The sequence below is a fragment of the Actinokineospora sp. NPDC051303 genome (genome assembly GCF_055586285.1).
Map to the genome: position 1 here is coordinate 1 of NZ_JBVJIN010000029.1, position 56,311 is coordinate 56,311.

Genomic DNA, 56,311 nt, shown 5'->3' on the forward strand with positions numbered 1-56,311 from the left:
CCCCTTGGTTCCCCTCCCCTCCTCCCCTCCCCCCCCCCCCCCCCCCCCCCCCCCCCCCCCCCCCCCCCCCCCCCAACCCCCCCCCCCCCCCCCCTCCCCCCCCCCCCCCCCCCCCCCCCCCCCCACCCCGCGAAGGACTTCCCGCCCGCTGATCACATCCGCCGGTGGCGCCTGGCTTGACGAGCGCGCGCGCCCAGGTGTCACTGCCCCAATCGAAACTCCCCTCTGTCGGTCTTCCTCTCATAAACGAGCGCTCTGTGTGGGTCGGCGGTCGGCCGAGCCCTGCTTCAGGTTATCGACGCAGGTCACGGTCCGGGAGGGAGAACGCCGGGCCTGTGGATAACTCGCGATCATGAAGCGCGTTCGGGCACTACACCGTGGCGGGGCCGAGGATCTGGTGCAGTGCGTCGATCAGGGTGGGGTCGCCGTCGAGGGTGAGCGCGGTCGCGTCGGAGCGGCGCCAGAGCCAGCGGAACACGGCGTCGGGTTCGCCTCGGACAGTCGCGTCGGGCTCGCCCGCGAAGGAGACGGCGATGGGGGCGGCGAGGGTCACGAACCAGGACGACGCGCCCGCTTCGACGCGGACGGTGCGGCCGTCGAGGAGGTGTTCGACGGTGGCGAAGCGGGGCGGGGAAGCGGCTGAGGCGTAGGCGAGGAAGCGGGTCACGACCTCGTCGACGCCGTCGGTGGCCAGGTCAGCCGGGACGGGGGCGGACGGCACGCCCGCGGCGAGTTCCGCGTCGATGCAATGGACCGCGGTTTCCTGGGTCATCCGCCTGGTCCAGAACCCGACCGTCTGGTCCGGCGCGTACCAGGTGAAGGCCTCCGCGGTCTGCGGCCGGGACGTCAACTGGTCCAGCAGTTCGGTGTAGCCAGCGTCGAGGACCCGCAGCGGGTCGCTGTCCGACAGGTCCGGGGGCCACGGCTGCGGCCAGGCGTTCAGCCGCATCGTCGCGGCCTTGTGCAGGTAGACGACGGCGACGTGCCGGACCAGGTCCGCGACCGTCCACTCCGGACACGTCGGGACCGGCGCCGACAACGCGGGCGCGGCGACCGCGCGCAATCGGGCGTAGTCCCTGGCGAGGTGGGCGAAGTAGTCCATGCCCCGACCCAATCACGGAACCGGCGGGCACGCTCAGGGATTCAACATGGTCCGCAGCCACTCGTGGCTCCAGCCCAGCTCGCCCGCGAGCAGGTCGGCGACGATTCCGCGCAGCCACTCGACCTCGGCGCGGCCGATCGCGAACCGGTACTCATCCTCCAGCAGGAACACCCTCGGTATGGATCCCAGCTCCGCCTGGATCTCGGCCAGTTCCCGCTCCAGCGCGTCTGCCCTGGCCGCGAGGCAGGTCGCCACGTCCTCGGGGGTCAGGATGAGCATCGAGGCGAGGGCGGCGGGGAACTCGGGGAACTCGTTGACCGGGGTGGAAAGCATGGCGGTCAGCCACTCGACCATCGTGCGGGAGCCCTCAGGCGTCAGCTCGTAGACCGTGCGGTCGGGGCGGCCCCGGTCGCGTTCGACCCCCTGCACGCGGATCAGTCCGACCCGCTCTAAGCGCTCAACCGTCTGGTAGACGCTGTTGCGCTGGGCGACGTTGGCGACCTTGTTCTTGCCGCGCACCTGAATGAGGTCGCGCATCCGATACGGGTGCATCGGCTCCTCCGCCAGCAGCACGAGCAGCACGAGCGCCAGCGGAGAACGGCGGTGGGAACTGCTGGGCATGGCGGCAACCCTAACCGCTTGCCCGCCATGGTCATGTTATGTATAGTCATAGTATGACTCCACGACAAGTTCTCATCATCGGCGGCGGCATCGCGGGACCGGCGACCGCCATGGCACTGCGACAGGCGGGCATCGCCGCCACCGTGTTCGAGGCGTACGAGCGCACCGCGGACGGCGTGGGCGCCTTCCTCACCCTCGCCCCCAACGGCATGGACGCGCTGCGCGCCCTTGACCTGCACGAAGTCGTGCGCGCGGCGGGCATCGAGACCACCCGGATCCGACTCACCATCGGACCGGACCGGCTCCTGGGCGAGGCGTCCCTTGTCGGTGAACGCACCGACGGCATGACCTCGCTGACCCTGAGCCGCGCCGACCTCTACGTGACCTTGCGCGACGAAGCCGTCCGCCGCGGCATCCCCGTCGAGTACGGCAAACGGCTGGTCGACTACGCCGACGGCGTCGCCCGCTTCGCCGACGGCAGCACGGCCGAAGGCGACCTGCTGGTCGGCGCGGACGGGCTCCAGTCGGTCGTGCGCACGATCATCGACCCGAACGCGCCCGCCGCGCGCTACGTGCCGCTGCTCAACACCGGCGGCTTCGCGCTCGGCGTCGACGCGGGCCTCGAACCCGGTGTGAGCAAGATGATGTTCGGCAAGCGCGCCTTCTTCGGCGTCCTGCCCAGCCCGGACGGCGAGGCGTGGTGGTTCGCCAACGTCGCCCAGCGCGCGGAACTGCCCCCGGCCGCTCTCGCCGAGATCACGTCGGACATCTGGCGGGCCCGCCTGATCGACCTGTTCGCCGACGACGGCGACCTGCCCCGCACGCTCATCGAAGCCACCCCGGTGATCATGCCGCCGTGGAACACCTACGACTTCCCCCGCGTCCCCACCTGGCACCGCGACCGCATGGTCATCATCGGCGACGCCGCGCACGCCACCTCCCCCGCCGCCGGGCAGGGCGCGTCGATGGCCTTGGAGGACGCCGTGGTCCTGGCCCGCTGCCTGCGCGACCTCCCGACCGACCAGGCGCTGCGGGCCTACGAAGCGCTGCGCCGCAAGCGCGTCGAACGGGTCGTCCGGCACGGCAAGCGCAGCGGCGGCACCAAGACCCTCGGCCCGATCGGCCGGGCCGTCCTGCCCGCGCTGTTCAAACTGCTGCCCGCGGGCGACGTGCGGTGGATGTACGACCACCACACCGACTGGGACGCCCGAGTGCCGGAGCCCGCCTAGGGCGCCCCGGAACCGGTGCTGGTGCTTGAGCGAGGGCGAACCGTCCGCTCGCCGACTCTCGCTCCGCGAAAGGACGTGCGCAACGGCATCACCGGAAACAGCACTCTCAGCGCGGGACGGTCCCACTTGTGGCGGACGGCATCTGTGTCGCCGTCGTCGGGCAGGCGGCAGGGGAAGACAGCAAGCTGCGGACGGTCTGGGCGGGGTGATTTGCCTGGCGCGCGGCGCGGACCAGGTGTTCGCCCGAGTCGTGTCGGATCTCGGCGGCACGGGCGACGTGGTGCTGCCGCGGCTGATCGCCGGGACCGCGAGGTCAAACCGGACTACGCGGCCGACTTTGACGATCTGGCCGGGAAAGCGGCGACAGTGTGGGCTGTGCCGTTCGCCGGGTCCGGGCAGGCGGCGTGCCTGGCGGCGGGCGAGCAGGTCCTGGACACCGTGGACGCCGTTGTCGCGGGGTGGGACGGCGGTTCGTCCGGCGGACACGGCGACACCGCCGACGCCGTAACGGCATCGCCGACATCCTGGCGGCACCGCCGACGCCGTGGCGAAACCCCGATGCCGTGGCGACACCGCCGACATCGTGGCGACACCGCTGGCATCGTGGGCGGGTGCCTGGGCTGCGGGCTGCCAGTCACCGTGGTCTGGTCTGAGGGAGCCCGGCGGGGCGAGTGAGCGGCGGCCAAGAGCGCTGGACCGCTCGCGGCACCCGCGGGGGCGAAGCCTCGCCATAGGGCGACATCGGCCCGTTGACGTGGAGATGCCTGGCGCGGCGGTCGACGCTTGACCACCACGTCCTGCGGTTCTCCCGCGTCTCCGCTGGGGTCGTGATCGACAGCGACCGGGTGGTGCTTGCGGCGGCGACGCTCCTCACCCAGCGCTTGAGGCAGGAAACCCCCGCGAACTGGGTGACGACGGCTAAGACCCGCGCGGGCCGTGGCTCGGAGGAATCCGCGGGGAGACCGGCCGCAGGGCCGCGAACCAGCGCGTCGCTGGTGGAGTGCGAGCCGATGAGCGCGCCGGTCCCGCTCGCCGACGTGCCGTGCCTGATCAGCAGCGGGCGCGACAACGACGGCCGACCGCGGCGCCGTGCGGTGAGTGGCCGTGTGTGGCGGGGCGCGTCTGTCCAGGACTCGGGCCGTTGGCCGGGGTGTCCTCGGGCCGCTTAAGGTCTCAATCGGAGTCTTGCGCAGCGCTCACCCAAGCCCGTTCTGATTCCCCACGGCGCGCGGCGCGGATCGAAAGGTGTGAGATCGATGAGCGAGTCGGCCGCCGACTACCAGCCCGCCGAGGTCCTGCGCAGGGTCGACGGGACCGGCGCGCTCACCGGGGTGCAGGCGCTCGGCAGACTGCTCGTCGACCAGCATCGGGCGGATCTGGCTCGGGGGTGGCGCACGGCGGGGCTCGTGTCCGGGTACCGGGGGTCGCCGCTGGCGGGGTTGGACCAGGTGTTGGACCGGCACGCCGGGTTACTCGCCGAGCACGACATCGAGTTCATTCCCGGAGTCAACGAGGAACTGGCGGCGACGATCGTCTACGGCTCCCAGCTCGCGCCGCAGCTTCCCGGGGCGCGGTTCGAGGGGGTGTTCGGGCTCTGGTACGGCAAGGCGCCGGGGGTGGACCGGTCGGCCGACGCCATCAAGCACGGCACCTGGATGGGGACCACGCCGCGGGGCGGGGTGCTGGTGGTCGCCGGGGACGATCCGGCCAGCAAGTCGTCGTCGCTGCCGTCGAACTCGACCATGGCGTTGGCCGAGTGCCACCTGCCGGTGTTGGCGCCGGTGGACGTGGCCGACGTGCTGCGGCTGGGGCGGTTCGGGTTCGAGATGTCGCGGTTCAGCGGGGCGTGGACCGGGTTCACCATCGTGACGAACATCGGCGACGCCTACGAAGCCGTCGACCTCGGCGCGGCGCCGGAGATCGTGACCCCGCAGTTCGAGTGGGACGGGCGCCCGTGGGCTCCGACGCACCGGCCGGGGGTGGGCATCCCCGAAGGGCTGGCGCTGGAACGCGAAGTGCTGGAAGGCAGGCTCGCGGCCGCGGTCGCGTTCGGCGCGGCCAACGGGCTCAACCGGATCGAGGGCGCGGTGTCCGACGCGCGCCTGGGGATCGTGGCGTCCGGGCACACCTACGCCTGCCTGCGCGACGCGCTCGACCGGCTCGGGCTGGCCGAGGACGCGCTGGTCCGGCGCGGTGTGCGGGTGCTGCGGCTGGGCATGGTCCACCCGCTCGACCGGGACCTGCTGGCCCGGTTCGCCGACGGCCTGGACGACCTCGTCGTGGTCGAGGACAAGCGACCGTTCATCGAGGCGCAGGTGAAGGAGGCGCTGTTCGACCGGGCCGTGCGACCGCGGGTCCACGGCAAGCGCGGGCCGGATGGCAAGACGCTCGTCCCCGTCGACGGCGCGCTGGACGCCGACCGGCTCGTCGTCGCGCTCGGCCGGTTCCTCGCCGACCGCGTCGGCCGCGAGCACGTCGACCTGCGCCATCCCGCCCTGCGGCCGCGGCTGCCCGCGTTGACGCTGACCCCGGTCAACCGCACACCGTTCTTCTGCTCCGGCTGCCCGCACAACCGCTCCACCGAGGTCCCCGACGGCTCCATCGCGGGCGCGGGCATCGGCTGCCACACCATGACCACGTTCATGGACCGCAGCGCGGGCTTCTCGCAGATGGGCGGGGAGGGCATGAGCTGGGTCGGCGCGGAGCGGTTCAGCGACACCGAGCACCTGTTCCAGAACCTCGGCGACGGCACGTTCTTCCACTCCGGCAGCCTCGCGATCCGCCAAGCCGTCGCGGCGGGCACGACGATCACGTTCAAGCTGCTCTACAACGCGGCCGTGGCGATGACCGGCGGGCAGCACGCCGACGGCGCGGTCGGCCCGGCCGAGGTCACCGACCTGCTGCGCGCCGAGGGGGTCGCGAAAACCGTTGTGGTCACTGACGATCCGCGAAAGTACCGGCGCGGCACGAAATGGGCTCCGGGGACCCGGGTGCGCCACCGCGACGACCTCGACGCCGTGCAGCGGGAACTGCGCGCGACGCCCGGGGTCACGGTGATCCTCTACGACCAGGAGTGCGCGGCGGAGAAGCGCCGCAAGCGCAAGCGCGGGCTCGCCCCGGAACCGGCGAAACGGGTTCATATCAACGAATCCGTGTGCGAGGGCTGCGGAGACTGCGGGCGCAAGTCGAACTGCCTGAGCGTCGAGCCGGTCGACACCGAGTTCGGCCGCAAGACCCGAATCGACCAGACCTCGTGCAACAAGGACTACTCCTGCCTGCTCGGCGACTGCCCGTCGTTCCTGACGGTGATTCCCGGCAAGGGAGGCAAGAAGAAACTCACCCGCGACCCTCTTCCCGCCGACCTTCCTGAGCCTGATTCCCTTCCCGCGTCGGCGAATCTGGTGATGGTCGGCATCGGCGGCACCGGGGTGGTCACCACGAACCAGGTGCTCGCGACGGCCGCGTTGCTCAGCGGACTCGACGCGCGGGCGCTCGACCAGACCGGGCTGAGCCAGAAGGCGGGCGCGGTGGTGTCGCATCTGCGGATCACGTCTTCGCGCAGCGGGGTTCCCGGTCTGGTGCCCGCTGGGATGGCCGACGGGTACCTGGCGTTCGACGCGCTGGCCGGGGCGAACGACACCACTCTTTCGCGGTGCGACAACGCGCGGACCGTGGCGGTCGTGTCGACGTCCGAGGTGCCCACCGGGCAGATGGTGGTCGACCCCGCTGTGTCCTATCCGGACGATCTGCTGAGCCGGATCGCCGCGCGGACGGCTCGGGTGCGGGCGTTTGACGCGCTTGACCTGGCGGAGCGGCTGTTCGGTGGGACCGCTGCGGCGAACTTCCTGGTTGTCGGGGCGGCCTATCAACTTGGCGTGCTGCCGATGACGGCGGCGGCCATCGAGCGCGCGATCGAACTCAACGGTGTCGGCGTGAGCACGACGATTCAGGCGTTTCGGGCTGGGCGTAAGGCGGTTCTTGAGCCTGGGTGGCTGGTTGACTCGCCTTCGCCTGCTCCCGTGGCGTCACCGTTGGCTGACGGGTTCAGCGGGGAATTGCGGCGGTTGCTGGACATTCGGGTGCCGCAGCTGGTGGCTTATCAGAATGTCGCTTACGCCCAGCGGTATGTGGATGTCGTGTCCACTGTGGCCGAAGCTGAGCGGGCGGCGGGGCTGCCGGGCTTGGTCGCGGAAGCTGTGGCGCGGAACTTGTTCAAGCTGATGGCTTACAAGGACGAGTACGAGGTCGCTCGGCTGCATCTGGACCCGGGGCTGCGGGCGGAGATCGAGTCGCGGCATGGGGTGGGGGCTGTTCTGGGGTATCAGCTGCATCCGCCGGTGCTGCGGGCGTTGGGGTGGCGGCGGAAGATCACGTTGAAGCGGTCTGCGCGGGTGGTTTTTGGGGTGTTGCGGGGGATGCGGGGGCTGCGGGGGACGCCGTTCGATCCGTTTGGGCGGGCTCGGGTGCGTAAGGTTGAGCGGGCTCTGGTGGCGGAGTATGTGGAGTTGGTGGGGCGGTTGGTGCGGTCGTTGGATCGGTATGAGCTGGCGGTGGAGATCGCTGGGCTGCCGGATCTTGTGCGGGGGTATGAAGAGGTGAAGATGGCTTCGGTTGAGGTTTATCGGGGGCGGTTGGCTGAGGCTTTGGCTCGGTTGGAGCATCGGGAGTCTGCTGCTGCTTGATGTTGGGGGCTCTTGGGGCTCGTGGTTCCCGGGTTGGTGGGTTGCTCGATGGGGTGGAGTGGTTTCTTTGGGGCCCCTACGAAGGAAGATCCCGTCGTGGGAAAGACGGGTGGGGAGCCTACGGCCCCACGACCACGGCGAGTTTAGGGATCTTCCTTCACCCCCAAAGAAACCACTCCACCCCATCGAGCACCTGGCGGGCGTAGGTGCGGCTTCGTGAAGGGCTGGTTCGCTGTTGCTCGTTCCGCGCCATCGGGTGCCTGGCAGGGGCAGGGGCGGTTCGTAGGAGGATGGGGTCGCTGCTCGTTTCGCACTATCGGGGACTTGGCAGGGGCAGGGGCAGGGGCGGTTGGCAGGAGGCGGGTTCGCTGCTCGTCGCACCATCGGGCACTTGGTGGGCGTTGGTGCGGCCTGGCCGGGGGGGCGGGCCGGGGGCTGCTGGTGGGGGGTGTGCACTTTGCTCCGCCGATCTGACATCTGGTGGGGCGGGCTTGGTTGGTAGGAGGTAGGGAGGTCCCTGCTCCATCCGTCTGGGATTTGGCGGGAGTGTGGGTCTGGTGGGGGGCTTGCTCGTTCCCTTGCTTCGCCATCTGGTGCCTGGCAGGGTCGGGTGGTGGTGGGTGGGCGGGTTGTGTTGTGGTGGGGGTGTTGTTATGCGTAGGCGCAAGCGTCCTGATGAGACTGGGCGTTATGCCGTGCTTTACCCGGCTGTTGCTGAGGTGGCGCGTCGGGTGGGGGCTCGGGCGGTGGGGTTGATCGACGTGGGGTGTTCGGCTGGGTTCAATCTGGCGGTGGATCGGGTGGGGATTCGTTACAGCGATGGGCGGGTGTTGGGGGATCCGGCGTCGACTGTGCAGGTGTCGTGTTCGCTGGTGGGTGGGCGAGAGGTTCCGGGGTGGGGGATGCCTGAGGTCGTTGTGCGGGTTGGTGTTGACGCTGATCCGGTTGATGTGACTGATGTGGATGAGGCTCGGTGGTTGCGGAGTTGCCTGCCCGAGGGTGACGTGGAGCGGGCGGCGCGGTTGGACGCGGAGATGGCGTTGTTGGCCACTGTCCCGCCGGTGTTGCTGCGGGGGGACGCTGTGGAGGTGTTGCCGGAGGCCTTGGGGCGGGTGCCGGGGGATGTTTTGCCGGTCGTCACCACTACGTGGGCGTTGTCGCGGTTCTCGGTTGAGAGGCGGCTGCGGTTTTTGCAGCGGCTTGACGAAGCGGCTACCGGGCGGGTGGTGGCTTGGGTGTCGGTGGAGGGGGTTGGGGTCGCGCCGGGGGTGCCGACGTTGGGGGATCGTCGGGCTTCTGGGCACAGTGTGATCGGGGTGGCGGTGTTCGGGCATTCGAGTCTGCGGGTCGAGGCTGTGGGGCGGTGTTGGTCTCGGGGGCGGATGCTGGCTTGGCTGGCGGACACCTAAGACCGGTGGGTGATCAACGGTGACACGTTTTCGGGGTGGGGTGGGGGGTTACTCGGGGGAGTGTGACCACTCCTCCAAAGCCTGATGAGGCGCGGGTTGATGTCGGGCGTGTGCTGCGCGGCCTCGCCACCTGGTCATTGCGGTTGTTGTTGATCGCGGGGGCGGTGTGGTTGGTGGTGACCGTCGTGGGGCGGTTGTCGGTGGTCACGGTTCCGTTCGGGGTGGCGGTGTTGCTGGCCGCCTTGTTCGGGCCGCCCGCGCGCTGGCTGACCCGGCGTGGGGTGCCGCGAGGGGTGGCCACGGCGGGAGTGGTCGTCGGCGGGCTGGCCGTGGTGGGTGGGCTGCTGTGGTTCGTGGTGCGGTCGGTCGTGGTGGGGATGCCCGCGCTGGGGGACAGCGTCGGGGAAAGCTACGGGCGGTTGCGGGACTGGGCGGCGGGGACGCTGGGGCTGGGCGCCGATGACCTGAACCGGCTCGCCGAGCAGGCCAAAGGGTGGGTGACGGGGCAGAAAGAGTCGCTGGTCAGTGGGGTGTTCGGGGCGTTCTCCACGGTCGGGTCCGTGCTGACCGGGGTGGTTCTGACGCTGTTCATCATGGTGATGCTCGTGCACGACGGGCCCCGGCTGTGGGCCGGTGTGATCCGGCCGTTCGCGCGGCAGCAGCCGCGGCTGGCCGAGGCGGGGCGGCGGGTGTTCGGCGAGTTGAGCGCCTACGCCCGGGCCACGGTGACGATCGCGGTGATCGACGCGGTGGGCATCGGGGTGGGGCTGTGGGCGACCGGGGTGCCGCTGGTCGTGCCGCTGGCCGCGGTGGTGTTTCTCGGTGCGTTCGTCCCGTTGGTGGGGGCGTTCGTGTCGGGGCTGCTGGCCGTGGCGGTGGCCCTGGTCAGCCAGGGACCGCTGATCGCGGTGATCGTGGCGCTGATCGTGATCGGGGTGCAGCAGGTCGAGGGCAACGTCCTGGAACCGCTGCTGATGGGCAACGCGGTCCGCCTGCACGCGCTGGTCGTCGTGCTGGCCGTCGCGATCGGGGTACACCTGGCCGGAGTCGCGGGGGCGCTGCTGGCCGTGCCACTGGTCGCCGCGGTTCGGACCGCCACGGCCACACTGCTCGAAGACCCAGAACCATCCACTTAGGACGAGATGGCCAAGTCCAAGCGGGCCTGGTTGGTGCGCAACACCTCCGGCGCAACACCTCCGGGGTCAGTTCGGGCCTGCCGCCCGGCCGCCCCACCGTGGTCCCAGACAGTTCGGGCCGGCCGCCCCACCGTGGTCCCAGACGCGGCCACCGCGAGCCGCCCCGCCGCGGGGCCGGCTCGTGGTCGCTGCGGTTCGGACCGCCACGGCGACACTGCTCAAAGATCCGACACCGTCCACTTAAGACGATGTGGCCAGGTCCAGGCGGGCCAGGTTGGTGCGCAACACCTCCGGGGTCAGCTCGGGCCTGCCGCCCGGCCGCCCCACTGTGGCACCGGACGCGGCCACCGCGAGCCGCGCCGCCGCGCGGGGGTCGGCTCCGCGCAGCAGGGCCCAGGTCATCGCGGCGACGAACGAGTCTCCCCCGCCGGTGGTGTCCACGGCCTCGCCGACCAAGGGCAGCGCCAAATGCCCGCCTGCCCACACGAACACGTTGCCCACCCCGTCCACGGCCAGCGCGACCAGCGACAGCCCCTCGGCCAGCAGCGCCCGGCCCGCGCGCCGGGCGGCGTCGACGCTGTCGAGGCGCACGCCGGTCAACGCCTCGGCTTCGCGGTGGTCGGCGCGCAGGACGTCGGCCGCGGCCAGCAGACCGGCCCGGCGCGCGTCCCGCGGCGGTGCCCCGTCGAGCACGACCCGGCGGCCCGCCGCCTTGGCCAGCCGCACCGCGGCGTGCACGGCCGCGGCCGGTTGCTGTAGCTGCACGACCACGGTGGACGCGGCCGTCAGCATCGGCTCGGCGTCGACCACGTCCGCCTCGGTCAGCAGCACACCCTCGGGCAGGTCCTCCAGGTAGTGCCACTTGCCGTCCTCGGTGAGCAACTCGGTGATCAGCCCGGTCTCGACGCCCGGCCGCCGCACCACTGCGGCCGTGTCCACCCCGTCCTCGGCGGCCTTCGCGACCAACTTCCCGCCCACCTCGTCGTCCCCGACGACCCCGACCAGCCCGACCGACGCGCCAAGCTGCGCGAGCGCCACGGCGATGTTGGCGCCCTTGCCGCCCAACATCTCCCGCCGCCGCCGCACCGGCGTCGTGGCACCGGCCGACGGAACCTCGGCCACGACAAGCACAAGGTCCCGCGCGATCTGCCCCAGCACAACGACATCCACGGCGATGACCTACCCCACTCGACCGAGCCGAAACGACCCCACCCGAACGCAACGCGACCGGATGACGAAATCACCCGCCGGATGGCGTATTCGATAGCGCCAATCAGGTGACGGGAATTGCGCCACGATTTCCGACTGGCACCCCACCGGTCGGCACCGCCTTTCCCGGTAACGATCACACAACGGAATCTTGACAGTGTCTCCACCCGGCCGTGAAGCGGCCACACTCGATGTCGAAGTGATCCCCAGCGACGAGGGGGAGTGCCGGTGGACTTCCGCGTCCTCGGGCCGACGCGGCTACTCGCGCAGGGTCGGGACTGGCACCTGGGGCACCGCAAGACGCGAGCGCTACTCGCCCTGTTCCTGTTGCGGCCCAACCGAAATATCGACGGCGACTGGCTGATCGAGCGCCTCTGGGACGACGACCGGCCACCCGACGCGGACACCACCCTGCGGAATCACATCTCCCGCGCGCGGTGCGCGCTCAAACAGTCACGCTCGCCCGCCAGAATAGAGGCCATCGACGACGGGTATCGAATCGACATTCACCCGCAGCTCATCGACTATCACCGTTTCCTTTCACTGGCGCACCGGGGCCACACTGCGCTCCGCAGGGACGATCACTTGGCGGCCGCGACGCACTTCGCCCAGGCCGTTTCCCTCTGGCATGGCAAGCCCCTGGCCGATGCGGGCACCGCGCGCGCCCGCGAACTGGGTGATTCACTGGTCGACAGCGCCCTCGTCCCGGCCTACCGGGGCCTGTTCGAGGCGAAACTGCGCCTAGGCGAGCACGATTTCGTCCTGCGCCGCCTACGACCCCTGATCGGTCGGCACCACCACGACGAGACTTTCGCGAGCTTGTGGGCGCGCGCTCTGCACGCCGCCGACCCCCGACGCCGGACTACCGGGGACCACGCCGGTTCAGCGGGACTGCGGCAGGGTGGTCGAGCCGCGCTTCGGTGAGCGGGCCGATGGCGGGGGCACGACCGGGCCGATGTCGCCGTCTGGGGCTTCGTCCAGGTCGGCTATGACTGGGGCGTGGTCGCTGGGGCCGGTGCCTTTGCGGGCGTGGCGGTCGACCCAGGCGGCGCGGGTTCGGGGGGCGACGGGGGTGGTGGCCAGGATCAGGTCTATGCGCATGCCGAGGTCCTTGTGGAACATTCCGGCGCGATAGTCCCAGTAGGTGAAGACCCGCTCGTCCGGCCAGCGGTCGCGCACGACGTCGTGTAGGCCCAGGGCCGTCAGGTCGGCTAGGGCGGCGCGTTCGGCTGGGGTGACGTGTGTGTGGCCCGCGTAGGCCTCCGGATCGAAGACGTCGGCGTCGGTGGGGGCGATGTTGACGTCGCCGCAGACCATGGCCTCGGGTGGGCCCGTGCGCACCTGGTCGCGGAGGGCGGCTAGCCAGGCGAGTTTGTACTGGTAGTGCTCGGAGTCGGGGGTGCGGCCGTTGGGCACGTACACCGAGTGGACCCGGACGCCGCCGCAGGTCGCCGACACCGCCCGCGCCTCCTGGTGCGGGAAGCCCGGGGCGTCGGGAATGCCCCGGACGACCTCGTCCAGTCCCACCCGGGACAGGATCGCCACGCCGTTCCACTGCGCCTCGCCGTGGCTGGCGAACCGGTAGCCGCGGGCGTCGAGTTCCGCGCCGAGCAGGTCGGCGAAGGCATCGTCGGTGAGTTTGGTTTCCTGTAGGCAGAGCACGTCCGGCTGCCGCTGGTCCAGCCACGGCAGCAACCGCGGCACCCGCTGCTTGACGGAGTTCACATTCCAGGTCGCCACCCGCACCCGACCCACGGTAGCCGCGCGGCCGTCCGGGCGCGCCTCAGCGCAGCGGGATGTCGGGCTCGTCGCCGGTGCGGGGGCCGAAGATGCGGCGGTCGGCCTCGGTGATGGGGACGTCGTTGATGCTGGCCTCGCGGCGGCTCATGTAGCCCTCCGGGGTGAACTCCCAGTTCTCATTGCCGTGGCTGCGCCACCACTGGCCCGTCTCGTCGTGCCACTCGTACTGGAAGCGGACGGCGATGCGGTTTCCGGTGAACGCCCACAGGGACTTGCGCAGGGCGTAGTCCAGTTCGCGCTCCCACTTGCGGGTGAGGAAGGCGACGATCTCATCGTGGCCGGTGATGAACTCCGACCGGTTGCGCCACACCGAATCCGGGGTGTAAGCGGCGGCGACGCGCAGCGGGTCGCGGGTGTTCCACGCGTCTTCGGCTGCCCGCACCTTCACGCGGGCGCTGGCCTCATCGAACGGGGGAACTGGTGGGCGGGTCATGGCGCTCCTGGCGGTCACGGTGCGGACGTGCCCATTCAACGCCTCCCGCGGGCCCGCTTGACTGTCGGCATGATCACGATGCAGGCGGAATACGGCGTGCGGTTCGACTGGGGGCAGACGGGGGCCGCGGTGCTCGCGGAGACGAGCGCGTGTCTGGTGGTCGTGGACGTGCTGTCGTTCACGACGGCGGTGTCGGTCGCCGTCCACCGGGGCACTCGCGTGTTCCCCTACCCGTGGCGGGACGCGACGGCGGCGGGGTTCGCCCAGGACAAGGGGGCAGCGCTGGCGGTGGGACGGCGGGCCGCGACCGCCGAGGCGCCCTGGTCGCTCTCGCCAGCGGCGCTGCGGGCCGCGCCGGGGGTCGCGCGCCTGGTCCTGCCCTCACCCAACGGGTCGGCGATCGCGGCGGCGGCGCGGGGCGTGCCGGTCGTGGCGGCGTGCCTGCGCAACGCGGGGGCGGTGGCGGCCTGGCTGGCCGAGCGGGGGTGGGGGACCGTGGCGGCGCCGGTCGCGGTGATCGCAGCGGGGGAACGGTGGCCGGACGGCACGCAGCGGCCCGCGGTGGAGGACCTGCTCGGCGCGGGCGCGGTTATCGCGGCGCTGCGGGCCGGTGCGCCGCTGTCGCCGGAAGCCGAGGTGGCGGCGGCGGCCGCGACGGTGGACCTGGCCGAGGTGGTCCGCGACAGCGTGTCCGGGCGCGAGTTGCGGGCCGAGGGCTTCGCCGAGGACGTCGCGGTCGCCACCGAGATCGACGCCTGCGCGCACGTTCCCGTCCTGGTGGACGGCGCGTTCACCGCCACGCTCGGCGCGGGCGGCGAGTGCGCCGGGTAGGCGGTCAGGCGGGCTGGGAGAGGTCGTCCTCGTCGGTCCAGTCGAAGGAGCGCGCCACGGCCTTGCGCCACTTGCGGTGGCCGCGGTCGCGGGCGGCGGGGTCGATGGCGGGAGTCCACTCGGCCGCTTTGTGCCAGTTGGCGCGCAGGGCGTCGAGGTCGGGCCAGTAACCGACGGCGAGGCCCGCGGCGTAGGCGGCGCCCAGGCAGGTGGTCTCGGCGACGGTGGGGCGGGCGACCGGAACGTCGAGGGTGTCGGCGAGGAGTTGCATCAGCAGGTTGTTGGCGGTCATGCCGCCGTCGACGCGGAGGGCGCCGACGTCGAGGGCGGTGTCGGCGCGCATGGCGTCCATGACCTCGCGGGTCTGCCACGCGGTCGCCTCAAGGGCGGCGCGGGCGAGGTGGCCCTTGTCGACGTAGCCGGTGAGGCCGGTGATGACGCCACGCGCCTCGCTGCGCCAGTACGGGGCGAACAGGCCGGAGAAGGCGGGGACGATGTAGCAGCCGCCGTTGTCGGACACCGTGCGCGCCAGGGTCTCGATCTCGGCGGCGCTGTTGATCAGGCCCAGTTTGTCGCGGAACCACTGCACGAGGGAGCCGGTGACCGCGATCGAGCCCTCCAGCGCGTAGACGGCCGGTTCGCCCGCGATCTGGTAGCCGACCGTGGTGAGCAGGCCGTGTCCTGATTGGACGATGCTCTGCCCGGTGTTGAGGAGCAGGAAGCTGCCGGTGCCGTAGGTGCTCTTGATGTCGCCGGGCGAGAACGCGGTCTGGCCGAACAGGGCCGCGTGCTGGTCGCCGAGCGCCGCGGCGACCGGGACGCCGTCGAGGACGCCGGTGGCCGTGCCGTAGACCGCGGCGGACGGGCGGATCTCCGGCAGGGCGGCGCGGGGCACGCCGAACTCGGCGAGGATCGTGTCGTCCCAGTCGAGGGTGGCCAGGTTCATGAGCATGGTGCGACTGGCGTTGGTGACGTCGGTGATGTGCAGGCCGCCGGTGAGCTGCCAGATCAGCCAGCTGTCCATGGTGCCGAACAGGACCTCGCCGCGTTGGGCGCGCTCGGCGAGGCCGGGCACGGTCCGCAGCAGCCAGCGCAGCTTGGGGCCGGAGAAGTAGGTGGCCAGCGGCAGCCCGCAGCGCTCGCGGAACCGGTCCTGGCCAACGGCGCCGCCGAGTTCGCGGACCAACTCGTCGGTACGGGTGTCTTGCCAGGTGATCGCGTTGTGCACCGGCCGCCCGGTGGCCCGGTCCCACACCAGTGTGGTCTCGCGCTGGTTGGTGATGCCGACCGCGGCCAGTCGCGTGCGCGGCAAGTCGGCCAGGTCCAGGGCCTCCTCGACCACTTGGGCGACGTTCGCCCAGATCTCTTCCGCGTCGTGCTCGACCCATCCGGGCCGGGGGAAGATCTGCCGGTGCTCCTTCTGCGCGACCGAGACGATGCCGCCTCGGCGGTCGAAGATGATGCAGCGGCTGGACGTGGTGCCTTGGTCGATGGCGGCGACGTAGGCGGGCTCAGTGGTCACGGGTCCTCACAGGGGTCGGCGGTGAGCGCCTGCGGCCCCGATTCGACAGCGTTGGATCGACAGCGGCGTTCGACCGTGCTGTTCGACCGTGCTGTTCGACATTGCCGAATCGGGTACGGCGATACTTCCGACCCGGACCCGCTAAGTCAAGCGGCTACCACTTGCGGGCGCCCAGGTTCCGGGAGATCGACCGGGCGGCGTCGCGGACGGTGGAGACCAGGTCGAGGCGCGGCTTGCCGTGTTCGTCGCAGACCCGCTCGATCGCCCCGGACACGCCGATCGCGCCCACGGCGATGCCTCGGTCGTCGTGGATGGGCGCGGCGACGGCGGCCTCGCCGTCGATCATCTCCTCGACCTCGGCGCCCCAGCCCAGCTTGCGCACCCGCTCCAGATCCTCGGTCAGCGCGCGCCGGGTGGTCAGTGTGCGGGCGGTGTAGCGCTTGAGGGTCAGCTCGTCCAGCAGCGATTCGCCGTGCAGGTCGAACGCGAGCAGCACCTTGCCCAGGGCGCTGGCGTGCGCGGGCAGCAGGGCGCCGACCTCAAGGACTTGGAGGCTGTCGTCGGGCCGGAAAACGTGGTGCACGACGAGGACCTGGCCCTCGTGTAGGGAGCCGATGCGCACGCTCTCGCGGGAGCGGGAGGCCAGGGAGTCGGCCCAGTTGAGCGCGCGGGTGCGCAGCTCGTTGACGTCGAGGTAGCTGTTGCCCAGGTGCAGCAGCGCGGCGCCGAGCCGGTACTTGCCCCCGGAGCGGCTCTGTTCGACAAAACCGACGTGCTGCAGCGTCTGCAGGATGCCGTGCACGGTGCCCTTGGGCAGTTGCAGCGCGTTCGCCAGCTCTACCACGCCGAGCTGGCGGGCGCCCGAGGCCAGCAGGCGCAAGATGGCCGCCGCTCGTTCGACCGATTGGATTCTCCCTGGCACGGCGCTCACTCTAGCGTGTACGTTGTTCGACATTGTCGGACTTGATTCGGTAACACCTGAGCACACCTGATCACAGCTGATTCACATCCTCTGAGGAGTCGACATGCGACCGGCCGATCTCTCACCGGAAAACCGCGCGCGGGCGCTGCGGCTGCTCGGCTCCGGCGGTGAACTCGATGTCCTGGTCATCGGCGGCGGCGTGGTCGGCGCAGGCGCCGCGCTCGACGCGGCCACCCGGGGGCTGCGCGTCGGCCTGGTCGAGGCGCGGGACTGGGCGTCGGGCACCTCCAGCCGGGCCAGCAAGCTGATCCACGGCGGGCTGCGCTACCTGGAGATGCTGGACTTCGGCCTGGTCCGCGAGGCGCTGCGGGAACGCGGCCTGCTGCTGGGGCGGCTCGCCCCGCACCTCGTGCGGCCCGTCCCGTTCCTCTACCCGCTGACCCATCGCGTGTGGGAACGCCCGTACGTCGGCGCCGGAATCCTGCTCTACGACACCATGGGCGCGTCGAGGACGACGCCCCGGCACCGGCACCTGTCCAAGCGGCACGCGCTGCGGGTGGCTCCCGGGCTGTCCCCGGACGTGCTCGTCGGCGCGGTGCAGTACTGGGACGCGCAAGTGGACGACGCGCGGCACACCATGTCTCTTGCCCGTACGGCGGCCTCTTATGGCGCACTGGTCGCCAATCAGGCCAAAGTCGTGGACTACCTGCGCGACGGTAAGCGGGTCGTGGGCGCGGTTGTCGCGGACCAGGAAACCGGTGAGCGGATCACCGTGCGGGCCAAACGCGTCATCAGCGCCACCGGCGTGTGGACAGACGAGACCCAGGCCCTCGCCGACGCGGCGAGCGTGCGCGTGCGCGCGTCCAAGGGCGTCCATCTGCTCGTGCCGCGTGACCGCATCGACGCGCGCACCGGCCTGATCCTGCGCACCGACAAGAGCGTCCTGTTCGTCATCCCCTGGGAGCGGCACTGGATCGTCGGCACTACCGACACCGACTGGGACCTGGACAAGGAGCACCCCGCCGCGAGCGCCGCCGACGTCGACTACCTGCTCGCCCAGGTCAACCGCGTCCTGGTCACCCCGCTGACCAAGGACGACATCAACGGCGTCTACGCCGGGCTGCGCCCGCTGCTGTCCGGAAAGGACGAAGACACCACCAAGCTCTCCCGGGAGCACATCGTCGGCTCCCCCGTGCCGGGACTCGTGGTGGTCGCGGGCGGGAAGTACACGACATACCGGGTGATGGCCAAGGACGCGGTGGACGAGGCCGTGCGCGGCCTCGTCGACATTCCCGCGTCGGTCACCGAGGACATCCCACTCGTCGGCGCGGAGGGCTACCACGCGCTGTGGAACGGCCGGGCCGCGCTCGCCCGCGACCACGGCCTGCCCGTCGAGCGGGTGGAGCGGCTGCTGCGCCGCTACGGCTCGCTCGTCGGCGAAGTCCTCGACCTGATCGCCGCGGACCCCGCTCTCGCCCGGCCGCTGCCCAGCGGCGACGCCTACTTGCGCGCGGAGGTCCGCTACGCCGCGACGCACGAGGGCGCCCGCACCGTCACGGACGTGTTGGCGCGCCGGGTCCGGCTGGCCATCGAGTCCAAGGACCGCGGCGCGGAGTCCGCCGAGGCCACCGCCGAGATCCTGGGGGTCGCGCTGGGCTGGGACGACCGGCGCGTGCGCCGGGAGGCCGCCGCGTACCTGCGGCACGTCCAGGCCGAGCGCGACGGCGAGGGCCAGCCGGACGACCTGGGCGCGGTGTCGGCGCTGCGCGCCCAGGGGGCCGTCTGACCGGTCACCGGCCGGTCACCCGGGCGAGCCAGGCGGCGAGGTCGGCGGTCACCTCGTCCCGGTTCGTCTCGTTCAGCACCTCGTGCCGGGCTCCCGGGTAGGCGCGGTAGGTGATGTCGGTCAGGCCCGCCGCCCGGTAGCGGCTCACCAGCAGGTCGGACAGGGCGAGGCCCGCGTTGAGCGGGTCGCGGTCGCCGACCATGACGTACAGGGGCAGGGTCGGCGCGACGGCGGGGGGCTCGGCCAGCCGGGGCGCGGCCGCGTTGAGGTCGGCCATGCCCTGCTCGTCGAGGGTGAAGCCGCACAGCGGGTCGGTGACGTAGGCGTCCACTTCGGACTCGTCGCGGCTGAGCCAGTCGAACCCGGTGCGGTTGGGGGCGAAGGCGGCGTTGAAGGTCGCGAAGAGGCCGCCGGAGCCGGGGTCGACGGGGGCGCGCAGGAGTTCGTCCAGGGCGGTGGTGCCGGACAGGACGACGGCGTCGGCCAGGCCGGGGTGGTCGAGCAGGCAGTGCTGCACGGCGAACGAGCCCATGCTGTGTCCGAAAAGGACTAACGGCTGGCCGGGATGGCGGTCGCGCAGCCGCCCGGCCAGCGCGGCCAGGTCGGCCACGAGCCGGGTCCAGCCGTCCGGGCCGAGGTGGCCGGGCGCGCCCGCCATGCTGCGGCCGTGGCCGCGGTGATCGCAGGCGTACACCGCGTGCCCCAGGCCAGCGAGGTGCTCGGCGAGGCGCCCGTAGCGGGCGGAGTGCTCGCCCATGCCGTGGGCGATCAGCACCACCGCGCGCGGCTCGCCCCGGCTCGGCCACTCGGCGACGTGGATCGGCAGGCCGTCGGTGCTGGTGAACGCGGACATGGGCGACTCCCGGGGCGTCGAGGGCGAGGGTTCGCCACGGTAGCTGATTCGGCATAGCCGAACAAGGTTCGATTGTTCTGCGGAAACAGACCGAAATCGACCGCTCACCGCGTCCGTTTATTACTCCAAATGGCCGTATCGCCCTCGCTGGATTCGACAATCTCGAACGACGTTCTTGTGAACTCCCGGTTTCGTACTTACAGTGCCCCACATCACTCGCCCCACATCACTCCCGACCCCGAAGGACTCCCATGCGATCCAGATCAGCGGCGGCACTGGCCGCGGCGGCGGTGTTCGCGGCATCGGCCGCCTGCGGCGCCACCAGCGGCGCGAACGACGGCGACACGGTCAAGGTCGGCGCGATCCTGTCCCTGTCGGGCATCTACTCCACCCTCGGCCCGGCGCAGAAGAACGCCCTCACCATGGGCGTGGAGGCCCTGAACAAGACCGGCTTCACCGTCGGCGGGCGCAAGCGCACCCTGGAGATCACCTACGCCGACGACCGCTCCGACGCCGCGACCACCGGCGTGACGGCGCTGCGCGAGATGATCCAAGCCCAGAAGATCCCGGTCATCGCCTACGGGCTCGGCTCGGACACCTACGTCCCGCAGCTCAAGCGCCAGCCCGTCCCGATGGTCAACATCCTGGACTCCAGCTACCCGGGCATCCTCGACCTGAGCCCGAACCTGTTCCTCACCCGGGGCGCGTCGCCCACCTACGTGCCCGGCTGCCTGCACTACGCCAAGCGCGAGCTGGGCACCAAGAGCATCTCGGTGATCACCGCCAAGGGCGAGCCGTACGCCGAGGGCCTGACCCAGCTCGTGGCGAAGTCGGCGCAAGCCGAGGGCGTGGCCATCGCCGCGACCGCCGAGTTCCCGCTCAGCTCCACCGACTACAGCAACGCGATCAGCGCGGCGCTGGCCGCCAAGCCCGACGCGGTCTACCTGTCGAGCGTGACCGCGGTGATCCTGCCGGTGCTCAAGCAGCTCCGGCAGTCCGGCTACACCGGCCCGGTCATCCACAGCAGCGGCGTCAACCCCGACCAGGCCGAGGCGATCCTGGGCGCCCAGTTCGACTCGATCATGGCCGACAACTACGACTGCGCCGGGACGCTGCCGACCACGTCGGCCAACCCCGCCGCCAAGTCCTTCGCCGAGGCGTACCAGGCGCGGTTCAACGAGTACCCGCAGGACCTGACCATGTGGGCGCACGACTTCCCGTTCATCGTCGCCGCGGCCATGACCAAGGCCGACAGCGTCACCGACCCGGAGAAGATCCAGAAGGCGCTGGGCGAGATCACCGTGCCCGAGGGCACGGTCAGCGGCTGGCTCCCCGGCGACGGCGGGCTGCTGTTCACCGGCCGCAACGCGCGCACCGCCTCCGAGGTCACCGCGTGGTGCCCGGGCAAGCGGACCCTGCGCAGCGCGATGGTGTTCGACACCCGCGACGGCGTCGTGATCGACCCCGTCTTCCCAGAGGACACCTGCGCGTGATCCAGGTGCTGGTCAACGGAGTCTTCCTCGGCTGCCTGTTCGCCGTGGTCGCGGTGGGGCTCACCCTGGTCTACGGGGTGATGGAGGTCCCCAACTTCGCGCACGCGGGCGTCATCGTCCTGGCGGCCTACACGACCTGGTCGGCGAGCGCGGCGGGCCTGCCGTTCGCGCTCGCCGCCCTGGCCGGGATCGCCTGCGGCGGCGGGGTTTCGGTGCTGACCGAGGTCATCGCCTACCGGTGGATCATCGACAAGCCCGCCGCGGCCCCCGCGGTCGCGCTGGGCCTGATGCTGATCCTGCAGAACGTCGCGCTGCGGCTGTTCGGCGGCGAGGGCCGCTCGATGGACACCCCGTACGACCGGGTGCTGGTGGAGATCGGCGGGGTCTCGCTGTCCGGGGTGAAGATCGCCCTGGTCGTGCTGGCCGTGCTGGCGCTGACGGCGCTGCACCTGATCCTGTCGCGGACCTCGCTCGGCCGCGCGATGCGGGCGGTGGCCCAGGACCGCGGCGCGGCGGCGATGCTCGGCATCCCCCTGCGCAGGCAGTACACGCTGGCGTTCCTCATCGCCGGGCTGCTCGCGGGCATCGCCGCGATCGCCTACGCGCCCACGTTCCAGGTCTCGCCGTACATGGCAGACGAGGTGCTGCTCAGCGCGTTCGTGGTGGTCGTGGTCGGCGGCCTGGGCAGCGTGTGGGGCGCGGTGGCGGGCGGGCTCGTGCTCGGCGTCGTGGAGGGGCTGGGCTCGGCGTACCTGAGCTCGGCGTACCAGAGCGCCTTCGGGTTCCTGCTGCTCGTGCTCATCCTGGTGCTCAAGCCCGGCGGGCTGCGCGGCGCCAACGGTCGAAGGGTGGCCTGACATGCGCAACCACGGCCCGGCGCTGGGCGGCTCAGCGCTGCTGAGCGTCCTCGCCTACCTGGCGCTGACCGGACTCCAGGGCGACCAGGGGCAGGTCGCGCTCCTGGTGGTCGTCTGGACGATCGCGCTGACCGGCCTCAACGTCATCCTCGGCCTCGGCGGCTACCCGAGCATGGCGCACGCCGCGTTCTTCGGCGGCGGCGCCTACCTCTCGGCGATCCTGCTGGAAAAGGGGCTGCCGATGACCGTCGCCGCCCTCGTCTCGGTGGCCGCGGTGATGCTCGTCGGGTTCCTGGTCGCCCTGGTGTTCAGCCGCACCCGCGGGCAGTACTTCGCCATCGGCACCATGTTCTTCACCGCCGTGGCGTTCCTGGTGTTCACCAACGCCGCGGACTTCACCGGCGGGCCAACCGGGCGGCCGGTCGACCTGGGCTACTCGCTGGACGCGACGATCACGCTGCTGGCGGTGTCCGTCGGCGGCGGGCTGGCCGGGTTCCACCTGATCTCGGTGAGCCGCTTCGGCGACCGGCTGCGCGCCATCCGCGAGGACGAGGACCTGGCGCAGCACCTGGGCGTGCCGACCGCGCGGGTGAAGCTGCTCGCGGTGGTCGTCTCGGCCGGGTTCGCGGGCTGGGCGGGTGTCCTTTTCGGACAGTACAACGGGGTCATCGCGCCGTCGCAGTTCACCTTCGTGCAGAGCTTCCTGATGTTCGTGGCGCTCGGCCTCGGCGGGGCCGGGCGGCTGCTGGCCCCAGTGGTCGGCGCCGTCGTCGTCATCGGGCTCACCCAACTGTTGAACCTCGGCCCCGGGGTCAGCCAGATCGTGCTGGGCGTGCTGTTCATCGCCGTCACCCTGCTCGCGCCCAACGGAATCCTGGGCGGGGTCACCGCGCTCACCCGGAAAGTCCGCCGGAAGGAGGCGGTCGCGTGACCGCGCTGCTGACAGTCGACCGGGTCGTGAAGCGGTTCGGCGGAGTCGCCGCCGTGGACGGCGTGTCGTTCACCCTCGACGCGGGCGCCGTCCTCGGGCTGATCGGCCCCAACGGCTCGGGCAAGACGACCCTGCTCGGCGTCCTCGCCGGAACCCACGAGCCCACCTCGGGCACGGTCACCCTGGACGGGAAAGTCGCCTCCGGCAAGGGCGCGCACCGCGCCGTCCACGCCGGAATCGCCCGCACGTTCCAGACGACCCGCCTGTTCGGCTCCTGGACGCTGCGCCAGGGCCTGCGCCTCGCGCACGGCGAGCGGCGGGGGCGGCCAGCGTGGTCCGACGACCGGCTCGCGGACCTGCTCGGCCTCGACGGGCTGCTCGACCAGCCGTGCGCGTCGCTCACCAGCGCCGCCCAGCGGCTGGCCATGATCGCCCTCGCGCTGGCCACCGGCCCCAGGGTGCTGCTGCTGGACGAGCCCGCCGTGGGCATGGACACCGCCGAGGCGGCCGCCCTGGCGAACGCGGTCCGCCGGGCGGCGGACGAGCTGGGCGTCGCGGTGGTCGTGGTCGACCACAACATGCAGTTCCTGATGCCGCTCGCCGACACCGTCGTGGTCATGGCGGCGGGCGCGGTGCTGGCCGAGGGCACGCCGGAGCGAATCCGCGCCGACGAGGCGGTCATCGCCTCCTACCTGGGAGAGGCATGACGATGCTCACCGTCGACAACCTCACCGTCGCCTTCGGCCCCACCGTGGCCGTCCGCGACGTCAGCCTGCGCGCGGAAGCGGGCGCCGTCACCGGCGTCCTCGGCGCGAACGGCGCGGGCAAGACCAGCACCCTGCTGGGCATCCACAACCAGGCCCCGCGCCGCGGCGGTCGGATCACCCTCGCCGGGGTGGACGTCACCGGGCACGACACCGGGGTGCTGGTGCGCGCGGGCATCGCCCTGTGCCCGCAGAACCGCAGGCTGTTCCCGAACATGTCGATCGAGGACAACCTGCTGCTCGGCGCCTACGGGCACCCGCGCAAGGTCCAGCGGGCCCGGCTCGCGCGGGCCTACGACCGGTTCGGCTGGCTGCGGGAGCGGGCGGCGGAAGCTGCGGGCAGGCTCAGCGGCGGCCAGCAGCAGGCCGTCGCCATCGCCCGGGCCCTGATGTCGGAGCCCAAGCTGGTCCTGCTGGACGAGCCGTCCAGCGGCCTGTCCCCGGTCGCGGTGGACGAGGTCGCAGGCATCCTCGCCGACATCACCCGCGACGGCACGGCCGTGGTGCTGGTCGAGCAGAACGTGCGGCTCGTGCGCCACCTGTGCGACACCGCGTACGTCCTCGCGCACGGCAAGGTCGCGGCCTCCGGCCCGGTCGCCGCGCTCCTCGACGACAGCGCGGTCTCAGACGCCTATCTCGGCACTGTCCACTAAGGAGAACCCCCATGCGGAAAACACGTATCAAGGCGTCGCTCGCCGTCATCCCCGCCGTGCTCGCGCTCACCGCCGCCGCGGTCTTCCAGGCGGACGCCGCGCCGACCCCGGTGTCCTACCAGCGTGGCCCCGCGCCGACCTGGGACAGCGTGCGCGCCCCACTCGGCCCGTTCGCGTACGCCACCCACACCGTCTCCGACGCGGCGGCGGTCGGGTTCGGCAGCGGCACGGTCTACTACCCCACCGACACCAGCAAGGGCACCTTCGGCGGCATCGCCATCTCCCCCGGCTACGTCTCCACCCAGACGCACGTCAAATGGCTGGGGCCGCGCCTGGCCTCCCAGGGCTTCGTGGTGATCACCATCGACACCGACTCCCGCTACGACCAGCCCAACTCGCGTGGGCAGCAGCTTGTCGCCGCGCTGGACTACCTCACCTCCCGCGCGCCGTCGCAGGTGCGCGCCCGGCTCGACGCGAAGCGGCTCGCGGTCATGGGCCACTCGATGGGCGGCGGCGGCGCGCTGCGGGCGGCGGCGACGCGGACCAGCGTCAAGGCCGCTGTCCCGCTGGCCCCGTACCACACGGACAAGACCTGGCCCGAGATCACCGCGGCCACGATGATCATCGGCGGGTCCCGGGACACCGTCACCGTCGTCGGCCAGCACGCCGAGCGCTTCTACACCGGCATGACTAGTGCGAGGGAACGCGCCTACGCGGAGGTCAGCACGGCGACGCACGGCACGTTCACCGTCGAGAACCCCCTGATCGGCGGGCTCACCGTGGCCTGGATGAAGCGCTTCGTGGACGACGACACCCGCTATGAGGCCCTGCTCTGCCCGGCGCCGAAGAACAGCGAACTGGCCGAGTACCGCGACACCTGCCCGCACTCCTGACCAGCGCGGCCGATGCCCGGGCGCGGCGGTGTCACCGCGCCTGGGCATCGGTTACATTGGCCGGAGTTGTCCGGTGCGCTGGCGAAGGTGGTGGCGGCGATTTGGCCGGTGGGCCGCCGATCGAGCTGACCAGCTACCTCGGGCGCGACCGGGAGAACGCCCAGGTCCGCGACCTGCTGACCACCGCCCGGCTGGTCACGCTGACCGGGCCGGGCGGCGTCGGCAAGACCCGGCTGGCGACCACGGTCACCCGCGAGATCGCCGCGACCGGCGGCTACCCCGACGGGATCGTGTTCGTCGGCCTCGCCGAACTGCGCAACCCCGCCCTGCTGGCCACCCTGGTCGCCGACCGCCTCGGCCTGCGGGACCAGACCGGGGCGCCCGCCGAGCGGGCCGTGCTCGACCACCTGCGCGACCGCGAAACCCTGCTGGTGCTGGACAACTGCGAGCACCTTGTCGACGCCTGCGTCCACCTGATCCGGACCGTGCTCGCCGACTGTCCCGGCGTGACAGTGCTGACCACCAGCAGACAATCGCTCAACATCAACGGTGAGCGGATAGTGCGCGTGCCGCCGCTGGCGGTGCCCCGCGACGGCGAGACCTCCGCCGACCTCATGTCGTACGACGGCGTGCGGCTGTTCGTGGACCGGGCGGCCATGGTGGACCCGGCTTTCCAGGTGACCGACGACAACCGCGCCGACGTCGCCCGCCTGTGCGAGCGGCTCGACGGGCTGCCGCTGGCGATCGAACTCGCCGCGGCCCGCGTCCGGTCGCTGTCCCCGCGCCAGATCCTCGACCGGCTCACCGCGCACCTGCCGCTGCTGACCTCCCGCGACCGCACCGCGCCCGCGCGGCAGCGGGCGCTGCTGGCCACCATCGAGTGGAGCCACAACCTGTGCTCGGCCGACGAGCGGACCCTGTGGGCGCGGGCGTCGGTGTTCGCCGGGTCGTTCGACCTCGACGCCGCCGAGCGCGTGTGCGGCGACTTCGGCCTCGACCGCGACGGCGTGCTCGACCTGCTCGACGGCCTGCTCGACAAATCGGTGCTGCTGCGCGAGGCCCACGACAGCGCCACCCGGTACCGGATGCTGGAGACGCTGCGCGAGTACGGCCAGGAGCGCCTTGAGGAAGCGGGCGACCTCGCCCGGGTCCGCCGCCTGCACCGCGACTGGTTCGACCGGCTCACCGACCAGGCCGACGCGGACTGGACCAGCCCCCGCCAGCTCACCTGGCTGGACCGGCTCCGCCGCGACCACGCGAACCTGCGCGCTGCCCTGGGCTGGTCGGTGTCCGTGCCCGGCGAGGAAACCGTCGCCCTGCGCATGATGAACCGGATCAGCGAGTACTGGACGCTGCGCGGCTTCAACAGCGAGGCCCGCCTCTGGCTGGACCGCGCCCTGTCCGCCACCGCCGACGACGACCCGCACCGCCCGCTCGCCCTGAGCGTCAGCGCCCTCTACGCCCTGTGGCAGTACGACTTCGACGCCGCGGCGGCCCGGCTCGCTCAAGCGGCCAAACTGCCCAAAGACCAGCCGACCAAAAACCACATCGCCTACGTCCGCTGCTTCCGCGAACTCCTGCGCGGCCGCTTCACCCAGGCAGCGGCCCTCGCCGCGACCACCGCCACCGCCTTCCGCGCCGACGGCGACCCCCGCCGCGAACTGCACCCCCTGTTCATCCACGCCATGGCCGCCCCCGCCGCGAACGACCTCCCCGCTGGCCGCGCCTCGATCACCCGCATGCTCACCCTCGCCACCACCAACGGCGACACCTATTACGGCGCCATGGCCCGCTACGGCCAAGCCTGCCTAGAAGCCCTCTACGGCGACCCGGCAAGGGCGATCGCCGCCGCCAGGGAAGGCATCCTCGGCGAACTCGCCCTGGACAGCCCCTTCGGCCGCGCGCACCAACTGGAAACCCTCGCCTGGGCCACCGCCCGCCAGGGCGACCACACCCGCGCCGCCACCCTCTTCGGCGCCGCCGCCGTCGTCTGGGAAAGCGTCGGCAGCTCACCCGAAGCCGCCAAATCCCTTGCCGGACCACACTTCCAGTACCTAGACCAGGCCAAAACCACCCTGGGCGACGCAGCCTTCACCACCGCCTACGAAACCGGCCGCGCCCTCCCCGAAGACACCGTCACCCACTACGCCCTCACCGACAGCGAACACCCCGACCCGGCCACAACGGCCTGAGGAACCACCCACGCCGCCCGCTACACTGATCGCTGAGGGCCGTTAGCTCAATCGGTAGAGCTGCTGACTTTTAATCAGTAGGTTCCGGGTTCGAGCCCCGGGCGGCCCACAAACACACAGGTCAACGGCCGTCCTCTGTGGACGATTTGGCCGTCCGGGGACACTTTACGGACACGTTTCACGGACCCGCTCGCCACGACCCGGTCAGGTCCGGCCGCGGGACACCAGGCCGCTTTCGTAGGCGAGGACGACCGCTTGGACGCGGTCGCGCAGGTCGAGTTTGAGCAGGATGCGGCCGACGTGGGTCTTCACTGTCTCCTCGGCGATCGACAGGCGGTCGGCGATTTCGGCGTTGGACAGGCCGCGGGCGATTTCGGTGAGGACCTCGGTCTCTCGTCTGGTGAGGTCGGCTAGGCGCGGGGGGCGGGGCTGGTGGGGTGGGAACAGGGCGGCGAAGCGTTCGATCAGTCTGCCGGTGACGCGGGGGGCGAGCAGGCCGTGGCCCTCGGCGACGACCCGGACGGCGTGGACCAGTTCCTCGGCTCGGGCGTCCTTGAGCAGGAACCCGCTCGCCCCGCTGCGGAGGGCTTCGTAGACGTACTCGTCCAGGTCGAAGGTGGTCAGGACCAGGACGCGGGGGCGGTCGGGGCCGTTGAGCAGGTGGCGGGTCGCGGTGAGGCCGTCCATGACGGGCAGGCGGATGTCCATCAGCACCACGTCGGGCTTCTCGCGCGCGCACAGCGCCAGCGCCTCTTCGCCGTCGCCTGCCGCGCCGACGACGGTCATGTCCCGCTGGCGGTCCAGCAGCGCGCCGAAACCCTCGCGCACCATCGCCTGGTCGTCGACGACGACCACCCGGATCATCGGACTCCTCCCGCGTCGGGGATCACCGCGTCCACGACGAAATGTCCCGCGCCGTCCGGCTCGGCTCGGACCGTGCCGCCGAGCAGGTCCACGCGTTCCCGCATGCCCAGGATGCCATGGCCCGCCGCGCCAGCCGGGGTGACCAGGCGGTTGCGGACCCGGACCCGGACCGCGTCGTCGTCGCGGGTCACCCGGACCTCCAGCGGCTCGCCCGCCGCGTGTTTGAGCGCGTTGCTGAGGCTTTCCTGGATGATCCGGTACACCGACAGCGCGCGCAGCGGCTCCAGTCGCCGCGCCCGCCGGTCGAGGTCGAGCGACACCGGCGTGCCGACCCGGCGCACGGACTCGACCAGCGCCTCCACCTGCTCCAGCGTCGGCTGCGGCGCCCGCTCGGCGGATTCCTCCGACCGCAGCGCGCCGAGCAGGCTGCGCATCTCGTCCAGTGCCTGGCGGGCTTTCTCGGCCACCTCGCGGAACTCCTCGGCCGCCCGCGGCGGCACCCCGTCGAGCCGGTAGGGCGCGGTTTCGGCCTGCACGGCCAGCACCGACATGTGGTGGGCCACCACATCGTGCAGTTCGCGGGCGATCCGGGTGCGCTCCTCGCGCACCGCCAGCGCCCGCGCGATCTCCGCCCGCGCCGCCCGGGACGCGCCCAGCAGCACCGCGGTCACCACGACCAGCACCGCGACCTCGGTCTCGCCGACCTGGGCCACCAGCGCCGCGACCAGGGTCGCCGCCGCGATCACCGCCGCCACCACCTGGCGCACGCCCATCCCGACGCCGAACAGCACCGACACCAGGCCGAACTGCCCGGGGGTGAACAGGTTCCCGGTCGCGTCCCCGAGCCACGCCCCGAGCCCGTACGCCGCGCCGCAGGCGGCCATCAGCGCCGCCCACGCTGCCACCGGAGCCCGGCGCCACCACAGCACGGGCACACTCTGGGTCGCCGCGAGCGCCACCGCGACCGACACCCGCACCGCGGTCCCCCACTCCGAGGGCAGTGACCCGCGCAGGAACGACCACAACGCGGCGGTGAACAACAGCGCCACCGCCGCGCGCGTCCCCCAGCGCCGGGCCCATGTCCGGGCCGTGTCGCTACCCCAGTCTCGCCGTGTCACCGCGCGCCGCCCCTCTCGTCGCCGCACTCCCCGCACTCCATTGTCGCCTCACCAGCAGGCCCACCACGACCAAGGCGAGCGGGTAGACCAGGTAGCCCACCCGGGTGGCGGGCAGCAGGAGCGTGGCCAGGGTCAGGCCAGCGGCGCTGAAGAACGCCGCGGCGGGCTCGGTGCGCGGCGGCGAGCGGAGCAGCGCGACGAGCATGGCCACGAGCGCAGCCGCGAGCAGCGCGAGCGCGGTCAGCCTGCCGTGGGGCAGGTGCTCGGCGATCAGGTGACCGGGAAACGGCGTTCCCGCCGGGGACGGGACCGGCTCCAGTCCCGCGGGGAAGCGGACACCGTGGACCAGCAGCCCCGGGGCCGAGGTGAGCAGGATTGGGCCCAGGAACACCGACACCACCGCCGCCGCGGCGCCCGCCAGGAGCGCGGCGGACCGGCGCCCACGGCCGCGCAGGACCGCGACGGCCAGCACGACCGCCACCGGCCACGCGGTGAGCTTCGCCGCGCACGCCAGGCCGAGGGCCAGTCCCGCACGGACCGGCCTGCCCGCGGCGGACAGCACGACAGCAACCAACAGGGCGCCCACGACCGGCAGGTCGTCCCCGCCTGCGGACAGCGGCAGCGCCGCCAGCGGCGAGGCCACCAGCACCAGCCACACCTGGGGTTTCCGGTGGCCCACCCGGCGCAGCACGACCGCGACGGCGGCCATGTGCAGCAGCGCGAACGTGAGTCGGGGGTCGGCGAGCAGCGGACCGAGGCCCGCCCGCTCGGCCAGGACCGCGAGAACGCCGAGCAGCGCCATCCCGGGCAGGTACGGGAAGTAGGCGTCGGCCCCGGCTGACGCGGCGGCGTCGGCCAGCGCGGCTCCCACCGGGTAGAGCGGGCCGTCCCCGAGCAGCCGCTCGGCGGCGGCGAACACGACGGTGACCTCGTTCTGCTCCTGGCCGGTGAGCGCCATGTGCGCGAGCGGGCCGACCAGCGCCCCCGCGGTCACCGAGCCGACGAGCAGCGCGCGGTCGCACGCGGGGCGCAGGAGCAGCGCGATCGCCGCGGTGAGATAGGCCGCCAGCGCCCACCACGCCCAGATCCGGTGCGTGGGCAATCCGGTCTGGGTCACCACAGCGGCGAACACCGCACAGCACATGATGATCACGAAATCACGATTCACCACGGGAAACGCGCGGGCCGTCGACGCGGGTTCCACTGTTCTCGTCATCGAGCCCATCACCCTTTTCACCCGATCCGCCGGGGCCGAATTACGGGGCGCACGACCGCGCACACCGAAAAAGGCCAGGCTAGTAAGGGCGGCGGCCCGACCGCGTCCCCAGAAAGAGCCAGTTCCGGACTGGCTCCCGGGAGCCGCGCCGTGCGATTTGTCCCTCTCCGGGCGGTGCGCGAAAGTCCCTCAGCGCGGCGACGCGACGCGGGTGACTATGGGGTTAGCGTTGACCGGAGATGCCCGCACGCGTCATCGAGCGATTATTCGGGAGTGAACTTCCACATGCCGCCCACCGTTGTGTTCCCCGCGGCGCACCCGTTGCGACGGATGCGCGACCGCCTGGTCGACTCGGGCATTCACGCGCTCGCCCGAGCGGGAAAGTGGGTCGAACCGGAACTGCTCGGACTGCGCGAGTTGGTCCGCCCCGGCGACGTGTGCCTGGACATCGGCGCGGCGCTCGGCCTCTACACCGCGGAACTCGCCCGGCTGGCTGGCCGGGACGGCGCGGTCCACAGCATCGAGCCGCTGCCTTTCGCGCACGCCACCGCGTCCCGTCTCCTCGGCCTGCGTGACCGCCCTTCGGTGCGCTGGCACCGACTGGCCCTGGGCAGCAGGCCGGGCACGCACACGATGAGCGTTCCGCTGCGCCACGGGCGGTTCGTCACCGGCCGCTCCTTCCTGACCGACGGCGCCACCGGCCTCGGCTCGAACGCGGAGTTCGACGACCAGGCCGAGTTCGCCGTGCCGACGCTCACCCTGGACGGGTTCTGCGACCGGGTCGGCCTCGACCGGGTCGACTTCGTCAAGGCCGACGTCGAAGGCGCCGAACTCGACGTCCTGCGGGGCGGCGCCGACCTGCTGGAACGCCACGCCCCCACGCTGCTGTTGGAGATCGAGGACCGCCATCTGCGCCGCTTCGGCCGCGCGCCCGAGGCCGTCCGCGACTGGCTGGCCGGGTTCGGCTACCGCATGTTCGCCCTGGGCGAGTCGGGGTGGCGGCGCGCGCAGCGGATTGACGACCGCCACCGCAACTACCTGTTCAGCACCGGCGTTCCCGGTCAGCCGCGCTCGCGCACCGAGTCGAGGACCTGCGCGCGCACCTCCGCGGAAGACGACAGCCATCTGCTCACCAGCCCGGCGCGGTTGCGCACGCCGTAGCGGTCGAACAGCCGCTGCAGGTGGGACTCGACCGTCTTCGGCGAGATCGCCAACCGTCTGCTGATCTCCTTGGTCGACAGCCCGCGCGCGATCAGCGTCAGTATCTCGTTCTGGCGCGGGCTGGTGCGCATCACCGAGGCACCCCCGGCACTCGGGCGGCGCGCACGGATCGAAGAACGTGGGTCGGCAAAACTTCCCCCAACGGTAGAATTTCTTGCTTTCACCACACCTGGCTTTCGTGTCAGCGGCACAGAAAGCGCGGTGACCGATAAGCCGGGCAGCACACGATAACGAGTGTCAATACTGGGCTCCGGTCACAATCGTACCCCACTCGGCAGTGCGCGACAGCTCTTGGCGACCGCCGGGGTTCGCCGCACGCGGGCCCGGGGACCGCCGCGCCACCCTATTGGCGTAACCCCGGAGAGCTACGGCGCTAATGGACTGTCCTATTCGGCGTTGACCGGTCCGCGCGCCTTCCGTAGCCTCCGAAGGCGGAGCCGACAAGACCATTCCGGGGGAATTCGCGCGATTCGCTTTACGCCGAGCACGGGCAGGCGATTATGGGTGACTACATGGTGGAAACCAGTGGGCTGAGCCACGAGTTCGGCGACGTGCGGGCATTGGCCGAGGTCACCGTGCGCGTGCCGCGCGGCGCCGTGCTGGCCCTGCTCGGGCACAACGGCGCGGGCAAGACGACCCTGATCAACGTGCTGAGCACGCGGCTGCCGCCCACGTCGGGCACGGCGCGGGTGGCCGGGTTCGACGTGGTCGGCCAGGCCCGGCACGTCCGCGCGCGCATCGGCCTCACCGGCCAGTTCACCGCCTTGGACGAGCAGCTGTCCGGCGCGGCCAATCTGCGGCTGGTCGCCCGCCTGCTCGGCGCCCGCCGGGCAGCGGCCCGCGCCAGGGCGGACGACCTGCTTGAGCGGTTCGGGTTGACCGCGGTCGCCCACCGCCCCGTGCGCACCTATTCCGGCGGCCTGCGCCGCAGGCTCGACCTGGCGGTGAGCCTGGCTGGCGACCCGGAAGTCCTGTTCCTGGACGAGCCCACCACCGGTCTGGACCCGGAAAGCCGGACCCGGCTGTGGGAGCTGGTCGCCGGTCTCGTCGGCAACGGCGCCACCGTGCTGCTCACCACCCAGTACCTCGACGAGGCCGACCACCTGGCCGACGAGGTCGTCGTGCTTTCCGGCGGGCGCATAGCCGCGGCGGGCACGCCCGCCCAGCTCAAACGGCGGGTGGGGGTCCGCACCGCCCACCTCGCCCTCGGCGACTACCCCGCCGACCTCGGGCGCGCCGCCGACGCGGTGCGCGGCGCGGGCTTGGCCGCCGCGTGCGACCGCGAGCGCCACCTGCTCAGCGCGCCGGTCGAGCACTCCGACGACCTGGTGCGCCTGATCGCCGCCCTGCACGCCGCCCAGATCGACACCACCGGCCTGACCGTCCGGGAACCGTCCCTGGACGACGTGTACCTGGCGATCGCGGGAAACGGCCGCACAGCGCACGGCTCCGCGGGGGGATCGACCGAGCGCGAGGTGGCCCGGTGAGCGGCCCGGGGCAGTTGCTCGTGCTGGTCGAGCGCTCCCTGCTCGCCCAGGTGGCCAACCGGCGGCTGCTGGTGTTCAGCCTGGCCCAGCCCGCGATCATGCTGGTGCTCTTCACCCAGGTGTTCGGCAATCTCATCGACCCGGCGCGACTGCCCGAGGGCGTCGGCTATGTCGAGTACGTGCTGCCCGCCCTGCTGGTGACCGCTGGGCTGGGGCCCGCGGCGAACTCCGGGGCGGGCCTGGTCCGGGAGATGGGCGGCGGCATGCTCACCCGGTTCCGGTCCCTGCCCGTGGGGCCGCACTGGGTCCTGCTGGCCCGCGGCCTCGCCGACCTCACCCGGGTCGCCGCGCAACTGCTTGTCCTGCTGGTGTTCGCGGTGGTCGTGCTCGGCGTGCGGCCCGCGGGCGGGGTCGGGGGCGCGGCGCTGGCGCTCGCGGTCGCCCTGCTGGTGATCATGACGCTGATCTGGGTGTTCCTCGCGCTCGGCGCGTGGCTGCGCGACGTCGAGGCGATGCAGAGCATCGCGTTCCTGGCGGTGTTCCCGCTGATGTTCGCCTCCAGCGCGTTCGCGCCCGTCGCGGCGCTGCCGGACTGGCTGCGGGTGATCGCCACCGTCAACCCGATCACGCACACCATGGCGGCGACCCGGGCGCTGCTGCTGGGCTGGGACAGTTCCGGCTCGGTGGCGGCCGCGGTGCTGGCCAGCGGCGCCGTGCTCGGGGTCAGCGCGCTGCTGGCGGTCCGCGGTTACCGCAGACCCGACATCGGCTGAGCGGCGCAGGTCACATCCAGTCCTGTCACATCTCGCCGGGCCGGTCAGTCAGACAGGTGTATCCAGCGGCAACGGCAAGGAGTGCACCATGGACGCTCGGCTGAACCTCTTCGGCAACCCGGTCACGACCAAGTTCTTCAAGCACATCGTCGCTGCGGGCAAGGTGGTCTCGGGCTCGGCCCTGCCCGCAGCGACGCAGGAGCTGGTGAAGATCCGGGCCAGCCAGATCAACGGGTGCGGGTTCTGCACCGACATGCACACCAAGGAAGCCGCGCACGCCGGGGAGACGTCGGCGCGGCTCAACCTGGTCGCGGCGTGGCGGGAGGCCACGGTGTTCACCGAGGCCGAACGCGCCGCCCTGGAGCTGACCGAGCAGGGCACCCGCATCGCCGACGCCGCCGGTGGCGTCACCGACGAGGCGTGGGCGAACGCGGCCAAGCACTACGACGAGGAGCAGCTCGGCGCCCTGGTGTCGCTCATCGCCCTGATCAACGCCTTCAACCGGGCCAACGTCATCGTCGCGCAGCCCGCGGGCGACTACCGGGTCGGCCAGTTCGCCTGACGGTCGGCCGATCACCCGGTCGGGACGCGGGCGGGCCCGAGCCAGCGGCTCAGCACGTCCGCGCACCAACCCCCGAGCTGTCCCCCGGGCGGCAGGACGTCCGCGAGGTACCCGTCCGGCCGCACCAGGACGGCGGCGAGGCCGGGGAAGGCGTCGGTGGCCGCGGTCACGACGTCGACCCGGCCCGCCCAGGGGGTCGCGGCGGCGCGGAGGTCCGCGTCGTCGGACAGGTCGAGCAGCAGCGCGTGCCCTGCGGCGCACAGGTCGTGCAGCCGCACGGTCCTCGGGCCGGTGCGGAGCACGGCGTCGGGGGCGGCCGTGCCCGCGAGCGGATGGTCGCCCGCCGTGGGATACCGCAGGTCGGTCATGGAGAACAGGGCGTGCAGGCGGGCCTTGACCTCGGGCAGTCTCATCAGCTCGCCGTAGAACAGGTCGAACAGCGGCGTGTTCGCCGCGCCCGGCCGCAGGATCGCGACCGCGGCGCGCGAGTTGTGGATCGCCCGCTCCGCGACCGGTTTGCGCTCGGCGGCGTAGGTGTCGAGCAGGTCCTCGCCCGCGTGCCCGGCCACCACGGCCGCCAGTTTCCACCCCAGGTTGACCGCGTCCTGCATGCCCAAGTTCAGCCCTTGGCCGCCGAAGGGCGGGTGCACGTGGGCGGCGTCGCCCGCGAGCAGGACCCGCCCGCGGCGGTAGTCGGCGGCGACCCTGCTGTTGTCGGTGAACCGGGTCAGCGACCGCGGGTTCCGCAGCCGCACGTCGATCCCGCTGGCGCGCCGCAGGCTCGCCTCGACCTCCGCGAGCGTCACCGGCCCGTCCCGGTCGACCGGCGGGCGGTCGAACTCGATCGACACGACGCGGCTGGGCCCGAGCGCGTAGGCGACCACCCCGGTGGCTGTCCGCTGCCACCGCCTGCCCAGCCGGTCCGGGTCGTCGACGTCGGCGACGGCCTGGTAGCCGACCAACCCGGTGTCCGAGCCGGGGAAGGCGATTCCGGCGGACTTGCGGACCACGCTGCGCCCGCCGTCGCAGCCCACCGCGTACCGGGCGCGGTGGACCACGGGCTGGCCGTCGGCGTCCTGGGCGCGGACCTCGACACCGGTCTCGTCCTGCCGCACCCCGGTCACCTCGACACCGCGCCGGACGCGGACCCCGAGCCCGGCCGCCCAGTCGGCCAGGACTCGTTCCAGCACCTCGGGTCGGATCGGCACCGCGTCGGGCGCGGCGCCATCGGCGGCCCGGCGCGGCATCAGCGCGGGATCGACCAGGGGTTCCACCGCGGCCATCAGCGGGTCGAGCAGGCCGCGCCGGTCGAGCGCCTCGATGGTGCGCGCGGTGATGCCCGGCGCCCGCAGCCGGGTGTCGAACCCCGCCTGGCGTTCCAGAACCAGCACGCGGGCCCCGGCCAGGCCCAGCTCACCGGCCAGCAGCAGCCCCACCGGGCCCGCGCCGACGACGACGACATCGGCCGACTCCCCGATCATGCCCGGCTCCCGGTTCGGTCTAGGCCCTGTCTCGAAGTGCCGGTGCGTGTCAGTCGTGATCGGGTGGTTCCTGGCGGTGCGGCCGCGGCGCCGCTCGTACCGGTGTCTGCGGCCGTGCCGTCAGGGGCCGCATCCGGCGCGGCTGGTGCGTGCAGGCACTTCGAGACAGGGCCTAGTTCCCGCTGGACTCCGTCGAGCACGCTCACCAGGGTCGCGTGGTAGCACCCGGCGAAGTCCTCGCTCAGCACGGCCGCGTCGCGGGGCGTCGCGCCCGAAGGAAACCGGGCCCCGCGGACCGCATGCCTGCTCGCCTCGGCGGGGACGCCGCCGAGGCTGCGCACCGCGAGCACGGCCTCGACCAGCCGGTCCCAGTGCCTGCCGCGGCGGGCGTGCTCGGCGACGCGCTCCAGCACCGCGACCGCCGCGCGCCGCTCGTCCTCGGTCAGGTCGGGGGTCCGGCCGCCGAGATCGGTGGCGTAGAAGACCGCGTGCGTGGCCCGGTAGGCGTCCCGGGCCAGCCGGTCGTCCGGCCACGGGGCGCCCAGCACCAGCCTGCGCACGAGGTCGTCCCAGCCAGGCCGGGCCCGGACGTAGCCGCCCTTGGCCAGCGAGTGGATCTGGCCAGCCGAACTCGGCTGGCGCCCGGCCCGCCACAGGCCCCGCACGACGTCCTCCGCCGCGGGCACCCGCACCCCGGCCGCCCGCAGCCAGGCGTAGGGCTGCACCCGGTAGACGCCGTGCTCGGGGTCGGCGCGGACCGTCGAGAGGTAGCGCTCGTCGGCGCAGCAGTCGGCGACGAACGCGCGCCACCGGCTCAGCGCCGCGTCCAGCGCGGGCCAGTCCGCGCCGCGCGCCGCGCGCCACTCGGTGAGGTAGGCGCAGGTCATCGCCAGTTCGCCGAACGGCTTGAGCGTGGACCGGTCCCCCGCGGGCCGCGTGCCGATCCGCGCCCACGGCGCGAACGTCGGCAGCCGCGCGGTGATCCAGTCCAGCCCGCGCTCGACTTCGGCGCGCTCGTCACTCATCGCCGCCGTCATGGGTCGCCGCCGTCACTCATCGCCGCGTGTCCACCGGATCAGGCCGCGGTCGCACAGGGCGCGCAGCACGGCGTCGCGCTGCGTGTCGCCCGCCTCGGGCGTCGGCAGCAGCGACTCGTACGGGCTGACCGCGAGTTCGCCCCGCAGTGCCCGGCGAAGGATGCCCGCCGCCCTCGGCGACAGCCGGTGCACCGCCAGCCCGCGCCGGTCGAGCAGCACACCCCCGAACGGCAACTCCTCGAACACCACCGCATCGGCCAGAGCGACCCCGCCGCTCAGCGCAGTCCTTTCCATCAGCGCGGTCCTTTCATCAGCGCAGTCCCCTTATCAGCGCAGGCCCCGAATCAGCTCAGTCCGCGCAGCCACTTCTCGATGACGCACAGCCGCGCGATCTCCTCGCCGTTGCGGTGCACGCGCCCAGGGGTCAACCCGTCGGCGAACTCGGGCCGGAGCACCCCGAGCCGCCGCAGCAGCGAGTCGCCGCCGAGCAGGTCCCGGCACACGTCGACGTTCTGGTTGACGAACACCGCCGAGATCGCGTCGATGCGCGCCTGCTGCATCCTCGGGCTCGCGGCCGCGGGCAACCCGCTGCGGGAATACGCCACGCGCAGGGCGAACTTGTCGACCGTCAGGCCGTGGCCGAAGCCGAGCCGGTGCGTCGTGGGCAGCGCGAGCGCGTACTCGATGAGGTCGCGGTCGGCGTACGGGGTGCTGAAGAACTTGCGCTTGGGCAGGCAGTGGTTGAGCCACGCGGCTTGCAGGTTCGCCGTGTTGAAGCCTTCCGCCAGCAGGAACAGCGAGGTGATGCCGCGCGGCAGCGCCCGAGGCAGGCGACCGCGCCCGCCCACCGACCCGAGCAGGCTCAGCCGCGCCCGCGCCGCGGCGTCGCGCAGCGCCTCGGTCACGCGTTCGGCCGCGGCGTCGGTGAATCCGATGGGGTGCACGATCACCTCGCGCGCGGGCAACGCGATCGTCGGGTCCCCGGTGAGCATCCTGCGCAGGTACCGCCATCCACTTCTGTCCGAAGTGGACGAGAAGGTCGTCGCGGCGGCGCCTGCTATCCGTTGCCAGATGGGCTCGCCCGCCACCCGCGGGTCCAGCACGCGCGGACCAGCCAGGCCGAACAGGCCGCGATGGACGTCGTGGGCGAAGACCTGGTCGGCCAGGAGTCCGGAAAGGACGAAGGTGGCGTTGTCGGTCTCGGCCTGCTCGACGGCCGCGGTGACCCCTTGGGCGGGCACATGGGTCTGCGGCAGGCCGCCATCCTGGCCCACCCGCAGGTAATCCCCGCCAGCGCGGGCGTGCTTGGCCATCTCGTAGGGCACCCAGGACAGGCCGCAGGCGCGCGCGATCCGCTCCGCGCCCTCGCGGTCGCCGTCGAAGCCGGGAAAGGACTCCAGCGTGTAGTGGATGGCCGTGCCTCGGCCCGGTTGCCTGCCCTGCTCCCAGGCGACCGCGGCCGAGTCGATGCCGCCGCTCAGCGCGAGGACGCTGGCGGGCTCGTCGGCGAGCAGCCGGTCGCAGGCCCGCGCGAGGTGATCACGGACACCGTCGGCGGCGTCGGCGAGGGACGCGGGCGCGTCCGCGACCGGCCGCAGCTCGTCAAACGGCTCGGTGCGCGGCGCGGACCCCGGCCGCAGCGTCAGCCGCCAGCCGGGAGGCAGCCGCCGCACGCCACGGAACCACGAGCGGTCGGGCGGGAAGCCGCGCTCGGCGATGACCATGGGCAGCAGGTCGGTGTCGACGTCGGCCAGCCGGGGTCGGCCGCCGGACAGCAGTTGGGCCGGGTCCGCCGCCCACGCCAGCCGGTCGGCCTCGGCCCGCCAGAACAGCGGGATCAGCGCGGTGACCGCCCGGTACAGGCGCAGCACGCGCCGGTCGGGCGAGAGGTGGGCGAGCACGAAGTCGCCGCGCAGCGCGCGCACCGCGGCGTCGCCCTGCTCATCAATACTGCGGCACAGCGCCGCCATTGGCGCGTCCCCGGGCGGCAGCGCGACCCAGCCGGTGAGCAGCAACCGGTCGGCGGCGACGGGCGCGGCCTGGCCGGAGCGCCCCAGCGGCCCCTGGCACAGGACGACGTCGTCGCCGGGGTCGATGTCCCACACCGGCGGCACCGGTCCCGGCATCGGCTGCCCGGCCCGCCCGCCCCGGCCGGACGGGCCGGGGAGCCGCACGACGCCTGCCATGCCGAACGCGGTCAGCGGCATCGGAAGTCCTCCTCCGGGTAGCGGTCGAGTTCGACGTAGCCGAGCGGCTGCCCGCCGGGCCGCCCGATCAGCGGTTCATCGCCCAGAGCAGGCCAGGCGTGCAGTTCGTCGCCGCCGTCGGCCAGTTCGATCACGGGGTAGCCGATGACGACCTGGACGGGAAACCCGAGACCGCGCAGCGCGGCGCACACCCCGAGCGATTCGTGCAGGCAGAGGCCGCGGCCGCCGAAGGTGCGGGCGAGCCCCAGGACGCGCCAGGCCGCGTCCCGCGCGTGGAAGGCGGTGACCGGGTCGACCCGGCCGCGCACCGGGTGCTCCCGCCGCGGCGGAATCGCCCGCCGCGCGGCGGCGAGCCCCTCGGTCCGAAACAACCGGCCGACCCGCAGGAAATCCCAGACCGCCCGCGGCAGTTCCCATTCGCGCACCGGCAGCGAACGGGGCGTGGGCTGGTCGCCCACCAGCAAAGCGCGCAACCCGGCTGACGATTCCCGCCGCCGATTCGCCGAATCGCGCAAACCGGAGATCAAGGGCATGGCGCTCCCTTTCGCGAATCGCCCGTGCTGGAAGAACGTGGCCGCCCCGAAGTGGGGCGGCCACGTCACGGCCGTTCTCGCCGTGGCCGTCCGGCGGTCACGGGGACCAGTCGCCGTCGACAAAGTCGTCAGTGGGACCGGTCCACCCCATGGTGACCTCTTCCAGCTGACCCACGAACTCGATCTCGGTGTCCTGAGTGTTCTCCTGCATCATGGCACCCCCTTACCGGGCATCGGATTGCTTTTGTTCGGCGTGAGCGCGGTTCTCGCGCTCACCGATCACCTTTCCGTCGATCGGCGACGGCGGCCAGTCCGGAGAATCACCGCAGAGATCTCCCGTCCGGTCGATCACCTACAGTCCGACGCCAATCGGCCGTGTTAGCTTCGGGCTACCGATTCCTTTTCCGACCGTCGACAGGAGCCCGGCAGTGACCATTTCCGACGACCACCTGGAACAGTTGGACGAGGACGGTTACACGGTGGTCACCGATTTCCTCGACGCCGCGACCCTGGCCGAATGCCGTCAGGCGGTCTCGGCGTATTTCCCCACCGGGGACGAGTTCGCCGCCGCCCCGCACCGCTACCAGAACATCCGCAGGTCGGCCGGGTTCCCCTACCTGCACGACGTGCTCAACGACATCTCCACGCACCCGGACCTGTGCTCATTCACCGAGCGCGTCCTAGGCGTGCCGGACATCCGGCTCGGCGACTCGCTGCTCCAGGCCAAATACGGCCCCGCCCTGGCCCCCGCCAAGTCCCAGCGCCTGCATAACGACGCCTGGGGCCGCAACACCCTGGTCCGCCCGCCCGCGACCCGGGAGCACCAGCGCGTCTTCGCCATCGTCTACTACTCCGACGTCGACACCGACACCGCGCCCACCTACGTGGTGCCCAAGAAAGCCGTCGGAGAGATCCCCCTGCTCACCGACGCGGGCGAGTCGTCCTACGACCGCGCCGACTACCCCCACCTCTACGAGCACGAACTCCCGGTCCTGGCCCCCGCGGGCAGCCTCCTGCTGTTCACCGGCGCCACCGTGCACCGGGGCTCCGCGGTGCGCGCCCCGCACGGGCACCGCTTCGCGCACTTCCTCAATTTCCACTCCACGCGCTCGCCCTGGCTGGACAAGCAGACCTGGCCCGGCTCACCAGCGGCCCCCACCGGCCCGGCCGTCCGCCGCCTCATCGAGTCGGCCACACCCCGGCGGCGGGAACTGCTGGGCTTCCCCGCCGCGGGCAGCCCCTACTGGACCGAGGACACCCTGGCGGGCATGAGCGCCCTGTACCCGGGCCTCGACCTGACCCCCTACCGCACCTGACCGCACCCCGACCGCACCGCTACAGCCAGCCGTGCAGGCCGAATCGCTCGCCGCGGCGGAACTGCTCGACGCCCGCCCGGGTGTAGGGCACTGTGTCGGCGGGGAGCCGATCGACGGGGAACCAGTCGATCCGCGAGCACTTGTGCGGCTCGGCGTTGCGGGGCTCGCCGCGCCACTGGCGGGCGTGGAAGAAGAAACCGACCCGGCCTTCGCCTTCGGGGTTGCGGCAGTGGACCGCCGTGGCCATGTCGAGGTCGCCGCGGTCGAGATCGATGGCGATTTCCTCGCGGGCTTCGCGGATGACGGCGGACACCACGTCTTCGCCGTCTTCCAGCTTGCCGGATGGCAGGTTCCACTGGCCGTCGGCGTAGCCGGTGTTGTGGCGTCGGGCGAGCAGGACATGCCCGTCGCGGACCAACAGGAGCAGGACGTCGACAAAGCTGGTGTAGGGCACGGGCGCGTATTTCTCCTGGCCTTGCGCGTGGTCACAGCAGAAAGCGGTGCAGGGCGGTGTCCGGTTCCACGGCCTGGCAGCGCATGGGGCTGGCTTCCATGCGTTTCAGCAACGCGTCGAGGGCTTCCGGCTCGCCGAGTTCGATGCCGCAGAGGGCGGGGCCGGTTTCGCGGTTGTTGCGCTTGACGTACTCGAACAGGACGATGTCGTCGTCCGGGCCGAGCACTTCGTCCAGGAAGCGGCGCAGCGCTCCAGGTTCCTGCGGGAAGTCCACCAGAAAATAGTGGCGCAGTCCTCTGTGGACCATCGAGCGCTCGATGACCTCGGAGTAGCGGCTGACGTCGTTGTTCCCGCCGGAGAGCAGGCAGACGACGGTGGCGCCGGGGTCCAGGGGCAGGTTGTCCAGCGCCGCCGTGGCGAGGGCGCCCGCGGGCTCGGCGATGATCCCGTCGATTTGGTACAGGTCGAGCATTTCGGTGCAGACCCGGCCCTCTGCGACGGACATGAGGGTGGCCTTGCTGTCGCGGACCAGGGGAAACGTCTTGTCGCCGACCCGGCGGACGGCGGCGCCTTCGACAAAGGTGTCGACCCGGCTCAGCGACACCGGCTCGCCCGCCGCGAGCGCCGCGGCCATGCTCGCGGCCCCGGCGGGTTCGACGCCGATCACGCGCACCGCGGGGTGCTTGGCCGCGAACCAGCTCGCCACCCCGGCGAGCAGGCCGCCGCCGCCCACCGGCACCACGACCACGTCCGGGGCGCGGCGCAGCTGCTCCACGATCTCCACCGCGATGGTGCCCTGCCCGGCGATGGTGCGCAGGTCGTCGAAGGCCGACACCAGGGTCGCGCCGGTCCGCCGGGAGTCCTCGCCAGCGGCGGCCGCGGCGTCGTCGTAGGTGTCGCCGGTCACGACGAGGTCGATCGCGGCGCCGCCGAGGGCGGTGATGCGGTCGCGTTTCTGCCGTGGGGTGGTGCCGGGCACGTAGACCCGGCCGCGGATGCCCAGCCGCGCGCACGCGTAGGCGAAGCCCTGGCCGTGATTTCCGGCGCTGGCGCACACCGCGCCCGCCGCGCCCGCCGCGCGGGTGTCGGCGTCGAGCTGCGCGAGCACGTTGTAGGCGCCGCGGATCTTGTACGACCGGCCCACCTGCAGGTCTTCCCGCTTGAGCCAGACCTCGGCTCCCGTGCGCTGGGAGAGCCGGAGATTGTGGTCGAGCGGGGTGGTGCGCGCGACGTCGAAGATGCGAAACGACGCGGCGGCCACGTCAGCCAGGAGCGACATAGGCGAAGGCAATCCGTTCTCTCGTCCGAAGTCTATCCCGGACACTAACCGCACCGCGGATTCGGCGAAGCCGAAGGCGGGCAACGGATCTTCCGAAAGCGCGGCGGCTCACCCGATAGTGGACATGCCGGGATCTTCACCGTGGTGTGCGGCGGGGTTCGGGCGACGTTCATCCGGCCGGGTGAGGGTTCGGGCATGGTCGATCTGTCTCGCCGCCGGGTCCTCGGGATCTCCGGGGCCGCCGTCGCCGCTTCCCTGCTGCCCCCGTCCGTGCACGCGGCGATGGCCGAGCCGATGCGCCGGGGCGGGCTCGACGCCGTCGAGCACGTGATCGTGCTGATGCAGGAGAACCGGTCGTTCGACCACTACTTCGGGGCGCTGCGCGGTGTCCGCGGGTTCGGCGACCGGCATCCGCTGCGGCTGCCCTCGGGCGGGTCGGTGTTCGAGCAGCCGAACCCCGCGGGCGGGGTCGTGCTGCCGTTCTCGGTGCGGGAGGGGGCCGCGCGGGCGGGCCGGCCGGAGTCGGACATCCAGTACCTGGGCGACCTCGACCACAGTTGGGCCGGATCCGGCCGGGCGTGGGGGCGCGGCTGGAACGACGGGTGGATCGCGGCGAAGACCGCGGCCACCATGACCTACTACGACCGCCGCGACATCGGCCTGCAATACGAACTCGCGGACACGTTCACGATCTGCGACGCCTACCACTGCTCGGTGTTCGGCTCGACCAACCCGAACCGGAACTACCTGTGGACGGGCACCACCGGTTTCGAGGCGAACGGCGCGCGGGCGGTGACCAACGCCGCGTACTCCTACAGCCACCCGGGGTACTCGTGGACGACGTACCCGGAGCGGCTTGAGGCGGCCGGGGTGTCGTGGCAGGTCTACCAGGAGTGGGACAACTTCACCGACAACGCGGTGGAGTACTTCGCGCCGTTCAAGGCGATCGGGCGCAAGATCCTGGCGGGTGTCGAGGGCGGATTCCGCACCACCGAGGAGTTCTACGACTCGCTGCACGCCCGGTCAGCCGACGAGCGCGCGCGGGTGCTGCGGCAGTTCGACGCCGGGGTGGCGGCGCTGACGCCCGCCGAGCGGCGCCTGTTCCAGCGGGGCGCGTACCGCAGCGCGCCGGGGACGCTGGTGCGCCGGTTGCGGGACGACATCGCCGCACGGCGGCTGCCCGCGGTGAGCTGGCTGGTGCCGACGGCCGCGGACTCCGAGCATCCGGGCGCCTCGACCCCGGTGGGCAGCGCGAATCTGGTCTACGACGTGCTCGACGCCATCGCCGCCGACCCGGTGACCTGGTCGAAGACGGTGCTGCTGATCACCTTCGACGAGAACGACGGCTTCTTCGACCACGTGCCGCCGCCGGTCCCGCCGCGCGACAACGCCGAGGAGCACTACAACGGGCAGCCGCTCGGCCTGGGGCCGCGGGTGCCGATGACGATCGTGTCGCCGTGGACGATCGGCGGGCACGTCGACTCGACCGTGTACGACCACACGTCCGTGCTGCGGCTGCTGGAGCGCTGGACCGGGGTCCGGGAGACGAACATCAGCGCGTGGCGGCGCACGGTCGCGGGCGACCTCACTGGCGCGTTCGACTTCGCCCGGCCGGGCAGGCCGCCGCGGCTGATGCGGCCGGGGCCGGTGCCCGCGCCGATCGCGCGGTGGCACCCGACCCCGCCGGACGAGCAGCGGGCGCCGACCGTGGAGCCGGGCGGCAGGCCCGCGCGGCCGGTGCCGTATCGGACGACCGTGTCCGGCGTGCTCGGGCCGCGCGGCACGCTCGACCTGACCCTGGTCAACACCGGCCGGTCGTCGGCGCACTTCGCGATCTACCCGTACGCGGGCGAACTCCCCGAACCGGCCCACCGGGACGTGTCCGGCAGCCACACGGAGACGCTGACCCTCCCGGGCGCCGCCTACCGGGTGGTCGTCCAGGGTCCGAACGGGTCCTGGTGGGAGTTCGGCGGCGCCCGCGACGGCGCGGCGGCGGGCGTCTCGGTCGGGGCCCGGCTGCTGCCCCTGCGCGGCGCGGTGGAGTTGGTGATCGCCAACTCGGGGCAGGCGGTCACGCTTCGGCTCGCCTCGGAGCAGTCGACCCGGATGGTGCGGGTCGGGGCGGGGCGCACCGTCCGCGTCGACTGGCCCGCGCGCCAGGGCCGCTACGACGTGACGGTCACCGCCGCCGCCGATCCCGCGTTCCTCCGCACGCTCACCAGCCACCTCTGACCGGGCCTACCGGGGGTCCAGCCTGCCGGGCAGCGAGGTCAGCTTGAACGTCTTCCAGAAATAGGCGTCGGCGGCGTGCTGGTCGCTGGGGAAGTTGATGGCCTCCACGATCCGCCGGTTGCGGATGCGGAACGCCAGCGCCCAGGTGATGTCCAGGCCCTCGGGCTTGGTGCTCCAGCCGCGGTGCATGTCGACCACCCAGTCGCCCTGCGCGGCCAGGAAGATGCCCTCGGCGCGGAACCCGGCCTGGCCGAGCGCGCGGAAGAACGCGAGCACCTCCTCGACGCCGACCTTGGTACCCGCCAGCGGGTGGTGGCCGGGGATGGTCCAGCGGATGTCCTGGGCGAAGAACCGGCGCAGCTTGTTGAGATTGCCCTCGGCGTAGACCGCGTAGTACTCGTTGATCAGGCGGATATTCGGGTGCTCCGTGCTCGCCTCGGCCGCCTGCGCCGTGCTGCCGCCGAGCAGCGTCGCCGCCGCCACCCCCGCCGCGGTCGCGCCCAGGCCCCGCAGCACGTCGGCGCGGGAAACGCCTGCCTGGTCATCTGAGGTCATGCTCACTCCTGAAGGGTCACGATCGAGAGGCGGAATTCGCCGCGACACCGAACGTAGGGTCGCCGAACGTGACAGGTCCAATACCTGGCGGGATTACCGATGCGAATAGCTGTCGAACAGCAGCCACAGCACGCCAGAAGGTGGCAGCCGCAGCGCGGCGGACGCGGGGCGGCCGTGGTGCCCGACTTCCTCGGCCGTCACCGCGCCGAGATTGCCCACGCCTGAGCCGCCGTACGCCGCGGCGTCGGTGTTGAGGACCTCGCGCCAGACGCCCGCAGCGGGCAGGCCGACCCGGTAATCCTCGCGTGGGGTGGCGGTGAGGTTGGCGACGCAGGCGAGGACCGAGCCGTCGTCGCCGTGCCGCAGGAACACCAGGACGCCACCGCGGTCGTCGCTGTGGCCGTCGACCCACGAGAAGCCGTCCGGACTGGTGTCCAGAGTGTGCAAGGCCGGAATGGACCGGTATCGGGCGTTCAGGTCGGCGACGAGCCGGTGGACGCCGGCGTGCAGCGGCTCGTCCAGCAGCCCCCAGTCCAGGCCGAACTCCGACCACTCGGTGCGCTGGCCGAACTCCGAACCCATGAACAGCAGCTGTTTCCCCGGGTGCGCCCACATGACCGCCAGCAGCGAACGCAGGTTCGCCGCCTTGTTCCAGTCGTCGCCGGGCATCCGCCGCCACAGCGATCCCTTGCCGTGCACCACTTCGTCGTGGGAGAGCGGCAGCAGGTAGTTCTCGCTCCACGCGTAGCTGAACGAGAACGTGAGATCCGGCAGCTCGCGCTGCTCGGGGGCGCGGCCGAAATAGCCGAGCGTGTCGTGCATCCAGCCCATGTTCCACTTGAGACCGAAGCCGAGCCCGCCGGAGTCGGTGCGGGCGGTGACGCCGGGCCAGGTGGTGGACTCCTCGGCGATCATCATGACGCCGGGGTGGTGCTTGTAGACGGTAGCGTTCAGCTCTTGCAGGAACGACACGGCTTCCAGGTTTTCGCGTCCACCGTGGACGTTCGGGGTCCAGTGCTCGCGGGAGTAGTCCAGGTACAGCATGGAGGCCACCGCGTCGACCCGCAGCCCGTCGATGTGGAACTCCTCGATCCAGAACAACGCGTTGGCCACCAGGAAGTTGCGGACCTCCGGCCTGCCGTAGTCGAAGATCAGCGTGCCCCAGTCCGGGTGCTCGCCGCGCCGAGGGTCCGGGTGCTCGTACAGCGCGGCGCCGTCGAAGCGGGCCAGCGCCCACGCGTCCCGGGGAAAGTGCGCGGGCACCCAGTCGACCAGCACGCCGATGCCGTGCTGGTGCAGCACGTCCACGAGGTGCCGGAAGTCGTCCGGGGAGCCGAACCGGGCCGTCGGCGCGTAGTAGGACGACACCTGGTAGCCCCAGGAGCCGCCGTACGGGTGCTCGGCCACCGGCAGCAGCTCCACGTGCGTGAACCCCTGCGCCGTCACGTACTCGGCCAGCTCCTCGGCCAGCTCGCGGTATCCCAGGCCGGGCCGCCACGATCCCAAGTGGACTTCGTAGACGCTGACCGGCGCGCGGGACCAGTCGGTGGCCGCCCGGACCGCCAGCCACTCCGCGTCCTGCCACCGGTGCTCGGTGGCGTGCACGACCGAGCGCGGCACCTCGGCGGCGAAGGCGAGCGGGTCGGCCTTGTCCCGCCACACGCCGTCCGCGCCGAGCACCCGGAACCGGTACTGCACGCCCGGACCGATGCCGGGCGCGAACAGCTCCCAGACACCCGCGTCGAGCCGCCGCATGGGCAGGCCCAGCACCTCCACGGCGCGCGCGTTCGGCGCCCACACGGCGAACGCCGTGCCGGACACGCCGCCGAGCACACGCGGGTGCGCGCCCAGCACGTCCCACAGCCGCTCGTGCCTGCCCTCGCTGATCAGGTGCAGGTCGAGTTCGCCGACCGTGGGCAGCCAGCGGTACGGGTCGTCCAGCACGTCCACTCGGCCGGGGTAGACGACCTCGAACCGATAATCGGTCAGCGGCAGGGGAATCACGCCGGAGAACAAGCCGTCCGGGTGCAGCAGCCCGAGGGCGAACCGCTCGCCGGTGTCGGCCAGGACGGTCACCGACTCCGCGCCGCGCCACAGCGCGCGGACCACCGCGCCGCTGGGGCGCGGGTGGCTGCCCAGCACCCGGTGCGGGTTGGCGTGCGTGCCCGCGACCAGCGCGTCGACCTGCTCGCGGTCCGGCGCGCCAATGTCCACAACAGACAGTTCGGCGGTCATCGGACGGCCTCCTGGCTCACCAGCCGCCGCACCGCGCGCAGCGGGATGTCCACCCAGTCCGGCCGGTTCCTGGTCTCGTACACCGCCTCGTAGACGGCCTTGTCCAGCTCGAACGCCGTCAGCAGGGCCTGCCGCGCCGCCGGGTCGGCCCCGGCCGCCTCGGCGTACCCGGCGAGGAACGCGTCGCGGTTGTGCCGGGTCCACTCGTCGGCGAGGAGCCGTAGTTGCTCCGCCGAGCCGGTGAACAGCCGGAGTTGGTGCTGCGCGGCGTAATCGAACGAGCGCAGCATTCCCGCGACGTCACGCAGCGGCGACTGCGGCGCGATCCGCTCGGCGATCGGCGCGGCTGGCTCGCCCTCGAAGTCGATGACCAGCCACGTCGCCGGAGTGCGCAGCACCTGGCCCAGATGCAGGTCGCCGTGGACCCGCTGCACCGGCACGCCCGAGGGCAGGTCGGCGACATCGAGGAACGCCGCGCGCAGGGAATCGGCGTAGGGCGCCAGGTCCGGCACCACCGACAGCGCGAAGTCCAGCCGCCGCAGCAGGTCCTGGCTCAGCCGGGCCAGCTCGCCGATCCCCAGGGTCGACGAGCCAAGCTCGCGCGCCAGGTCCGCGTGCACCGCGGCGACCGCGTTGCCCAGCCGCCGCGCCTCCGCGGCGAAGTCGGCGCCCGCGGCGGCTGGCGCGTCCGGCGCGGCGAACAGGTCGCGCAGGCTGGCCAGGGCCATCGCCCAGCCCTCGGTCGCGTTCGCGGCGAACGTTTGCAGCATCGCGAACGTGGCCGGTTGGCCCGCGAGTTCGCCCTCGATCGCGCCCAGCAGGGTCGCGATGTGCCGGGACCGGGCCCGGCGCAGCGCGCGGTGCGCCTCCAGATCCGGGTTCACCCCCTCGGTCGCGCGCCGGAACAGCTTGAGCAGGTACCGATCGCCGAACCGGATCGAGGTGTTGGACTGCTCGGCGCCCAGCGGCCTGCCCACCAGCCCGCGGCGGCTCGCGCCCGCGAACCCGGTGCTCAGCTCCGGTACGAAGTGGACAGTGTCGCGCTGCGCGCTCTTGCCGATCAGCAGAAGCAGCAGGGCGTTCAGCTCCGGGTCGCCGGTGGCGTCGTAGAGCACGCACCCGTCGAACCCGGCGATCACCGCGCCCGCCAGGCTGTCCGGCAGGGTGGCGCGCAGGCCGAGCGGCACCAGGTACCGCTCGGTCCCCGCGCCGTCGGCGAAGTGGACGGTGACCACCGCGAGCAGGCCGAGCGGGCCGCCGGAGGCCCGCTCGTCGGTCAGCTCCGTGGCCTGGACCAGCTCCACGGCGCTGACCGAGCGGTCCTTCGCGCCGAACCAGCGCTGCCAGGGCAGCCACACCGCCAGCGCGCGCTCCAGTCGGGGCCGCAAGTCCCCAGGAAGGTCGATCAGGCTCATCAGGCGTTTCCCATCCGGTAGATGGCGAACCAGTAGAAACCGTGTCCCGGCAAGGTGAGCGGGTACGGGGTGGCCTCGACGGGCGCGAACACCACGCCCCCGGTCAGCTCGACCGGCAGGCTGCCCGCGTAGTCGGCCAGGTCAAGCGAAACCTGCTGGGGGAAGCGGGAAAGGTTGTTGACACACAAGACAATATCGTCAGTCCCGTCTTCATTCCGGTGCGTGCGCAGATAAGCGAGCACGCTCGGGTTCGCGCACGGCAGCTCGGTGAAAGCGCCGAGGCCGAACGCCGGGTGCTCGCGCCGCACGGACAGCATGTGCCGGGTCCAGTGCAGCAGCGACGACGTGGCGCTCAGCTGCGCCTCCACGTTGACGCCCTGATGGCCGAACACCGGGTCCGCGATCACCGGCAGGTACAGCCGACCCGGGTCGGAGGTGGAGAATCCGGCGTTGCGGTCCGGGGACCACTGCATGGGGGTGCGCACGCCGTCGCGGTCGCCGAGCCAGATGTTGTCGCCCATGCCGATCTCGTCGCCGTAGTACAGCACCGGCGAACCGGGCAGCGACAGCAGCAGGGCGGTGAACAGCTCCTGCTGGTCGCGGTCGTTCTCCAGCAGCGGAGCCAACCGGCGGCGGATGCCGATGTTCGCCTTCATCCGCGCGTCTTTGGCGTATTCGGCGTACATGTAGTCGCGCTCTTCGTCGGTGACCATTTCCAGCGTCAGCTCGTCGTGGTTGCGCAGGAAGATCCCCCACTGCGCCCCGGACGGGATTTCCGGGGTCTGGGCGAGGATTTCCGAGATCGGCAGGCGGCTTTCCCGGCGAACGGCCATGAAAATCCGTGGCATCAGCGGGAAGTGGAACGCCATGTGGCACTCGTCGCCGCCCACGGCCGGGTCGCCGAAGTACGCGACCACGTCCGCTGGCCACTGGTTGGCCTCGGCCAGCAGCACCCGGCCCGGGTACTCGTCGTCGACGACCTTGCGGCACAGCTTGAGGAAGTCGTGCGTCCTGGGCAGGTTCTCGCCGTTGGTGCCGTCCTCCTCGAACAGGTACGGCACCGCGTCGAGCCGGAACCCGTCCACCCCGAGGTCGAGCCAGAACCGCAGCACGTCGAGCATCGCCTCCTGCACCGCCGGGTTCTCGTAGTTGAGGTCCGGCTGGTGGGAGAAGAAACGGTGCCAGTAGAACTGCTGCCGCACCGGGTCGTAGGTCCAGTTCGACGTCTCGGTGTCGATGAAGATGATCCGCGCGTCCGGGTAGCGCTGGTCGTCGTCGTTCCACACGTAGAAGTCGCCGTACGGGCCGTCGGGATCGGTCCGCGACGACTGGAACCACGGGTGCGCGTCGGAGGTGTGGTTCATGACCAGGTCGGTGATGACCCGGATTCCCCTGCTGTGCGCCTCGTCCAGGAAGTGCACGAAGTCCTCGACGGTGCCGAACTCCGGGAGCACCGCGCGGAAGTCGGCGATGTCGTACCCGCCGTCGCGCAGCGGCGACGCGTAGAACGGCGGCAGCCACAGACAGTCCACGCCGAGCCACTGCAAGTAGTCCAGTTTGTCGGCCAGGCCGCGCAGATCCCCCGTGCCGTCGCCGTTTCCGTCGTTGAACGCGCGGACCAGCACCTCGTAGAACACCGCGCGCTTGTACCACTCGCCGTCGACCGGAAGCGGCCGCGCCGACCTGCTGCTCACTGTTCCCCCACTGATTGTGCCACTGCTGTCTGTTCCCCGACTGGCTGTTCTCCGATTGCGACGATGTGCGCGACCGCGTGGCGTGGGTCGAGCTTGACGTAGTTGGCGGCGCCCCAGTCGAAGCTCTCGCCGGAAACCGTGTCCAGCGCGGTGAACCGGGCGTCCTCGGGCAGGCCGAGCGCGGCGAGGTCCAGGGTGACCGTGCCGTCCTGCGGCCGGTCCGGGTCGAGGGTGACGACGCAGACGACCGAGCGGCCGGTGGCCGGGTCGGTCTTCGAGTACGCGATCAGGGCGTCGTTGTCGACCTCGTGGAAGCGCAGGGTGCGCAACTGCCGCAGGGCAGGGTGTTCCCGCCGGATCTGGTTGAGCCGGGTCAGCCACGGCTGCAGCGACCGGCCCTCGGCCAGCGCGCGCCGGTAGTCCCTCGGCCGCAGTTCGTACTTCTCGGAGTCCAGGTATTCCTCGCTGCCCGGCCGCACGGCCTCGTGCTCGAACAGCTCGTAGCCGGAGTACACGCCCCAGGACGGCGACAGGGTCGCAGCCAGCGCGGCGCGCAGCGCGAACATCGCCGGTCCGCCGTGCTGCAGCGACTCGTGCAGGATGTCGGGGGTGTTGACGAACAGGTTCGGGGTGCCCTCGTCGGCGTGCTCGACCAGGCTCTCGCCGAACTCCGTCAGCTCTTGTTTGCCGGTGCGCCAGGTGAAGTAGGTGTAGTGCTGGGTGAAGCCGAGCTTCATCAGGCCGTGCATGCGGGCCGGGCGGGTGAACGCCTCGGCGAGGAACAGCACGTCCGGGTGCTCGGCCTTGACCTGCCAGATCAGCCAGTGCCAGAAGTCCGGCGGCTTGGTGTGCGGGTTGTCGACGCGGAAAATCCTGACCCCGCAGTCGATCCAGTGCAGCACCACCCGCAGGATCTCGGCGCGCAGCCCGTCGGGGTCGTTGTCGAAGTTGAGCGGGTAGATGTCCTGGTACTTCTTCGGCGGGTTCTCCGCGTACGCGATGGTGCCGTCGGCCAGGGTGGTGAACCACTCCGGGTGCTCGACGACCCACGGGTGATCCGGCGCGCACTGCAACGCCAGGTCGAGCGCGACCGCGAGGCCGCGCGCCGCCGCCTGGTCCACGAAGCGCCGGAAGTCGGCCACGGTCCCCAGGTCCGGGTGCACGGCGTCGTGCCCGCCCGCCCGGGAGCCGATCGCCCACGGCGACCCGACGTCGCCGGGCTCGGCGGTGACGCTGTTGTTGCGCCCCTTGCGGTTCACCTCGCCGATCGGGTGGATCGGCGGCAGGTACAGCACGTCGAAGCCCATGTCGGCGATCCGGTCCAGCTCGCCCTCAGCGGTGGCGAAGGTGCCGTGCACCGGCTCGCCGCGCGAGTCGACGCCGCCGGTCGAGCGCGGGAACAGCTCGTACCACGCCGACATCCGCGCCGGTTCCCGGTCGACCCAGATCCGGTGCGTCGCGCCTCGGGTGATCAGCTCCCGCACCGGGGTGTCGTGCATGATCTTGCCGACCGCCGCCGACAGCGCGGGCTCGACCCGTTGCACCAGCGGGTAATCCGCGCGGCGCAGGGCCACGGCCGCCGCCCGCAGCAGTGGGCGGTCGGCGCGGCGCGCGTGGCGCCGGGCCGCGCGGTCGAGCAGCGCGGCGCCCGCCACCAGGTCGTTGTCCAGCTCCCCGGCGCCCTGCCCCGCGGCGAGCTTGGCCGCCACCGCGTGCCGCCAGGTGGTCCACGGGTCGCTCCAGGCGTCCACCCGGAATGTCCACTCACCCTCCTGGTCGGGCACCGCCGTCGCGTGCCACCGGTCCGTCCCGTCCGCCCCGGGCGCCATCCGAATCTCGGCGGCGGCCCGGTCCGGCCCACGCCACACCAGCGTCGCCGCGACCGCGTCGTGGCCCTCCCGCCACACCGTCGCCGACACGGGAATGTGTTCTCCGACAACCGCTTTCGCCGGGTGGCGGCCTGAGCTGATCTCCGGTGAGACGTCGTCGACCACCAGTCGCCCGCTCACGTCTTCGCTCCCCTCGTGATGTCTCGCATGCCGGTCCGCCGCTCAGCTGAACAGTCCACTGAAGACCTCCGGCGCGAGCAGGTCGCGCGCCAGGTCCGACGGCGTGCGGCCGAGGTGGTCGGCCAGGTCGGGACGCGCGCCCGCGCCAAGCAGGACGCGAGCCACCTCGGCGTTGCCGTGCCGCACGGCGACGTGCAGCGGCGTCTGCCCGGTCGTGGCGACGGGGGCGTCCACGACGGCCCCGGCGCGCAGCAGGGCGCGCGCCACCTCGGCGCTGCCCTGCTCGGCGGCCTTGTGCAGCGCGGTCTGCCCGGCGCGGTCGGTGGCCAGGACGTCGGCCCCGCCCGCGATTAGCGTGCGGACGAGGGTGTCGTCCCCCCGGTCGGCGGCGGCGATCAGCGGGGTCAGCCCGGTCTCGGCGTCGCGCCGGTTCGGGTCGCCGCCGAAGCGCAGCAACTCGGCGACCTCAGCCCGCTCCCCCCGCGCCGCGGCGGCGAACAGCCGCTGCTCACGGTCCGCGGTGAAGGCGTTGACCTCGGTGTTCGGGTCGCGGTAGACCTTCCAGTGGGTGATCTTGCCCGCGTCGGACAGCGTCAGCCGGTGCATCTCCTCGGTCTCGAAGATCATCTTCGTCCGGGTGTGCCTGCCCTTGGTGTGCACCACCGCGCACGCCGCGCCGCCGTCCACCACCAGCCCGCGCACCGAGCGGTCCAGGACCTCGGTGACCTGGTCCCGCGTCCGAAACGCCTCGGCCACCTCGTGCACACCGACATGCGTGCCCAGATACGGGATCACCGCGTTCCACCGGTCGGCGGGCAGTTCCAGCACAACCGACGGCGACAGCCCCGCCGCGACCGCGCCCACATCGCCGCGGACGTAGGCGCCGAGCCAACCGTCGAGGGTTTCCCGCGCCCTTCGGGTTTCCATGCGTGTTTCCTTTCCACAAAGGGAAAATCCCCTTGCTTCCAGGCTGACAGCGGCGCACCGCACCGGCCAGGAACACCCCGCTACTGCGGCAACTGGCCGTAAACGCGTGGAGAATCCCGCGAATCGCCGACTTTCGGCGGCGCGGGCGAGTAGCGCGGCTTCAGGTGCGCGCTAGGTCCGGCGCAGCAGCAGATGACCGCGGCGGAACCGCTCGTCCGGGCCGGGTTCGCGCAGCAGTCTGGCGAGTTCGGTGAACCCGGCGTCGGCGGTCAGTGCGGCCAGGTCGTCGATCGGCCACCGGTAGGCGGTTGTGACCTTGTGGTCGAACTCCGCGAGCGAGCCGTCCCCGGCCTCGAAGAAGGCGAGCAGGAGGTGCCCGCCGGGGGCGAGGGTCCGGCGGAACTCGCAGAGGTACGTGGGCAGTTCGCGCGGTGGGGCGTGGATGACCGAGTACCAGGACACGATGCCCGCCAGCTCGCCGTCAGCCAGGTCGAGGGCGGCCATCGAGCCGATGTCGAAGCGCAGGTCGGGGAAGGTGTCGCGGGCGATGCCGATCATCACCGGCGACAGATCGACGCCGAACGCGGCGAGGCCGAGGTCGCGCAGGTGGGCGGTCATGTGGCCGGGGCCGCAGCCGAGTTCGGCGACCGGCCCGGCGCCAGCGGCCAGCACGACGTCGGCGAAGGCGGCGAGGATCGCCCGGTCCAGCGGTAAGTTGTCGAGCGCGCCGCGGACCATTTCCGCGTAGTGGACGGCGATGGCGTCATAGGCTTTCACGGTCGCACTGAGGTGGTCGGCTGTCTCGCGCACAGTCGACCACCCTAGCCGCCCCCGCCGCGCCGCACGCCGCGTTGATCGAATCAGGGAACGGGAACCTCCGCCACCGCGCGCGGCGGCGGAGGTTTCCCGCCCGGGTCAGTAGCGGCCGATCACGTCTCGGATCAGGCCGTCGCGGACGAGGAACTCGTAGTAGAAGGTTTCCTGGCCGCCGCTTGCGGTGGTGAAGCGGTAGTCGACCACGTACCGGTCGCCGTTCCAGCGGGAGCCGGTGACCTCGAACTTCCCGCCCGCCTTGATCACCTCCGGGTCGAGGAAGCGGCTCATGATGTCCGCCCGCGAGGGGTAGATCCGCCCCACGCTGTCGAACCGCGCGTCCTCGGCGAAGGTGGCCGCGACCGCGGCGGAGTCGCCCGCGTTGATCGCGTCGACAAACCGCTGGGCCACCTCCGGCGCCGCTTTTCTGTCCTCTTCGGACAGTGCGGCGGCCGGTGCGGACTGCGTGGCGGATGGAGATGGCACGGACGGGGGCGGTGGTTCCTGGCCCGCGCACGCGGCCACCGACAACAGCAGGGCGACAACACCGAGCCGAGACGGTCTTAACATCGCTGCTCCTCATTTTTTTCCGTGACGGACAAGGGCCCCTCGGCCCGGAGGCTGGGGGAGCCTCCGGGCCGAAGTCGGGGAAGGGCGCACGTGCGAAGTGGGGTTGTGCGCCTTGTTCCCGCGCTTCCCACCTGGGGGTCGGAAGGCGAGCGCGGAAACCCGTCCCGAGTCAGGTGGTTCAGGACCGCCGCGCGCCGCGCAGCAGCACCGCGATGGCGACCACGCCGAGGACCAGCACGGCCACGGCGGCGAGGTAGGCGGCGTGGTAGCCGGTGAGCAGCGACTCCGGGGTGGCCGTCGTGCTGACCGACGCGGCCAGGGTGACCAGGGCGGCGACGCCGACGCTGCCGCCGAGTTGCTGCGCGGTCACGTTCAACCCGCCCGCGACGCCGTGCTCGTCCTGGGGGACGCCGGTCAGCGAGGCCGCGGTCAGCCCGGCGAACGCGACGCCTTGGCCGACGCTCATCACCACCACCGCGGGGAAGACGTGCGCCCAGTACTGGCCGTCCAGCGGCGTGAACGCCCACAGGGCGACCCCGGCCGCGATCAGCAGCAGGCCGCCGATCAGCAGCGGACGCTGCCCGACGCGGGCCATGACCCGGCCCGCGGCGTTCGCGCTGAACACCACGATCACGCCCATGGGCAGGATCGCCAGGCCCGATTGCAGCGGCGTGTAGCCGAGCAGGCCCTGCAGGTACAGCGGGGCGAAGAACAGCACGACGAGCACGGCGGTGAAGAACACCACCGCGGCCACGGTCGCCGCGGCCACCGCGGGCTTGCGGAAGATCGACAGCGACAGCAGCGGGTCGGCCGTGCGCAGCTCCCAGACGATGAAGCCGACCAGCAGCGCCACCGACAGCACCAGCGAGCCCAAGGTCAGCGGCTCGGTCCAGCCCTCGTGGCCAGCGCGGCTCAGGCCGAACACGGCGAGCAGCAGGCCGCCGGTGACCGCGGTCGCGCCGATGGTGTCCAGCGGCTCCCGGTTGCCCCTGCTG

General features: G+C 71.9%; 49 protein-coding genes and 1 tRNA gene (1 of these 50 cut by a window edge). 22 read left to right on the forward strand and 28 right to left on the reverse strand.

All coding sequences use genetic code 11. The features are described 5' to 3' along the window. Positions 1–370 precede the first annotated feature (370 nt). Positions 371–1,102, reverse strand: a complete 732-nt coding sequence (locus ACZ6SD_RS21550) for a maleylpyruvate isomerase family mycothiol-dependent enzyme (RefSeq protein ID WP_465318753.1) — start codon at positions 1,100–1,102, stop codon at positions 371–373. A 33-nt stretch (positions 1,103–1,135) separates the two neighbouring features. Continuing rightward, a complete protein-coding gene (locus ACZ6SD_RS21555; protein WP_465318754.1) occupies positions 1,136–1,723 on the reverse strand; it encodes a helix-turn-helix transcriptional regulator in 588 nt (195 codons plus the stop codon). A 53-nt stretch (positions 1,724–1,776) separates the two neighbouring features. On the opposite strand from ACZ6SD_RS21555, the gene ACZ6SD_RS21560 reads away from it, so the two are divergent. From ACZ6SD_RS21560 to ACZ6SD_RS21580, 5 genes are all read left to right on the forward strand, one after another. Beyond that, on the forward strand, positions 1,777–2,952 hold the full coding sequence (locus ACZ6SD_RS21560) for an FAD-dependent oxidoreductase (protein ID WP_465318755.1): 1,176 nt from the start codon (positions 1,777–1,779) through the stop codon (positions 2,950–2,952). A 375-nt stretch (positions 2,953–3,327) separates the two neighbouring features. After that, on the forward strand, positions 3,328–3,627 hold the full coding sequence (locus tag ACZ6SD_RS21565) for a hypothetical protein (protein ID WP_465318756.1): 300 nt from the start codon (positions 3,328–3,330) through the stop codon (positions 3,625–3,627). Positions 3,628–4,208: 581 nt separating this feature from the next. After that, positions 4,209–7,634, forward strand: a complete 3,426-nt coding sequence (locus ACZ6SD_RS21570) for an indolepyruvate ferredoxin oxidoreductase family protein (RefSeq protein ID WP_465318757.1) — start codon at positions 4,209–4,211, stop codon at positions 7,632–7,634. A gap of 653 nt (positions 7,635–8,287) precedes the next feature. After that, positions 8,288–9,043 carry a DUF2332 domain-containing protein gene (locus ACZ6SD_RS21575; RefSeq protein ID WP_465318758.1) on the forward strand — a complete coding sequence of 252 codons (756 nt, stop codon included), beginning with the start codon at positions 8,288–8,290 and terminating at the stop codon, positions 9,041–9,043. Positions 9,044–9,105: 62 nt separating this feature from the next. Further along, positions 9,106–10,179: an AI-2E family transporter gene (locus tag ACZ6SD_RS21580; protein WP_465318759.1), complete on the forward strand. Its 1,074-nt coding sequence runs from the start codon at positions 9,106–9,108 to the stop codon at positions 10,177–10,179. A 240-nt stretch (positions 10,180–10,419) separates the two neighbouring features. Here ACZ6SD_RS21580 and ACZ6SD_RS21585 read toward each other — a convergent pair whose 3' ends face one another. Continuing rightward, a complete protein-coding gene (locus ACZ6SD_RS21585) occupies positions 10,420–11,349 on the reverse strand; it encodes a PfkB family carbohydrate kinase (protein WP_465318760.1) in 930 nt (309 codons plus the stop codon). A gap of 267 nt (positions 11,350–11,616) precedes the next feature. Here ACZ6SD_RS21585 and ACZ6SD_RS21590 point away from each other — a divergent pair, with 267 nt between their 5' ends. After that, a complete protein-coding gene (locus tag ACZ6SD_RS21590) occupies positions 11,617–12,312 on the forward strand; it encodes an AfsR/SARP family transcriptional regulator (protein ID WP_465318761.1) in 696 nt (231 codons plus the stop codon). On the opposite strand, the gene ACZ6SD_RS21595 is transcribed toward ACZ6SD_RS21590, so the two are convergent. Next, positions 12,271–13,143 carry an exodeoxyribonuclease III gene (locus tag ACZ6SD_RS21595; protein WP_465318762.1) on the reverse strand — a complete coding sequence of 291 codons (873 nt, stop codon included), beginning with the start codon at positions 13,141–13,143 and terminating at the stop codon, positions 12,271–12,273. The two genes, ACZ6SD_RS21590 and ACZ6SD_RS21595, sit on opposite strands and share 42 nt — an antisense overlap. 28 nt (positions 13,144–13,171) lie before the next feature. After that, a complete protein-coding gene (locus ACZ6SD_RS21600) occupies positions 13,172–13,621 on the reverse strand; it encodes a nuclear transport factor 2 family protein (protein ID WP_465318763.1) in 450 nt (149 codons plus the stop codon). Positions 13,622–13,690: 69 nt separating this feature from the next. Here ACZ6SD_RS21600 and ACZ6SD_RS21605 point away from each other — a divergent pair, with 69 nt between their 5' ends. Then, positions 13,691–14,452, forward strand: a complete 762-nt coding sequence (locus ACZ6SD_RS21605) for a 2-phosphosulfolactate phosphatase (RefSeq protein ID WP_465318764.1) — start codon at positions 13,691–13,693, stop codon at positions 14,450–14,452. A gap of 4 nt (positions 14,453–14,456) precedes the next feature. On the opposite strand, the gene glpK is transcribed toward ACZ6SD_RS21605, so the two are convergent. Both glpK and ACZ6SD_RS21615 read right to left on the reverse strand, forming a co-directional pair. Next, complete coding sequence (glpK, locus tag ACZ6SD_RS21610) at positions 14,457–15,974, reverse strand: glycerol kinase GlpK (RefSeq protein ID WP_465318765.1); 1,518 nt, start codon at positions 15,972–15,974, stop codon at positions 14,457–14,459. A gap of 154 nt (positions 15,975–16,128) precedes the next feature. Continuing rightward, complete coding sequence (locus tag ACZ6SD_RS21615; RefSeq protein WP_465318766.1) at positions 16,129–16,896, reverse strand: IclR family transcriptional regulator; 768 nt, start codon at positions 16,894–16,896, stop codon at positions 16,129–16,131. A gap of 103 nt (positions 16,897–16,999) precedes the next feature. Here ACZ6SD_RS21615 and ACZ6SD_RS21620 point away from each other — a divergent pair, with 103 nt between their 5' ends. Further along, positions 17,000–18,682, forward strand: a complete 1,683-nt coding sequence (locus tag ACZ6SD_RS21620; RefSeq protein ID WP_465318767.1) for a glycerol-3-phosphate dehydrogenase/oxidase — start codon at positions 17,000–17,002, stop codon at positions 18,680–18,682. Positions 18,683–18,686: 4 nt separating this feature from the next. Here ACZ6SD_RS21620 and ACZ6SD_RS21625 read toward each other — a convergent pair whose 3' ends face one another. After that, the gene (locus ACZ6SD_RS21625; RefSeq protein ID WP_465318768.1) at positions 18,687–19,535 is read right to left on the reverse strand and encodes an alpha/beta hydrolase; all 849 of its coding nucleotides are present in this window, start codon (positions 19,533–19,535) and stop codon (positions 18,687–18,689) included. A 251-nt stretch (positions 19,536–19,786) separates the two neighbouring features. Here ACZ6SD_RS21625 and ACZ6SD_RS21630 point away from each other — a divergent pair, with 251 nt between their 5' ends. From ACZ6SD_RS21630 to ACZ6SD_RS21665, 8 genes are all read left to right on the forward strand, one after another. Continuing rightward, a complete protein-coding gene (locus ACZ6SD_RS21630) occupies positions 19,787–21,028 on the forward strand; it encodes an ABC transporter substrate-binding protein (protein WP_465318769.1) in 1,242 nt (413 codons plus the stop codon). Continuing rightward, the gene (locus ACZ6SD_RS21635; protein ID WP_465318770.1) at positions 21,025–21,885 is read left to right on the forward strand and encodes a branched-chain amino acid ABC transporter permease; all 861 of its coding nucleotides are present in this window, start codon (positions 21,025–21,027) and stop codon (positions 21,883–21,885) included. Before ACZ6SD_RS21630 ends, ACZ6SD_RS21635 begins: the two co-directional genes overlap by 4 nt. 1 nt (position 21,886) lies before the next feature. Beyond that, the gene (locus ACZ6SD_RS21640) at positions 21,887–22,816 is read left to right on the forward strand and encodes a branched-chain amino acid ABC transporter permease (RefSeq protein WP_465318771.1); all 930 of its coding nucleotides are present in this window, start codon (positions 21,887–21,889) and stop codon (positions 22,814–22,816) included. Further along, positions 22,813–23,523: an ABC transporter ATP-binding protein gene (locus tag ACZ6SD_RS21645; RefSeq protein WP_465318772.1), complete on the forward strand. Its 711-nt coding sequence runs from the start codon at positions 22,813–22,815 to the stop codon at positions 23,521–23,523. The genes ACZ6SD_RS21640 and ACZ6SD_RS21645 overlap by 4 nt, the downstream gene beginning before the upstream one ends. Next, complete coding sequence (locus tag ACZ6SD_RS21650; RefSeq protein ID WP_465318773.1) at positions 23,520–24,233, forward strand: ABC transporter ATP-binding protein; 714 nt, start codon at positions 23,520–23,522, stop codon at positions 24,231–24,233. The genes ACZ6SD_RS21645 and ACZ6SD_RS21650 overlap by 4 nt, the downstream gene beginning before the upstream one ends. A gap of 11 nt (positions 24,234–24,244) precedes the next feature. After that, a complete protein-coding gene (locus ACZ6SD_RS21655) occupies positions 24,245–25,126 on the forward strand; it encodes an alpha/beta hydrolase family protein (RefSeq protein ID WP_465318775.1) in 882 nt (293 codons plus the stop codon). A 101-nt stretch (positions 25,127–25,227) separates the two neighbouring features. Then, a complete protein-coding gene (locus ACZ6SD_RS21660) occupies positions 25,228–27,318 on the forward strand; it encodes an ATP-binding protein (RefSeq protein ID WP_465318777.1) in 2,091 nt (696 codons plus the stop codon). Positions 27,319–27,354: 36 nt separating this feature from the next. Continuing rightward, a tRNA-Lys gene (locus tag ACZ6SD_RS21665) sits at positions 27,355–27,427 on the forward strand. 95 nt (positions 27,428–27,522) lie between these two features. Here the strand turns inward: ACZ6SD_RS21665 and ACZ6SD_RS21670 are convergent. The 3 genes from ACZ6SD_RS21670 to ACZ6SD_RS21680 are packed head-to-tail and all read right to left on the reverse strand — an operon-like array spanning position 27,523 to position 30,516. Beyond that, positions 27,523–28,182, reverse strand: coding sequence for a response regulator (locus ACZ6SD_RS21670; RefSeq protein WP_465318778.1), 660 nt, complete (start codon positions 28,180–28,182; stop codon positions 27,523–27,525). Further along, the gene (locus ACZ6SD_RS21675) at positions 28,179–29,231 is read right to left on the reverse strand and encodes a sensor histidine kinase (RefSeq protein ID WP_465318779.1); all 1,053 of its coding nucleotides are present in this window, start codon (positions 29,229–29,231) and stop codon (positions 28,179–28,181) included. The genes ACZ6SD_RS21670 and ACZ6SD_RS21675 overlap by 4 nt, the downstream gene beginning before the upstream one ends. A 46-nt stretch (positions 29,232–29,277) precedes the next feature. Continuing rightward, positions 29,278–30,516 (reverse strand): glycosyltransferase 87 family protein, encoded by a 1,239-nt coding sequence (locus ACZ6SD_RS21680; RefSeq protein WP_465318780.1) that lies wholly within the window; start codon positions 30,514–30,516, stop codon positions 29,278–29,280. 285 nt (positions 30,517–30,801) lie between these two features. Here ACZ6SD_RS21680 and ACZ6SD_RS21685 point away from each other — a divergent pair, with 285 nt between their 5' ends. After that, positions 30,802–31,677: an FkbM family methyltransferase gene (locus ACZ6SD_RS21685; RefSeq protein WP_465318781.1), complete on the forward strand. Its 876-nt coding sequence runs from the start codon at positions 30,802–30,804 to the stop codon at positions 31,675–31,677. On the opposite strand, the gene ACZ6SD_RS21690 is transcribed toward ACZ6SD_RS21685, so the two are convergent. Next, positions 31,578–31,808, reverse strand: coding sequence for a response regulator transcription factor (locus ACZ6SD_RS21690; RefSeq protein ID WP_465318828.1), 231 nt, complete (start codon positions 31,806–31,808; stop codon positions 31,578–31,580). The two genes, ACZ6SD_RS21685 and ACZ6SD_RS21690, sit on opposite strands and share 100 nt — an antisense overlap. 429 nt (positions 31,809–32,237) lie before the next feature. On the opposite strand from ACZ6SD_RS21690, the gene ACZ6SD_RS21695 reads away from it, so the two are divergent. From ACZ6SD_RS21695 to ACZ6SD_RS21705, 3 genes are all read left to right on the forward strand, one after another. Then, positions 32,238–33,224, forward strand: coding sequence for an ATP-binding cassette domain-containing protein (locus tag ACZ6SD_RS21695; protein ID WP_465318782.1), 987 nt, complete (start codon positions 32,238–32,240; stop codon positions 33,222–33,224). Next, complete coding sequence (locus ACZ6SD_RS21700; RefSeq protein ID WP_465318783.1) at positions 33,221–33,997, forward strand: ABC transporter permease; 777 nt, start codon at positions 33,221–33,223, stop codon at positions 33,995–33,997. Before ACZ6SD_RS21695 ends, ACZ6SD_RS21700 begins: the two co-directional genes overlap by 4 nt. Positions 33,998–34,085: 88 nt before the next feature. Continuing rightward, positions 34,086–34,559 (forward strand): carboxymuconolactone decarboxylase family protein, encoded by a 474-nt coding sequence (locus tag ACZ6SD_RS21705; protein ID WP_465318784.1) that lies wholly within the window; start codon positions 34,086–34,088, stop codon positions 34,557–34,559. Positions 34,560–34,570: 11 nt separating this feature from the next. Here ACZ6SD_RS21705 and ACZ6SD_RS21710 read toward each other — a convergent pair whose 3' ends face one another. Genes ACZ6SD_RS21710 through ACZ6SD_RS21730 form a run of 5 tightly spaced genes read right to left on the reverse strand, consistent with a single transcriptional unit; the run spans position 34,571 to position 39,817 of the window. After that, positions 34,571–36,040 carry an FAD-dependent monooxygenase gene (locus ACZ6SD_RS21710; RefSeq protein WP_465318785.1) on the reverse strand — a complete coding sequence of 490 codons (1,470 nt, stop codon included), beginning with the start codon at positions 36,038–36,040 and terminating at the stop codon, positions 34,571–34,573. Next, the gene (locus ACZ6SD_RS21715) at positions 36,037–37,065 is read right to left on the reverse strand and encodes a DUF6895 family protein (protein WP_465318786.1); all 1,029 of its coding nucleotides are present in this window, start codon (positions 37,063–37,065) and stop codon (positions 36,037–36,039) included. Before ACZ6SD_RS21715 ends, ACZ6SD_RS21710 begins: the two co-directional genes overlap by 4 nt. A 24-nt stretch (positions 37,066–37,089) precedes the next feature. Beyond that, the gene (gene adfB, locus ACZ6SD_RS21720) at positions 37,090–37,371 is read right to left on the reverse strand and encodes an actinodefensin-associated protein B (protein WP_465318787.1); all 282 of its coding nucleotides are present in this window, start codon (positions 37,369–37,371) and stop codon (positions 37,090–37,092) included. A 50-nt stretch (positions 37,372–37,421) separates the two neighbouring features. Then, positions 37,422–39,284, reverse strand: coding sequence for an asparagine synthase-related protein (locus ACZ6SD_RS21725; RefSeq protein ID WP_465318788.1), 1,863 nt, complete (start codon positions 39,282–39,284; stop codon positions 37,422–37,424). Further along, positions 39,275–39,817: a transglutaminase-like domain-containing protein gene (locus ACZ6SD_RS21730; RefSeq protein WP_465318789.1), complete on the reverse strand. Its 543-nt coding sequence runs from the start codon at positions 39,815–39,817 to the stop codon at positions 39,275–39,277. The genes ACZ6SD_RS21725 and ACZ6SD_RS21730 overlap by 10 nt, the downstream gene beginning before the upstream one ends. 428 nt (positions 39,818–40,245) lie before the next feature. Between ACZ6SD_RS21730 and ACZ6SD_RS21735 the strand changes: the two genes are divergently transcribed. Beyond that, positions 40,246–41,133 (forward strand): phytanoyl-CoA dioxygenase family protein, encoded by an 888-nt coding sequence (locus ACZ6SD_RS21735; protein ID WP_465318790.1) that lies wholly within the window; start codon positions 40,246–40,248, stop codon positions 41,131–41,133. A gap of 19 nt (positions 41,134–41,152) precedes the next feature. On the opposite strand, the gene ACZ6SD_RS21740 is transcribed toward ACZ6SD_RS21735, so the two are convergent. Further along, complete coding sequence (locus ACZ6SD_RS21740; protein WP_465318791.1) at positions 41,153–41,587, reverse strand: NUDIX hydrolase; 435 nt, start codon at positions 41,585–41,587, stop codon at positions 41,153–41,155. A gap of 31 nt (positions 41,588–41,618) precedes the next feature. After that, positions 41,619–42,866, reverse strand: coding sequence for a threonine ammonia-lyase IlvA (ilvA, locus tag ACZ6SD_RS21745; RefSeq protein WP_465318792.1), 1,248 nt, complete (start codon positions 42,864–42,866; stop codon positions 41,619–41,621). 195 nt (positions 42,867–43,061) lie between these two features. Here ilvA and ACZ6SD_RS21750 point away from each other — a divergent pair, with 195 nt between their 5' ends. After that, positions 43,062–45,098, forward strand: a complete 2,037-nt coding sequence (locus ACZ6SD_RS21750) for a phosphocholine-specific phospholipase C (protein ID WP_465318793.1) — start codon at positions 43,062–43,064, stop codon at positions 45,096–45,098. A 6-nt stretch (positions 45,099–45,104) separates the two neighbouring features. On the opposite strand, the gene ACZ6SD_RS21755 is transcribed toward ACZ6SD_RS21750, so the two are convergent. The 9 genes from ACZ6SD_RS21755 to ACZ6SD_RS21795 form a co-directional block, all read right to left on the reverse strand. Further along, complete coding sequence (locus ACZ6SD_RS21755) at positions 45,105–45,653, reverse strand: nuclear transport factor 2 family protein (RefSeq protein WP_465318794.1); 549 nt, start codon at positions 45,651–45,653, stop codon at positions 45,105–45,107. 93 nt (positions 45,654–45,746) lie between these two features. Beyond that, a complete protein-coding gene (glgB, locus tag ACZ6SD_RS21760) occupies positions 45,747–47,888 on the reverse strand; it encodes a 1,4-alpha-glucan branching protein GlgB (RefSeq protein ID WP_465318795.1) in 2,142 nt (713 codons plus the stop codon). Beyond that, positions 47,885–49,303, reverse strand: coding sequence for a maltokinase N-terminal cap-like domain-containing protein (locus ACZ6SD_RS21765; protein WP_465318796.1), 1,419 nt, complete (start codon positions 49,301–49,303; stop codon positions 47,885–47,887). Before ACZ6SD_RS21765 ends, glgB begins: the two co-directional genes overlap by 4 nt. Beyond that, entirely contained in the window at positions 49,303–50,997 is a 1,695-nt protein-coding gene (gene treS, locus ACZ6SD_RS21770; RefSeq protein WP_465318797.1) for a maltose alpha-D-glucosyltransferase, read from the reverse strand. Before treS ends, ACZ6SD_RS21765 begins: the two co-directional genes overlap by 1 nt. Continuing rightward, entirely contained in the window at positions 50,994–53,006 is a 2,013-nt protein-coding gene (locus ACZ6SD_RS21775) for a maltotransferase domain-containing protein (RefSeq protein WP_465318798.1), read from the reverse strand. Before ACZ6SD_RS21775 ends, treS begins: the two co-directional genes overlap by 4 nt. A 42-nt stretch (positions 53,007–53,048) precedes the next feature. Then, positions 53,049–53,933, reverse strand: a complete 885-nt coding sequence (locus ACZ6SD_RS21780; protein ID WP_465318799.1) for an ankyrin repeat domain-containing protein — start codon at positions 53,931–53,933, stop codon at positions 53,049–53,051. A 171-nt stretch (positions 53,934–54,104) separates the two neighbouring features. Continuing rightward, positions 54,105–54,671: a class I SAM-dependent methyltransferase gene (locus tag ACZ6SD_RS21785; RefSeq protein ID WP_465318829.1), complete on the reverse strand. Its 567-nt coding sequence runs from the start codon at positions 54,669–54,671 to the stop codon at positions 54,105–54,107. Between the two features lie 177 nt (positions 54,672–54,848). Beyond that, positions 54,849–55,316, reverse strand: coding sequence for a nuclear transport factor 2 family protein (locus ACZ6SD_RS21790; RefSeq protein ID WP_465318800.1), 468 nt, complete (start codon positions 55,314–55,316; stop codon positions 54,849–54,851). A gap of 178 nt (positions 55,317–55,494) precedes the next feature. Then, positions 55,495–56,311: the 3' portion of an MFS transporter gene (locus ACZ6SD_RS21795; protein WP_465318801.1), read on the reverse strand. It continues 602 nt past the right edge of the window; the window shows 817 of its 1,419 coding nt (coding positions 603–1,419); its start codon lies beyond the right edge, outside the window — the gene reads right to left on this strand; the stop codon is at positions 55,495–55,497.

Coding starts and splice junctions, on each gene's coding strand:
- ACZ6SD_RS21765 (WP_465318796.1), bottom strand. CDS start 49,303: ATGAGCCTGATCGACCTTCCTGGGGACTTGCGGCCCCGACTGGAGCGC.
- ACZ6SD_RS21750 (WP_465318793.1), top strand. CDS start 43,062: ATGGTCGATCTGTCTCGCCGCCGGGTCCTCGGGATCTCCGGGGCCGCC.
- ACZ6SD_RS21690 (WP_465318828.1), bottom strand. CDS start 31,808: ATGCGCACCAGCCCGCGCCAGAACGAGATACTGACGCTGATCGCGCGC.
- ACZ6SD_RS21680 (WP_465318780.1), bottom strand. CDS start 30,516: ATGACGAGAACAGTGGAACCCGCGTCGACGGCCCGCGCGTTTCCCGTG.
- ACZ6SD_RS21730 (WP_465318789.1), bottom strand. CDS start 39,817: ATGCCCTTGATCTCCGGTTTGCGCGATTCGGCGAATCGGCGGCGGGAA.
- ACZ6SD_RS21605 (WP_465318764.1), top strand. CDS start 13,691: ATGATCACGATGCAGGCGGAATACGGCGTGCGGTTCGACTGGGGGCAG.
- ACZ6SD_RS21620 (WP_465318767.1), top strand. CDS start 17,000: ATGCGACCGGCCGATCTCTCACCGGAAAACCGCGCGCGGGCGCTGCGG.
- ACZ6SD_RS21785 (WP_465318829.1), bottom strand. CDS start 54,671: ATGGTCCGCGGCGCGCTCGACAACTTACCGCTGGACCGGGCGATCCTC.
- ACZ6SD_RS21625 (WP_465318768.1), bottom strand. CDS start 19,535: ATGTCCGCGTTCACCAGCACCGACGGCCTGCCGATCCACGTCGCCGAG.
- ACZ6SD_RS21575 (WP_465318758.1), top strand. CDS start 8,288: ATGCGTAGGCGCAAGCGTCCTGATGAGACTGGGCGTTATGCCGTGCTT.
- ACZ6SD_RS21560 (WP_465318755.1), top strand. CDS start 1,777: ATGACTCCACGACAAGTTCTCATCATCGGCGGCGGCATCGCGGGACCG.
- ACZ6SD_RS21715 (WP_465318786.1), bottom strand. CDS start 37,065: ATGAGTGACGAGCGCGCCGAAGTCGAGCGCGGGCTGGACTGGATCACC.
- ACZ6SD_RS21780 (WP_465318799.1), bottom strand. CDS start 53,933: ATGGAAACCCGAAGGGCGCGGGAAACCCTCGACGGTTGGCTCGGCGCC.
- ACZ6SD_RS21725 (WP_465318788.1), bottom strand. CDS start 39,284: ATGCCGCTGACCGCGTTCGGCATGGCAGGCGTCGTGCGGCTCCCCGGC.
- ACZ6SD_RS21650 (WP_465318773.1), top strand. CDS start 23,520: ATGACGATGCTCACCGTCGACAACCTCACCGTCGCCTTCGGCCCCACC.
- ACZ6SD_RS21640 (WP_465318771.1), top strand. CDS start 21,887: ATGCGCAACCACGGCCCGGCGCTGGGCGGCTCAGCGCTGCTGAGCGTC.
- ACZ6SD_RS21695 (WP_465318782.1), top strand. CDS start 32,238: ATGGGTGACTACATGGTGGAAACCAGTGGGCTGAGCCACGAGTTCGGC.
- ACZ6SD_RS21685 (WP_465318781.1), top strand. CDS start 30,802: ATGCCGCCCACCGTTGTGTTCCCCGCGGCGCACCCGTTGCGACGGATG.
- ACZ6SD_RS21670 (WP_465318778.1), bottom strand. CDS start 28,182: ATGATCCGGGTGGTCGTCGTCGACGACCAGGCGATGGTGCGCGAGGGT.
- ACZ6SD_RS21705 (WP_465318784.1), top strand. CDS start 34,086: ATGGACGCTCGGCTGAACCTCTTCGGCAACCCGGTCACGACCAAGTTC.
- ACZ6SD_RS21755 (WP_465318794.1), bottom strand. CDS start 45,653: ATGACCTCAGATGACCAGGCAGGCGTTTCCCGCGCCGACGTGCTGCGG.
- ACZ6SD_RS21555 (WP_465318754.1), bottom strand. CDS start 1,723: ATGCCCAGCAGTTCCCACCGCCGTTCTCCGCTGGCGCTCGTGCTGCTC.
- ACZ6SD_RS21600 (WP_465318763.1), bottom strand. CDS start 13,621: ATGACCCGCCCACCAGTTCCCCCGTTCGATGAGGCCAGCGCCCGCGTG.
- ACZ6SD_RS21630 (WP_465318769.1), top strand. CDS start 19,787: ATGCGATCCAGATCAGCGGCGGCACTGGCCGCGGCGGCGGTGTTCGCG.
- glgB (WP_465318795.1), bottom strand. CDS start 47,888: ATGACCGCCGAACTGTCTGTTGTGGACATTGGCGCGCCGGACCGCGAG.
- ACZ6SD_RS21790 (WP_465318800.1), bottom strand. CDS start 55,316: ATGTTAAGACCGTCTCGGCTCGGTGTTGTCGCCCTGCTGTTGTCGGTG.
- ACZ6SD_RS21570 (WP_465318757.1), top strand. CDS start 4,209: ATGAGCGAGTCGGCCGCCGACTACCAGCCCGCCGAGGTCCTGCGCAGG.
- adfB (WP_465318787.1), bottom strand. CDS start 37,371: ATGGAAAGGACTGCGCTGAGCGGCGGGGTCGCTCTGGCCGATGCGGTG.
- ACZ6SD_RS21710 (WP_465318785.1), bottom strand. CDS start 36,040: ATGATCGGGGAGTCGGCCGATGTCGTCGTCGTCGGCGCGGGCCCGGTG.
- ACZ6SD_RS21550 (WP_465318753.1), bottom strand. CDS start 1,102: ATGGACTACTTCGCCCACCTCGCCAGGGACTACGCCCGATTGCGCGCG.
- ACZ6SD_RS21655 (WP_465318775.1), top strand. CDS start 24,245: ATGCGGAAAACACGTATCAAGGCGTCGCTCGCCGTCATCCCCGCCGTG.
- ilvA (WP_465318792.1), bottom strand. CDS start 42,866: ATGTCGCTCCTGGCTGACGTGGCCGCCGCGTCGTTTCGCATCTTCGAC.